This window comes from Mesorhizobium sp. B4-1-1, from assembly GCF_006439375.1.
Classification (GTDB): Bacteria; Pseudomonadota; Alphaproteobacteria; order Rhizobiales; family Rhizobiaceae; genus Mesorhizobium.
The window spans coordinates 55,646-111,100 of the sequence record NZ_VFTH01000001.1 but is presented as its reverse complement, the minus strand read 5'-3'; the positions used below and the strand labels follow the sequence as shown (position 1 = coordinate 111,100).

Sequence of the window (55,455 nt, the reverse complement as noted above, 5' to 3'; positions counted from 1 at the left end):
AACTATGACGAGCTGGTGAAGAGCTGGCAGAAGTAATTCTGTCCGACTACAGTTTGCCGGGGCGTCCTGCCCCGGCAAACGCTTCGGAGCGTCCGGTGATCTCCTCGCTTTTTCGACGTACTCGACTCTGGGCTCCGGCCGCGACCGGTGAAAATGGTGAGCCGCTTTTCACAGCGAATTTGGCTCTCGAATGGGCCGCGCAGCACGCTTCAGATCACCAGGATGAAAGCGATGCAACGAGTGCATCTGCCTCGAGCCGATTGAAGCAGGTCCCGCAGAATCCAGAGCTGCGGCTCGCTTACGAGTTGGTCCCGGAGATCATCGCCGAATATGCTTTGAGAAGCCTCTCGGCTCCGAAAGATTTTGAATACGTGCTGAGTGACCTGCAGGGCCGGCGCCACAGTTTCAAAGTCGCCCGGCACCCGATCGCGCGGCTTGTCCACGACGCTCTCGCGCGCGGTCAACTTCCTTCGCTGACAGTGCAAACCGTCGCAACAGCCTCCAGCTATGCAGGCGCGGTTTCCAAGGCACTGGATGCGGGTGAGAAGTTGGAAGATCTGACTGTTTGCGTCGCCCCGATCGGACTTGGCCTCCGACAAGGCAAACTGGAAATTAGATAGGGTTGTCGAATTTTGACCAAGCACATTCTCGCAATCGATCAAGGCACAACATCGACCAGGGCAATCCTTTTCGACGGGAACATGAAAGTCGCCGGCGCCGGCCAGCAGGAATTCACGCAGCATTATCCGGCTTCCGGCTGGGTCGAACATGACCCGGAAGACATCTGGGCGAGCGTTCTCGCCACGGTGAAATCGGCATTGAAGGCCGCCGGCCGCACGGCATCGGATGTCGCCGCGATCGGCATCACCAACCAGCGCGAGACGGTCGTCATCTGGGACAAGGCGACCGGCAAGCCGATCCATAATGCGATCGTCTGGCAGGACAGGCGCACCGCGCCGCTCTGTCAGAAGCTGAAGAAGCAGGGATTGGAGAAGACATTCACGAAAAAGACCGGCCTGCTGCTCGATCCCTATTTCTCCGGCACCAAGATCGCCTGGATGCTGGACAAGGTGAAGGGCGCCAGGAAGCGCGCCGAGAGAGGCGAACTGCTCGCCGGCACCATCGACAGTTTCCTGATCTGGCGGCTGACCGGCGGCCAGATGCACGCTACCGATGCGACCAACGCCTCGCGCACTTTGGTCTACAATATCGAGAAGAATGTCTGGGACGACGAGTTGCTTTCCATCCTCAACATACCGGCAGCGATCCTGCCGCGGGTGAAGGATTGCGCCGACGATTTCGGCGTCACCGAGAAGAGCCTCTTCGGAGCCGAGATGCGGATCCTCGGCGTCGCCGGCGACCAGCATGCGGCGACCATCGGCCAGGCCTGCTTCGAGCCCGGCATGATGAAATCCACCTACGGCACCGGCTGCTTCGCTCTGCTCAACACGGGCGCCGACCTGGTGCGTTCGAGGAATCGCCTACTCACCACTATCGCTTATCGGCTCAACGGCAAAACCACCTACGCGCTGGAAGGCTCGATCTTCATCGCGGGCGCCGCCGTGCAATGGCTGCGCGACGGCATCAAGGTGATCGGCAAGGCCGAGCAAAGCGGCGCCTTGGCGGCGGCCGCGGACCCGGCGCAACAAGTCTATCTGGTGCCGGCCTTCGTCGGCCTCGGCGCGCCGCATTGGGACGCGGACGCGCGCGGCGCTATCTTCGGCCTGACGCGCAACTCCGGCCCGGCCGAGTTCGCGCGCGCCGCACTTGAATCGGTCGCCTTCCAGACCCGCGACCTGCTCGACGCCATGCGCAAGGACTGGAAAGGCGCCTCGGCCAAGACCGTGCTTCGCGTCGACGGCGGCATGGTGGCGTCCGACTGGACCATGCAGCGGCTCGCCGATATTCTCGACGCGCCGGTCGACCGTCCGACGATCCTGGAGACGACGGCGCTTGGCGCCGCCTGGCTCGCCGGTTCGAAGGCCGGCGTATGGCCGAAGGCAAGGGAATTCGCCAAGAGCTGGGCGCTTGAACGGCGCTTCATGCCGCAGATGGATGCGGCCGTGCGCGGGGCGAAGCTGGCCGGATGGCGCGATGCGGTGCGCAGGACGTTGAGTGGGCAATAAGGAGCTGTCAGTCAACGTGCAGGGTGAGGGGAATGGACCCAGACTGGTATGCTGCCTGGCGTGAAGAGGCGTTCGAACAACTTCGAGCGAAAAATAGGCGCCTGCAGGATGACTTCCGCCTTGGCAGTTGGTCTCGCTATAATTACGACCTGAAGGCTGGAAAGCTCCTTTTCTCAGAAGAAGGCGTCGTCAAGGTCGTCTCGGACATCCAAATTGCTGGGTCAACGAGCGTTAAAGCTGGCAATTGGCTCTGGGCTTGGGCCAATTCGAATTGGCCTTCGGAATTCATAACTGACGCCCAGTCAGCCCGATCTTTCGGTAAGAAGCACGGCATCGGCGAGTTAACTCGGGACTATGTGACGGACGAAGATCTTGATGCGCTCGGCTGGAAACTGACCTCAGCAGTGACTCGGATTTGCAACGCTTGCGGAGCCTATCGCTCTCCTCCAGATGACGGCGTAGGTCTTTATCTGATTCTCAAAAGCATTAGCTGGGCAAGCTGACCTGTGGGTGCGCTGTTGAAATCCGGCTGACTAACAACGAGAGAGCCCGTGCCTCGAGAGGCACGGGCTCAGTCAACGACCCTGGGTACTGACTGGAGGCCGTCAGTAGGGCGACATGCACTGCTGACGCGGGCCGTTGTAGGGTTGGAAGGTGTTGTCCGAGGCGCGATACGAACGATAACGGTCGTAGCACCACTGCACGTGTGAGTTGCCGCGATAGACGCGGTTGTTCTCGCTGTTGACGATGGCGCCGGTGATCAGCGCGCCAGTGGCGAAAGCAGCCAACGGGAACCAGTAGTCGCCATGACGACGATAGCCGTGGCGATATTCACGATAGCCGCGATGGCCGTTCCAGTACATGCCGTCATTGCGCGAGAAACGCTGGCCGCCGCGCCAATGGCCGCCATGCCTCCATCGGAAGTCGCGTTCTGCTACCTTCTGGACGTCGGACGAGGACGGCGAAGCCTGCGGCACGAACACCTGGGCGGCATTGGCGGGTACTGCCGCGGCGGCGGCGAACGAAACCGACAAGGCGGCGGCAAGCAAGCCCGACACGATCTTTTTCATTGTTCTTCTCCTTGAGAGGATGGTTTGACGTCCTGTGCCGGAGAAACGGAAAATGACCGCGATTGTTCCCCTTTGAATCTCAAACCATTGTTATTTCAGGAGCTTCTGAGATACCGAGGCAGATCGAAGCGAGCCATCGGACTCGGCACCCCGGATGCTTGATCGCCAGTCGCCAAAATTCGCCAGACCCGTTGATAACTCCGGCTGGCGGCCATCTTTTTCCGGTTGACCGGCCGCGGCACTCTCCCTATGTTCCGCGCAATTTCGAGGGCGGCGTTTCGAGCCCGCGGGAGCGCGTAGCTCAGCCGGTAGAGCAACTGACTTTTAATCAGTAGGTCATGGGTTCGAATCCCATCGCGCTCACCAAATTTTCAACAACCGAGTAGATGCCGGAGCAAACCTACCGACGCTTCCGTATCCGGGGCGATCGACGCAGGGCATGTCGTCTGCGCCCCTGCAATCGGAACAAAAACTTATGCGCGGCTGTTTCCCTGTTGAAGGGACTGCAATGCGGGATGCAGAGAGTGGACGTATTAAATCTGGAACTGGATAGAGCCAGGCTGCGTGTCAAGCGCGCAGAGACATCGCTCAATCATGCAAAAGAAATGCTGGATGAAGAATGTGGCGTCGGGATCAATCTCGCGCTGTGCGACCGCATAAGGTCGGAGAAGAAGCGAGTGGCGGAGGCCAGAAAACGGCTGATGAAGATCGCTTCGACCGCCTCAGCCTGATGGGGTGACTTCCCCAAGACAAGGGGTGATTGCCTTGTCCCTGGATAAGGTCGTGGTTAAACTCGGCGCCTCCGAGGGAGGCTCCAGGATGACACTCGACCTTTCGGTAGACGCTGAGGCCCCCAAGGCGACGACGCCGCCTGGCAAATATCTTTTCGGTCCGGTCGCCGACTTCCTCATGCTGGGCGGCAGCGCGTTTCTGATCCTGCCGGTGCTGTTCTTCGTGCCTCGCGCGTATGAAGGTCCGCTGGCCGCGACGATGGTCGTCGTGGCCTATCTGGTGAACTATCCGCACTTCGCCCACTCCTACCAGATTTTCTACCGCAATTTCGGCCGCAAGGCGCGCGGCGACGGCTACGACAGGAGCCTGCAGCTTCGCTATATTTTCGCCGGCGTCATCGTTCCGGCGATCATGGCGCTGTTCTTTGCCTATGGCGCGGCGACGTCGAACACGCGGCTGCTGGGCTTCGCGGCCAACGCGATGTTCTTCTTCGTCGGCTGGCACTACGTCAAGCAAGGCTACGGCATGCTGATGGTCGACGCCGTCCTGAAACGCAAATTCTTCGATGACCGGGACAAGAAGGTGCTGCTTGTCAACAGCTACGCGGTGTGGATCCTGGCCTGGCTGCAGACGAATACGGCTGTGACGCAGGGACAGTATTACGGCCTTCAATATTACACCTTCGCGGCGCCGTCCTGGATCACCGACATTGCCGTGCTGGCGGCCGTCGGATCGACGGCGGCCACGCTTTTGATGCTGGTCAACCGCTGGCGAAGGAATGGCGGCGGACTGCCTTACAACGGCATCGTGGCCTATGTCGCGTCACTCTATCTCTGGATCCTGATCGCCAGGGTTAACCCGCTCTGGCTGCTCGTGGTGCCGGCGCTTCACTCGCTGCAATATCTGGCCGTGGTGTGGCGCTATCAGACCAATGTCGAGCGTGACGTCTCGGACGCCGCGCGGGATCCGGAGCCGAAGATACTATCCGTGCTTGGGCCCCGCTACAGGTTGCGGGTGCTGGGGTTCATCATCGGCGGTGGCGCTCTCGGCTATCTCGGCTTCTGGCTGATCCCCTTCGTGCTGACCGCCCTGATCCCGTACGACAGCCAGGTCCTCGGTTCCTCGCTGTTCTTCTTCATCGTGCTGATCTTCATCAATGTGCACCACTACTTCCTCGACAATGTGATGTGGCGCCGCGGCAATCCGGAAGTGTCTAAATACCTGTTCCGGTAGCGTGATCGCGCGGTATCCCGATAGGCGAAGCCGAATGCCTGGAAGCCATATTGGATGCGGGCCTGCAGCAGTCTATCGGCGCTTTCCTGGTGGAGACCCATGACAGAATAGCGACCGACATTGCGCGCCGGCTCGATCGCATCAGGCAGCGCATTGCCGAAGACGACATCCGCGACATCAATCTGGAGTGGATTTGACTTTCATCTGCGCCGCGGCAATCCGGAAGCGTCGAAGTAACTGTTCCGGTAGAAGCACGGTCAGGTTAGATCTCAGCGGTTCCCTGTGGCGCCAAGCGCTGGTCGCGGTCCATGACTATCGATCCGGCTGTGACATCAGGAGGCGAACGATCGGCTGGACATTGTCCTTGTACGTGATGCAGCGATCATAGATCCCCTTTGACACCCGATCTTGTCCGATCCGCTCCCATTCGGGCGTCTGGGCCGTCCAGTCGGGCTGCTGTGCTATGAGGCGCTCACGATGGAGACAGTCGGGGTCGCGAGCAAGAATCAGGCGCGCTTCATCGGCCAATGGAATGTAGTCCTCGATCGCGGCTTTCTTTCTTGCCTGAGCTGTTCGGTCCAGCTTGATTTCCAGCTGAACCGTGCCGGGCACGTTGGGTACGGCGGCCGAGCAAAGCTGCGGATGCCCCTTGCGTGTCTTTTGCAGCAGCATGTTCACGGCGCTGCCGAACACGAAGGCCAAGTCGTGCACCGGGTTATAGCCGTCAACGGCGTCTGATACGACCTGGACTTCCTCAGCGCTGTCAATGTCCGCGCTGATCCTGGCAAATATATCGAGAAAGAATGTTTGGTCGCCGGCCAAAAGAGCGCTGTACCAAGCTGCATCGGTTATTTCGCCGAAGACCGAGCCCGGCGTTCCCCCGGACGCCTCGACGATCTGGCGGGAATATTCGGTCCTGGCGCTCTGGCGGCCGCCGGACCCGTCGGTCAGAAGATAAACCCTCGGCTTGGCGATTTCGAGCCAGTGATGAATCCTGAGCTCGTGTCCCGGATGCGCGAGGATCAGCACATTTTGGAGTCTGCTACCCATGGAGTTGCTCCAATTTTTTGGTTGCCACATGCAATCGATATCGGCGTTCTGCACCAGTGACACGCCACCGGGGAACTTGTTGGGCCGAATTGTTCTCACTAAGACATTGACCGCATTTGCCGTCATCGACGATGGCGATCAGCCGGCAAGGAGCCTATCTTGCGTGTTCTCATCACCAACCTGTCAGTGGCACAAAATAGCGGAACGGAATCTGTCGTTGAATTGCTTGCCGACGGGTTACGCGCCGCCGGCCACCAAACGATGCTGCTCACTACAAATCTCGGCGATATGGCCGACAGAATGCGGCGGCGAGGCCATCACGTCGTCGATCGGGTTGCCGAGATCGTCGACAAGCCCGACATCATCCACGGTCAGCATCTGACGCCTTGCCTGACGGCCCTGGCAAGATTTCCCGACGTGCCCGCGGTCTTTTCCTGCCACAGCTCGTTCTTCGAAATCGAGGCGCCGATACCTCATCCCCAGATTTGCCATTGGATCGCAGTAGACGAGGCCTGCAGGGCGAAGTGCCTGTCCAGAGGAATTCCAGAAGACAAACTTGACCTCATCTACAACGCTGTTGATCTTGAGCGGTTCAGGCCTCGCCCGCCGCTTCCGGCTAGTCCCAAGCGCGGTCTGCTGTTGACAAAAAACTTTGATCATCAGCAAGCGGTGCGGGTGGCCTGCGCCAGAACAGGTGTCCAACTCGACGAACTAGGCCCCGCCACAAACCGGTATTCCAATCAGATCGAAAAGGACCTTCTCGCCTATGACGTCGTGTTCGCCACCGCGCGCATGGCCATCGAGGCCGCGGCGGTGGGCTGCTCGGTCGTGGTTTGCGATGCACGAGGTTTTGCCGGGATGCTCGATACCGGCAACATGGAAAGGTGGCGGCGGGCCAACCTTGGGGTGAGTCTACTCGACAGGCCGACCACGGCAGAAAATTTGATGGCTGCGATCTGCAGCTACAATGCAGATGATGCTGCGACCGTCTCGGCCTACTTCCGCGACATGGCGGGCTCGCCCCACTTCATTGACGAGCATCTGCGCGTCTATGATCAAGTTTTGCATGCGGGGCTTCGCGCGACGTCCGAAGAGGTGGCTCTGGGAACTGCGTCCTGGATCGAAGAAATTGCCGTGTCCATCCCGCATCGCAAATGGTTGCGAATCGTCAAGGAGATGCATGGCTGGCCGGACGCAATCGACCAACTGACGATGATGGAGCTGTTGCGTGCAAACACGAAGACGTTGGAAGGCAATTCCGCCTTGTTGACGGCACTGAGCCAATCGACTGCAGACCTGATCCAGGGCGGACCGGGCAATCATGCAATCCTGCGCCAAATAGACGATCGAGTTTCCCGGCTCTCGCGCTTCGTTGACGAAGTGAGCGGTCTCTACAACGGCATGGTGCCACTGTTCATTCGCAAGATGCTCCTCAGGATTCGTATGCGGGGCTGATCACCAAGCGTTCTGTGACAATTATCGCAGCCAGTTCAGTTCCCTCCCGGAACCAGCGAGACATTCCCGCCAGCATGGCGTTCCAACCTTCCGGCGAGGTCGAGCTCCAGAAGCACCATGGCGATCTGCGCGGCGCTCAGTCCGGTATGGCGGATGATGTCATCCACGGCGGTCGGCGTGGGTCCGAGCGCTTCCAGCACATCGGCGCGGTCGTTTTCGCCGGGCGGCGGCATGGCGGATATGTCGGGCGCCTCGGCAATCGGCGCGGTTCTTGGAGCCCGGGTGCCGGCAAGCGGCGCCAGCGCGCCGAGCACATCGGCGGCCTCGGTGACGAGCGTGACGCCGTCCTTGAGCAGCGCGTTGCAGCCGGCGGCGCGCGGATCGAGCGGCGAGCCCGGCACGGCGAAGACCAGCCGGCCCATTTCATTGGCGAGGCGGGCGCTGATCAGCGAGCCGGAGCGCTGTGCGGCCTCGACCACCACAAGTCCAAGCGCCATGCCGGCAACCAGGCGGTTGCGGCGCGGGAAATCCTGGGCGCGCGGCTGCCAGGCGAAGGGCATTTCCGAAACGATGGCGCCGCCACGATCGGCGATCTCGTCGCACAGGCCGGCATTCTCGGACGGGTAGGGGACATCGAGCCCGCCGGCCAGCACGCCGATGGTGCCGGTCGAAACGCTGCCCTTGTGCGCGGCCGTGTCGATGCCGCGCGCCAGGCCGGAAACGATGACGTAGCCTTCGCGGCCGAGATCGGCTGCCAGCATGCGCGCCATCTTGATGCCGGCCAGCGAGGCATTTCGGGCGCCGACGATCGCCACCGCCGGCAGGCGGAAGACCGCGCCTTCGCCTTTCACCGCCAGCAGCGGCGGCGGATTGTCGAGGGTCTTCAGCAAGGGCGGATAATCGGCCTCGCCGATGCCGACGAAGCGGGCGCCGACGCGCCGGGCGGCGTCCAGCTCGACTTCGGCCTCGGCGACGGAAGGGATGCGGACGATACGATTGGCGCCGCCGGATATCATCAGCTCGGGCAGCATTTCAAGCGCGGCTTCAGCCGAGCCGAAGCGGTTGATCAACTCGCGAAACGAGGCCGGGCCGACATTAGGTGTGCGGATCAGGCGAAGCCAGGCAAGCCGCTGCCGGTCGCTGAGGCGCGGGCCGGCGGCCGGCGCGCTCATCCCTTCGCCCCGATTTTGCCTTCGGTGCCGGCCAGCAGCCGCGAGATGTTGGCATGATGCTTGACGATGACGATCAGGCTCATCACGGCGAACAGGCCGGCGATCTGCGGCGTGCTTATGAAATAGAGCGCGATCGGCACAATGACCGCCGCCGCCAGCGCCGCCAGCGAGGAATAGCGAAACAGGAAGGCCATAGCGAGCCAGACGACGGCGAAGACGAGCATGCCTTGCCAGGCAAGGCCGAGCAGCACGCCCAGATAAGTGGCGACGCCCTTGCCGCCCTTGAAGCCGAGCCAGGCCGGGAAAAGATGGCCGAGGAAGGCGCCGAAGCCGGCCAACAGTCCGAAGTCCGGCGAAAAATGCCCGGCGACCAGCACCGCGGCCGTGCCTTTCAGCGCATCGAGCAGCAGCGTGGCCGCAGCGAGCCCTTTATTGCCCGTCCTCAGCACATTGGTCGCGCCGATATTGCCGGAGCCGATCTTGCGAACGTCGCCGAGCCCGGCCGCGCGGGTGATCAGAAGCCCGAACGGGATCGAGCCAAGCAGATAGCCGAAGACGAGCGCGACCGCGTAACCCATTGTTCCCCCTTATTTCCTGTCGCTCCGGTTGCTCGCTCCAGGATTGAGATACTGTGCGTTATGCAACCGTGGTTTGCAAGAGCTAGGCCTGCTCAGGCATCAGTTGGTCACAATGGTATAATGGTAGAGTCGGGAGGGTTCGCCAAGCAACTCTGTGCAGGGGGCAGGCCAGGCAAGGCTCAAAGCGATAGGTGGTCTATGCGGAAAACACCGGGCGTCCCGCAACCATCGTTTGCAAGACCTTGCCCTGCAGGCGCGCGCCTTCGAAACAGGTGTTCTTCGAGCGCGAGCGCAGACCGCTTTCGCTGACGATCCACGGCTCGTCGACGTCGACAAGTACGAGATCGGCCGGCGCGCCCGGCTTCAGCGTGCCGCCCGGCAGGCCGAACAGTCTTGCCGGCGCCGTGGACAGCGTCTCGATCAGCCTCAGCAACGGCACGTCGGCATTGTGGTAGAGCCGAAGTGCTACGCCAAGCAGCGTCTCTAGCCCGATGGCGCCGGCGGCGGCATCGGCAAAGGGCAGGCGCTTGGTGTCGACGTCCTGAGGGTCGTGCGAAGAGACGATGATGTCGATCGTGCCGTCCTTGATCGCCTCGATCATCGCCAGCCGGTCGTCCTCGGCGCGCAAGGGCGGGGTTAGCCGGAAGAAGGTGCGGTATTCGCCGACGTCGTTCTCGTTGAGCGACAGGTTGTGGATGGCGACGCCGGCCGTGACATTGGCGCCGTCGGTCTTGGCCCTGTTCACCGCGCCGGCCGCCATCGCCGACGAGATCTTGGCGGCGTGGTAGGCGCCACCGGTCAGCCGGGCCAGTGCCAGGTCGCGTTCAAGAGGAATGAGCTCGGCCTCGCGCGGGACGCCAGAGAGGCCAAGCCAGCTTGCGTAGAGCCCCTCGTTCATCACACCGGACGAGGCGAGGTCGGCATCCTGGGTTTCATGCGCGATCACACCGCCGAAATCGCGGGCGTAGGTGAGCGCGCGGCGCATCACCAGCGCATTGGCGATCGTGTGGCGGCCGTCGGTGTAGGCAACGGCGCCGGCTGCGCGCAGCAGGCCGAATTCGGTCATTTCGCGGCCTTCGAGGCCCTTGGTGATCGCGGCCGCCGGAAAGATGTTGACGCTTGCGGTGTCGCGTGCCGTGCGCAGCACGAATTCGACCAGAGCCACATTGTCGATCACCGGATCAGTGTCCGGCATCATGACGATGGAGGTGACGCCGCCCGCTGCCGCCGCCACGCTTGCCGAGGCGATGGTTTCGCGATGTTCGCCGCCTGGTTCACCGATGAAGACGCGCGCGTCGACAAGGCCCGGAATGATCGTCTTGCCGGCGCAGTCGACGACGGCGGCGCCTTCCGGCACGCCCTGGTTCAATGCCGCCTTTCCGGCAGCGACGCTTCTGCGGCCGTCGACGATGACGCTGCCGATCTCGTCGACGCAGCGCGACGGGTCGACAATATGCGCCTTGCTGAAGACGGTCACGCTCATGCGCCGCGCCCCTCATGGTTGCGGCGCGGGTCGAGCAGGGCTTCCATGACCGCCATGCGTACGGCGACCCCCATCTCCACCTGTTCCTGGATGACGCTTTGCGGCCCATCGGCGATTTCGGAGGCGATTTCCACGCCACGGTTCATCGGACCGGGATGCATGACCAGCGCATCGTTCTTGGCGGCTTTCAGCTTTTCGGCATCAAGGCCGAAATAGTGGAAATATTCGCGGATCGACGGCACGAATGCGCCTTCCATACGCTCGCGCTGCAGGCGCAGCATCATGATGACGTCGGCATCCTTCAGGCCCTCGGCCATCGAGCGCGCGACGATCACGCCCATCCTGTCGATGCCGGACGGCAGCAATGTCGAGGGCGCGACGACGCGCACCTGCGCGCCAAGCGCGTTCAAAAGCATGATGTTGGAGCGGGCGACTCGCGAATGCAGGATGTCGCCGCAGATCGCCACGATCAGCTTCGACAGCGGCCCCTTGGCGCGGCGGATGGTCAGCGCATCGAGCAGCGCCTGCGTCGGGTGCTCGTGCGCGCCGTCGCCGGCATTGACCACCGAGCAGCCGACCTTCTGCGCCAGGAGCGCCGCTGCCCCGGCCGACTGGTGGCGGATGATGAGGATGTCCGGCCGCATGGCGTTGAGGGTCATCGCCGTATCGATCAGCGTCTCGCCCTTCTTCACCGAAGAGCTTGCCACCGACATGTTCATGACGTCGGCGCCAAGCCTTTTCCCGGCCAGTTCGAAGGACGATTGCGTGCGGGTCGACGCCTCATAGAACAGGTTGATCTGGGTTCGGCCGCGCAGCGTCGAGGTCTTCTTTTCCGATTGCCGCGAGATCGCCACGGCCTGGTCCGCCCGATCGAGCAGCAGCTCGATATCGGCGGGGGAAAGATCGCGGATGCCTAGAAGATGGCGGTGGGGAAAGAGCGGCAGGGACGAAGCGTCGGTCATCTCAAGGCGCTGCTATAGGGTGCGGTCCGGCCTGCCGCAAGCGCCAGCTTTGGATTGCGAGCGTTCTCCCCGGTATTTTCGTCGCGCGCCTTGCATGGCTTGGGCTATAAGGCCCAGTGGCTTCGGATTCGCGACCGCGGCCTTGAAAATGATAGGACCTCCCTGCCAAACGAAGGATTGGGCTTGACCGACGAGGTGATCAACCAGCCGCCGCCGTTGACGGGCGGCAACGCATGGCGGGGCGATCCGTTGCTCATCCAGCTTGCCGAGCGTTTTTCCGACCCCGTGCGCAAGGATCTCGACGGGCTTGGCCGGTTCGTCATGACGCAGGAGGCGCAGGAACTCGCACGCCTCGCCAACACCGACACGCCGAAATTGCGGACGCATGACCGCCAGGGCCGCCGCCTTGACCTGGTCGAATACCATCCGGCCTATCACGCCTTGATGCGCCGCTCGGTCGCCGGCGGGCTGCATTCTTCCGTGTGGGAAAACGGCGATGCCGAGATCGGCCGCCGCCATCAGGTGAGGGCGGCGCGCTTTTATCTGACCGCCGAGCTCGAGACCGGGCATCTTTGTCCCATCACCATGACCAGCGCCTCGCTGGCGGCTTTGATGGCAAGCCCGAAGCTTTTCCGCGAATGGGCGCCGCGCGTGACGACGCGCAAATATGACCAGACACAGAAGCCTCCGGTGCAAAAGACCGGACTGACGCTCGGCATGGGCATGACCGAGAAGCAGGGCGGCACCGACGTGCGCGCCAACACCACCAGGGCGGAGCGCACGGGAAGCGGGTTCTACCGGTTGACCGGCCACAAATGGTTCATGTCGGCGCCGATGTCGGATGCCTTCCTGGTGCTCGGTCAGGCGCCGGAGGGACTGTCCTGCTTCCTCGTCCCGCGCATCCTGGGCGACGGCTCCGGCAACGGCTTCCGCTTCCAGCGTTTGAAGGACAAGCTCGGCAACCGCTCGAACGCCTCGTCGGAGGTGGAGTTCGTCAACGCGATCGGCGAGATGGTCGGCGACCCAGGCGCCGGCGTGAAGACGATCATGGACATGGTGACGCTGACCAGGCTCGACTGCGCGGTCGCTTCGTCGGCGTTGATGCGGGCGGGCCTCGCCGAGGCCGTCCATCACACGCGTCATCGCCAGGTGTTCGGCTCCAGCCTGATCGACCAGCCGCTGATGCAGCGGGTTCTGGCCGACATGGCGCTCGATGTCGCCGCGGCCACGGCGCTGTCGTTCCGGCTGGCGCGCTCTTTCGACGAGGCGGCAAGCGATCGCGGCGAGGCGGCCTTTGCCCGCGCCATGACGCCTGTCGTCAAATACTGGGTCTGCAAGATCGCGCCGCAGCTGCTTTACGAGGCGATGGAATGCCTTGGGGGCAACGGCTATGTCGAGGAAGCGCCGCTTGCCCGCTACTACCGGGAGGCGCCGGTCAACGCGATCTGGGAGGGCTCGGGCAATGTCATGGCGCTCGACGTGCTGCGCGTGCTTGGCCGCGCGCCCGGCCTGTTCGAGGAGGTGCTAACCGGCATCGACCGCGATCTCGGCACCGGCGGGCGCGGCACCATCGGCGTGCTGAAAGCCGCCATGCAGGTCGCCGCGACCGATCAGGGTTCGGCGCGCCTGCTCACCGAACAGCTGGCGCTTTCGGCCGCCGCGGCGGAGCTTCGCAGGCTGGGGGCAGGGCGGATCGCCGACGCCTTCGTCGAAACCCGGCTCGGCGGTCAGTGGCGCACCACCTACGGCATGCTCGATTCGCGCCACGACGCGCGCATGATCATCGACACGCTCTATCCGCCGGTGACCTGATCCGGCTTTTCGGCATCGTGCCCCCAAGGCGGATTGCCGATCTGTGGATAGCTGTTAACCTTAACAAATGGTTTCCGTTGCGGCGAACCGTTGCAAGGCCCAATCTCCGCTTGCTGGAGTAGGGAACGATTAACCATGACCCCCCGAGCTCCGCCAGCGGGAAGCGTATGCGGCACGTGTTGAGCTCAGTTCTGGCCTTGCATTGGGCGGTGGTTTTCGCCCTGCTTGCCTATATCTGCATGGACGGCAGCCGCGGCATAGCGGCGGCTCTTGGCGTGCTCGGCCTCCCAGTCCAGGGCAACCGGTTTCCGCAGTTCGAAAATGCCGTCGTGGTCGCGCCGCTCTCGGTCGCGCTTTTGACCGTCGCGGTGCTGTTCTGCTGGACCTTCCTCGAAACGCTACTGAACGCGGCGGCAAGGCCGGACGCGGGCGAGAGCGTGGCGCGGATCGCCTTCATCTCGGCGTCCTTCCTGCTCTCGGTGATTCTCATCGGCGGCGTGGCGCAAGGCATTGACGGCCTGTTCATGATCGTCGCCATCCAGATGACGGCGCTGCTTGCTTCCTATGTCGCCGTGCTGGCCGAACGGCGCTCCACCTTCGCCGCAATGAATTTGCCGGAGGGCGATGTTCGCGCCGCCTCGCGGATGGCGATGGGCGCCGCGCACAGCTCGCTCCTTTCCCGCATATCCGGCCGCCCGGAGCGCAAGCCAGGAGGCAGCCGCTGATGCGCACGCTGTTCGCACTCTGGGCCGCGCCGATGGCGATCTTCTGGGGATGGTTCTTCCTGTCGCTCAACGACATGAATTTCGGCTATGTGATGCTGAGCCGCCAGCTGCATGATTTCGTCTTCGAGCTCTATGGCCAGATGCTGGGCATCGATCCGGCCATTATCCCGGGCATGGTGGCGCGGACCTGCATTTTCGACTTTTTCCTGCTCATGGGGCTTTGGGCCTTCCGCCGCCGGCGCAACATCGCCGAATGGATCAGGCAGCGTCGGCTGGGCGATATCAGCTCCGATCGGCTCGGCCGAGCGACTGAAGCCGGTCCAACGCTCCCTGCAGAATAAAGGCGGCGGCCGCCGAATCGATCTTGCCGGCGCGCTTCTTGCGCGAGAAATCCATCTCGATAAGTGTGCGTTCGGCAGCGACCGTCGACAGCCGCTCGTCCCACAGCACGAAGGGCAGGTCCGACAGCGGCGCCATGTTGCGGACGAAGGCGCGCGATTTCTGGGCCCGCGGTCCTTCCGAGCCGTCCATGTTGACCGGCAGGCCGAGCACGACGGCGCCGACATTGTCCTTCTCGAACTGAGCGAGCAACTGGGTGGCATCGAGCGAAAACTTCCTGCGCAGGATGACCGGGCGCGGATGGGCGAAGGACAGCCCGCGATCGGAAACCGCCACGCCGATCGTCTTGTCGCCGAGATCGAGACCGGCGAGCGTCCTGCCGGCGGCAAGCCGCTCCGGCAGTCCCTCGATTGAAATAATGCCCAACGGCTTTTCCTGACATCCGCGCGTCACACATTCTTTTGACGGTGAGAAGCGCCGCGCTACTTTCAATTTGCCGGGAGCGTTCTATCTTCCGGCAACGGAAAAATCGAGGAAGTATTCATGAAACTGACCTGGTACGGACATTCGGCATTCCGCGTCGAGACCAAGGACGCCACCATTCTCATCGACCCCTATCTGGTCGGCAACCCGTCCTGGACGGGCGGCTGGGAAGGGCCGGCCGAGGGCGTGACCCATGTGCTACTGACCCACGGCCACAACGACCATGTCAGCGGCGCGGTCGAAGTGCTGAAGAAAAGCGGCGCCATGCTGGTCGCCAATTTCGAGATCTGCATGTATCTCGTCGGCCAGGGCGTCAGCGGCGACAAGATCAATCCGGGCAATCTCGGCGGCACGGTCGATTGCGGGCCGTTCACCACCACTTTCGTCCAGGCCCTGCATTCGTCCTCCTTCGGCGGTGAGGGCGGCACGAACACCTATCTCGGCAATCCGGGCGGGCTCGTCCTGCACTTTCCCGAGGACAAGACGCTCTACCACATGGGCGACACCGACATCTTCTCCGACATGGGGCTGATCAACGAACTGCACGAGCCGAAGATCGGCATCGTGCCGATCGGTGACCGCTTCACCATGGGCGGTGCGGTGGCGGCGCTTGCCTGCCGCCGATTCTTCGGCTTCGACACAGTCGTTCCCTGCCATTTCGGCACTTTCTCGATGATCGACCAGACCGCCGACAAGTTCGTCACCGGCATGGAAGGGTCGGGCGTCAAGGTGGCGTTGCCGGAAATAGGCAAGGCGATCATGATCTAGGTTTCTCCGTCAGGAATCTCGAATAAAATCACGGTCTTGAGGCAGACTCTTTGCGTTTCGATGCTGGTCGCGGCAACGCCGGCGCCGGCGGCCGACGATTCATCGAGGGCGTCTGCCTGCAATCCGAGGAACTCTGCGACAAGGCCAAGAACGAAACGCTGCAGACCGTGATCGACGCCATCGTGTTGACGGCTGAGGGATTGCAAGGGATCGAGTACTATTGCGAGTTCCTCCAAGTCAGCACAGAGCGCATCGAGTTGGGCCGTGACCGCGATCTGCCAGGAACCCGACCATGTGTTTCCGGACGTGCTTTCGGTCACCCGGGTAAGCGCAAAACAGATCGACCTTGTCTCGGTCCGGCCGGTCGACGATGAGGGCGAGCGGTCCGGCAACGGCGGCAGCTACTATCGTTGCGAAGGCGTGGCGCTGCCTCGGTAGCCGAGCGGGCGGCCGCGTGCCGACCGCTCCGGCATCATCCATGTTGCGCGCTGAGCGCGGCGCCGCTATAGCCCGCACTGGTTTTCCCGAGGCGAAAAGAACATGTCCGTTGATCTCCAGACCGTGAAGCGCGTCGCGCACCTTGCCCGTATCGCGGTAAGCGAGGAGGACGCCGAGCGCATGACCGGCGAGTTGAACGCCATCCTCGGCTTCGTCGAGCAATTGAACGAGGTCGATGTCTCGGGCGTCGAGCCGATGACCTCGGTCACGCCGATGGAGATGAAGAAGCGCCAGGATGCCGTGACCGACGGCAACAAGGCGGCCGACATCGTCGCCAACGCGCCGGCGACGGAAGAGAACTTCTTCCTCGTTCCGAAGGTGGTGGAGTAGGCTGTGGCTGTCGAGATCGCCATCGAGACGCCTTTGCAGGACGACGTGCGTGCGCTGGTCGCCGAACTCAACGCCGCGCTGCTCGAGCTGACGCCGCCCGAGCATTGCTATCATCTCACCGTCGAGCAGATGGCGGACGAGGATACGACCGTATTCATCGCCCGCGACCACGGCCTTGCCGTCGGCTGCGGCGCGCTCAAGCGCCATGACGATGCCACCGGCGAGGTCAAGCGCATGTATACGCGGCCTTCGCATCGCGGCAGAAAGATCGGCGCCGAGATCGTCGGACGGGTCGAGGCGCTTGCCCGGCGGGAAGGGCTGACGCGCCTGGTTCTCGAAACCGGCGACCGGCATCCTGCCGCCTGGACCGTCTATGAGCGCGCCGGATTCTCGCGTTGCGGACCGGTTCTGGATTATCCCGACTCCGAGTGGTCGGTGTTTTACGAAAAGAGCCTTGCCTGATGAGCGATCTCACACATCTCACCATTTCCGAGGCCCGCGCCAAGCTGCGCGGCAAGGAGATCACCGCGGCCGAGATCACCGAGGCCTATCTCGCGGCGATCGAGCGCGCCAATCCCGTGCTCAACGCCTATGTGGCTGTGACCGCCGACAAGGCGCGCGACATGGCCAAGGCTTCGGATGCCAGGCTCGCCACGGGCGAGGGTGGCGCGCTGGAAGGCATTCCGCTCGGCATCAAGGACCTGTTTGCCACCCAAGGCATCCACACCCAGGCCTGCAGCCATGTGCTGGACGGCTTCAAGCCGCGCTACGAATCGACCGTGACCAGCAATCTGTGGGCCGACGGCGCCGTCATGCTCGGCAAGCTCAACATGGACGAGTTCGCCATGGGCTCGTCGAACGAGACCTCTTATTACGGCCCGGTGATCAATCCGTGGCGACGCTCGCGCCTCGACACGGTCGTGATGCCGACGACGCATCAGGGTGACGGTGGCTTTGTTTCCGCCGGCGGCACGAAGACGGCGCGGACCTTGGACAATGCCCAGTTGGTGCCGGGCGGCTCATCCGGCGGCTCGGCATCGTCGGTAGCTGCGTTCCTCTGCGCGGGCGCCACCGCCACCGACACCGGCGGCTCGATCCGCCAGCCAGCCGCCTTCACGGGCACGGTCGGCATCAAGCCGACTTACGGGCGCTGCTCACGCTGGGGCGTCGTCGCCTTCGCTTCCTCGCTCGACCAGGCCGGACCGATCGCGCGCGACGTGCGCGATGCCGCCATCCTGTTGAAGTCGATGGCTTCCGTCGATCCGAAGGACACGACCTCGGTCGACCGTCCGGTGCCGGACTATGAAGCGGCGGTCGGCAAGCCGGTCAGGGGCATGAAGATTGGCATTCCGAAGGAGTACCGCGTCGACGGCATGCCGGAAGACATCGAGGCGCTCTGGCAGAAGGGCATCGCCTGGCTGAAGGATGCCGGCGCCGAGATCGTCGATATCTCCCTGCCGCACACCAAATATGCATTGCCGGCTTACTATATCGTGGCGCCCGCCGAGGCTTCGTCGAACCTCGCCCGCTATGACGGCGTGCGCTACGGCTTGCGCGTGCCCGGCAAGGACATCATCGACATGTATGAGAAGACGCGCGCCGCCGGTTTCGGCCGCGAGGTCAAGCGCCGCATCATGATCGGCACCTATGTGCTGTCGGCCGGCTATTACGACGCCTACTATCTGCAGGCGCAGAAGGTGCGCACGCTGATCAAGCGCGACTTCGAGAACGTCTTCGCCGCCGGCGTCGACGTCATCCTGACGCCGGCGACCCCGTCGGCTGCCTTCGGTGTGGCCGACGAGGACATGGCTTCCGATCCGGTCAAGATGTACCTCAACGACATCTTCACCGTGACGGTGAACATGGCGGGCCTTCCCGGCATTTCCGTGCCGGCCGGCCTCGACGGCAAGGGCCTGCCGCTCGGCCTGCAGCTGATCGGTCGCCCGTTCGACGAGGAAACGCTGTTCCAGACAGCGCATGTGATCGAAAAGGCCGCAGGCAGATTCCAGCCGGAGAAATGGTGGTAGGATGTCGGCCCCGTCTCGCATATCCATTGTCGAGACGGCAGGCGAACTGATCATCGGCAACCCGCCGCGGCGTTCGACCATAAGAACAGGCTTTGTTCTGCTTTCTGTCGGGATTGTCGCCGTCACCGCGTATTGGGGGCTCTTCGACCGGTCGCCGGCGACGATCGCGATGGGCCTGGTTGGTCTTCTCTCATTCCTGGCTGTCGTCGGGTTGTTCGCCTATTTCCTCGGCAAAGAATTGCTGTGGCTGGCCTCCGCCGGGGAGGAATTGCGCGTCACAAGAACCGCCGTGCTCCGCGAATCCAGGGGCAGCCCGCTTTCCAACCGCGCTTCCCTGACCTTCAGCGGACCGCTTTCGGTCGAAATCCTGGATCACGCCTATCCGACGGACGAGGCCGGACTGAAGGAAGTTGTCCGTTTGACCGGCGCAACAGGTTCAATCTCCTTTGGCCGGGAACTGAGCCGGCCCGAAGCTGAAGCGGTGGCGGAAGCCGTTAGGCGATTTACCGCCACCAACCATTCCTCTGCGCGGTAGGTGCCAAGCGTGTTCTACTATCTTTCCAAGATTCTCTGGTTCTTCATCCAGCCGATCAATCTGGCCGTCTTCCTGCTGCTCGCCGGCCTGCTTGCGGCGCTGTTCGGGCGCCGGCGGCTGGCTGCAACCGGCAGCGTGCTGGCTTTTCTGATCCTGATGCTTTCGGCCTGGACGTCGATTGGCGCGATGATGTTGACCCCGCTCGAAGAACGCTTCCCCAAGCCGCCACTACCGGAAAAGGTCGACGGCATCGTCGTGCTTGGCGGCGGCTTCGAGGGCGCCATCAACCTGGCGCGCGGTGGCTATGAGTTGAACAGCAGCGGCGACCGCATGGTCGAGACCGCGATCCTGGCGAGGCACTTTCCCCAAGCGAAGATCGTGGTGTCCGGCGGCAACGGTTCGCTTTTCCTCGACGGCGAGGGCGACGCCGACACGGCACCGCGGCTGCTCGGCGCTTTAGGCGTTTCGGCCGATCGCATGATCCTCGAGGACAAATCCCGCAACACTTACGAGAATGCCGTCTTCTCGCGGAATCTCGTCGAGCCGAAACCGGGCGAGACCTGGCTGCTGGTCACCTCGGCTTTCCACATGCCGCGCGCCAAGGCGCTGTTCGACAAGGCGGGTTTTGCGACCATTCCGTGGCCGGTCGATTATCGCACCTCGGGCAGGGAAGGCGTCGGCTTCTACCGCGACAATCCGGTCGACTCGGTGCAAGCGACCACCATTGCGGTGCGCGAGTGGATCGGGCTTTTCGCCTACAGGCTGTCCGGCAGGATCGATCAGTTCTTCCCCGGGCCGGGCGGCTGACCGAGCACCGCCTGCCGGGCCGCGAAGAAGAACTGACGGCGCACCGGCACGGCAAACAGCACCAGCATCGACACCACGAACACCACCGGATCGACGAACCAGCCGAGATAGCCGACCGAGAAGAAGACGGCGCGCAGGCCCGAGTTGAAGTGATGTCGCTGGCGGAGCAAACAAGGTCGGCAGCCGCCGCGCCGCGGCATTCAAAACAGCGGAAACATCCCGGGAATTCCTATATGTAGGTTTCAAGCGACCCTCAGGAGACAACGACCCCGTGTTCCTTTCGGTTTTCGACCTGTTCAAGATCGGCATCGGCCCGTCGAGCTCGCACACGATGGGGCCGATGACGGCCGCGCGCCGGTTCCTCGACGAGATACTGGCCGATGACTGGCCGCGCCCCGCCGGCGTCAAGGTCGATCGCATCGGCGCCAGCCTGCACGGCTCGCTTGCCTATACCGGCATCGGCCATGGCTCGGACCGCGCCGTGATCCTGGGCCTGGCGGGCCAGACGCCGCAGACGGTCGATCCAGACGAGGCCGACGGCATAGTCGCCCGCATCGGCGCGGAGAGGCGCATTTCGCCGCCCGGGCATCCGGCATACCGCTTCGATCCCGCCAAGGACCTCGCGCTCGACCGCAAGACGCCGCTGACCGGCCACGCCAACGGCATGGCTTTCTATGCCTATGACGCATCCGACCGGCTGCTGCTCAAGCGCATCTATTATTCGATCGGCGGCGGTTTCGTCGTTTCGGAGGAAGAGCTGCAGCGCATGAAGGCAAAGGGCTCGGTGACGACCGAGGGCAAGAACGTGCCGTACCCCTTCAAGAATGCCGTCGAAATGCTGGCGATGGCAGCCAAGAGCGGGCTTTCGATCGCCGAGATGAAGCGCGCCAACGAGGAAAAGCATATGTCGCGCGAGGAACTCGACGAAGGCCTCGACGCGATCTGGGGCGCGATGAAGGGCTGCATCGATCGCGGCTTGTCGCAGGACGGCATCATGCCGGGCGGTTTGAAGGTGCGCCGCCGCGCGCGGCAGCTGCACGACAAGCTGCAGGAACAGTGGCAGCAGAACAGGCCCAATCCCTTGCTCGCCAACGACTGGCTGTCGATCTACGCGATGGCGGTCAACGAGGAGAACGCCGCCGGCGGGCGCGTGGTGACCGCGCCGACCAATGGCGCCGCCGGCACCTTGCCGGCAGTGCTGCGCTACTGGCTGCATTTCCATCCCGAAGCCGACCAGCCGAGCATCCGCGACTTTCTGCTGACGGCCGCCGCCGTCGGCGGCATCATCAAATCCAATGCCTCGATCTCGGGCGCCGAGGTCGGATGCCAGGGCGAGGTGGGTTCGGCTTCGGCGATGGCCGCCGCCGGCCTGTGCGCCGTCATGGGCGGCACGCCCGAGCAGGTTGAGAACGCCGCCGAGATCGCGCTCGAGCATCATCTCGGCATGACTTGCGATCCCGTCGGCGGCCTGGTGCAGGTGCCCTGCATCGAACGCAACGCGCTGGGCGCGGTGAAGGCGGTGACGGCCGCTTCCTTGGCCATCAAGGGCGACGGCACGCATTTCGTGCCGCTCGACGCCGCGATCGAAACCATGCGCCAGACCGGCCTCGACATGAACGAGAAGTACAAGGAAACCAGCCTCGGCGGCCTGGCGGTCAACGTCGTCGAGTGCTGAGGGTCTCATCGAGGCTCCCAGGCTGGCCCTGTGGAGAAGTCGCTCAAGGCGTTGACGCGTCGACCCTTGCGGCTAAATCTTGGGGCATGTCACTCAATCTCATCAAACTGTGCGTCGGCTGCGACAGCGTCGAGGACCTCGAGGAGTGGATTGCCTTCCGCCTCGATGAGCGGCGACGCGCCGGCGAGCCGGCCGAGCATTGGCACACCACCCGCATGGTGCCGACGCGCGGCGGCGAGATCACCGACGGCGGCTCGCTCTATTGGGTGATCAAGGGCAGCGTGCAGTGCCGGCAACTGATCACGGAGATCCGGCCCTTCACCGACGATGAAGGTATCGGCCGCTGTCATCTGATGCTCGATCCCGAGGTCGTGCGCACCGACTGGCAGCCGCGCCGTGCCTTCCAGGGCTGGCGCTACCTGAAGCCCGCCGACGCGCCGGCCGATCTCGGCAAGGGCGGGCCGGCGCTGGCCGAGATGCCGCCGAAGCTGAGGCTCGAACTCGCCGAGCTCGGTCTGCTCTAGCGCGGCTTTGTTTACCGCCCGCGGCGCTGGCCCTTCGGCTCGCCCGGTGTGGGACTTGCAAGCGCCGGACCTTGGTCCCATCCTATTTCTATGCTCGGTCGTCCCTATGGCGGTGCTAATCGATGGGCGTGATCCTTGCTTTGGCAGCGATGCTCGTGGTGCTTTTCGGCGCCGCGATGCTATTTGTGCGCGCGGACGCGGCAAGGATGGCCGACGGTCTCAGATCGCTTGGGCCGGCCTTCCTGGGGCTGGTCGGCGCGCCCATGCTGATCTTCGGCCGCAGCCTTATCGGCGGATTGCTTTTGCTCGCGGCGCTGGCCTGGGTCGGATGGATACGCACGAGGCGGCCTCCGGCGCGGGCGGCTGCCTCCAAGCATTCGACGGTGCGCACCGCCGCGCTCGAAATGGACCTCGACCATGACAGCGGCAGGCTCGAGGGGCTTGTCCTGGCCGGACGTTATGAAGGCAAGATGCTGGGGGCCATGGGACTGACGGACCTGCGCCAACTTCATGGCGAACTCAGTCCCGATCCGGAGAGCCGCCAGCTCCTAGAGACGTATCTTGACGGCCGTTTTTCCGTCTGGCGCAAGGACGCGCAGCCTCACGGTGGCGAAGGGCTGGGTGTTGCGCCAGGTGCGGGCGCCATGACTAAGGAGGAGGCCTACAAGGTCCTTGGTCTTGAAGCGGGGGCTGCCGCGGCGGATATCCGCAAGGCGCACCGCCGCCTGATGCAGCGCCTGAACGCCGATGTCGGCGGCACGTCTGTCCTGGCGGCGCGGATCAATGAAGCCAAGGACGTCTTGCTCTCCAATCACGATTAGTCTCCTTCGACGCCGGTACCTTCCGGGAGATTCAACAGCCGCCTATTGCTCGACGGCGTAGCACGAGATTTTCTTGCGCTTCAGGGCATCGCAGGCCTTCCAGGCGGCGCCCTTCGAGCCGAAGCCGCCGAAGCGGGCGCGGTAGTAGGTGGTGCCGTCCTTGTCGAATGCGACGGTGAAGCCCGATGCGTCGGCCAGGATCCCCGGCGCCTGCTTGGCGGTCTGATCGAGCAGCGCCTGGGCCCCCGTTTTCGTCGGCGAGGAGGCAACCTGGACCACCCAGCCGGACGGCACCGACGACGTCTTTACCGGATCGATCGCGGGCGCTGCCGGCGCGGGCTCGGCATAGGCGGTGACGACCTGGGGCGAGGTCTCTTGGGATTTAGGGGCAGGCGCCATGGCGGCGACGGCAACCGTCTTCACCTTCTTGACCTTGATGACCGGCTCCGTCTCCTCGGCCAACTGCTGGGCGTCGTCCTGGACATCATCGCCGGCTGAGGCAACGACAGTGTCATCCGTTACCGGCTTGGCGTCCGGAGTGGGCGCGTCATGCTTGGGCAAAAAGACCTTGGCCAAGGTCTGGATCGGATTGTCGCCGCCCTTGGCGATGAGATCGCCACCGCCGCGCGTCGAGGCGCGCGGCAGATAGGTGTTGATCAGCGCGGCCATCTGGTTGTCGCGGCTGCGGCCGGAAGCGCCGCCCATTACCACCGCGACGAGGCGGCGATCGCCGTCGGCGACGGAGGAGACGAGGTTGTAGCCCGAGGCGCGGGTGTAGCCGGTCTTGATGCCGTCGACACCCTTGATGCGGCCGAGCAGGCGATTGTGGCCGTTGATGCGCTGGCGGCCATACAGGAACGAGCGCTGCGAGAAATAGCCGTAATATTGCGGGTAGTGCTCGCGCAGCGCGATGCCAAGCATGGCCATGTCGTGCGCCGTGGTGAACTGGCCGGGATCGGGCAAGCCGTTGGCGTTGCGGAAGACGGTGCCGTTCATGCCGAGCTGGCGTGCCTTGGCCGTCATCATGCGGGCGAAATTGTCTTCGCTGCCGCCGAGCATTTCGCCGAGCGCGGTTGCCGAGTCATTCGCCGATTTCGTTACGATCGAGAGAATAGCGGTCTCGACCGGAACCGAGCCGCCGGGCCGAACGCCGAGCTTGGTCGGCGCCTCGGCGGAGGCATGCGCGGAAAACGGAACCGGCGTGTTCTTGCTGATCCTGCCTTTCGCCAACGCCTCGAAGGTCAAATAGAGCGTCATCATCTTGGTGAGCGAAGCCGGATAGCGCCGGCCATTGGCATCGGCCGAATAAAGCACCTTGCCGGTCTTGGCGTCGACGACGATGGCCGCGGACCTTGCCGCAAGGGCCGAAGCGACATCGGCGGCGACAATCGTCACCGCGAGCGCGGCAACCATGATTGCCTTGAAGGAGAGAGAAGATTTGGAGACGAAGCCCGACAACGCCTGACGCACCGTTACTTACCCTGAATTTTCGTTGCCCCGGAGGCGGCAAAGGGAGTGCCTGCCTCGCTTCCGGCCAAGCTATCGCGCCCAGCGTTACCAATCCGTTTATGGTAACCGCAGCGTTCACCATTTTTCGGCAAATCGAGCTTCTCTTTAATCGAATTTTACCGGCCGCCGGCGCTGGAGCTCTGCTTACTCAAGGGATTCTTGACCTTTTGTGCATTGCACAATATATTGAGGTGCATTGCACAAGGGCGCCCGGGGCCAAAAGGGCGTTTCAACCAAAGGGAAGCATGAAATGACCCAGACCTATGAGGACTTCTCGAAATACGGCAAGGAATTTGCCGACACCGGGCTGAAGAGCTTTGCCTCGCTCACCAAGGGCGCTCAGGCGATCGCCACCGAAGCCGGCGAATACACCAAGAAGAGCTTCGAAGCCGGCAGCGCCGCCTTCGAAAAGCTGTTCGCGGCCAAGTCGATCGAGAAGGCCGTCGAGATCCAGACCGACTACGCCAAGCAGAGCTATGAGAGCTTCGTGGCCGAGGCCAGCAAGATCGGCAATCTCTATGCCGAACTCGCCAAGGAAGCTTACAAGCCCTTCGAATCGGTGGTCGCCAAGGCGAAGTAATTTCGCCCGATCACACCCGACAAGGCCAGCCGGCCAGTCGGAAAGGCCCGGTCGCGGAAACGCGGCCGGGTTTTTTCATGCGCGAGCGCAACTCGATGCACATTAACCGCATTCACGATTGAGAAATTCGCTGAGGTTTGCCCACCTAGCCATATTGTCAGCTAAACAGAAGGGCTTAAAATCGTTCATCGAGAACCTACATGTTGAACTCGCATGAGGATTCGAAAAGGCTGGACTACGTGACGATCGGTTTGACTGCCACGGCAGGCGTGGTGCGAATGCAAGGTGACGGAGACCGCAACGATCCCGGTCGCGGCACCGCTGTCATCACGCGCACCAAAACCAAGACCAAGAAGCCCAGTCTCTACCGGGTCCTCATTCTGAACGACGACTACACGCCGATGGAGTTCGTCGTTCACGTCCTGGAGCGGTTTTTCCAAAAGGACCGCGAGGCCGCCACACGCATCATGCTTCATGTTCACAATCATGGAGTGGGCGAGTGCGGTGTCTACACATTCGAGGTGGCCGAGACCAAAGTGTCCCAGGTCATGGATTTCGCCCGACAGAATCAGCATCCGCTGCAATGCGTGATGGAGAAGAAGTGAGGTAACATGCCGGCTTTCTCCCAAGGCCTGGAAAAGGCGCTACATCAGGCGCTGACATTCGCCAACGAGCGGCATCATGAATATGCGACGCTCGAACATTTGCTGCTCGCCCTGATCGACGACACCGAGGCGGCCGCCGTCATGCGTGCCTGCAACGTCGATCTCGACGAGCTCAAGCATACGGTTCTCACCTATATCGACACCGAGCTCGACAACCTCGTCACCGGTTACGACGAGGATTCGAAGCCGACGGCAGGTTTCCAGCGCGTCATCCAGCGCGCCGTGATCCATGTGCAGTCGTCCGGCCGCGAGGAAGTGTCCGGCGCCAACGTGCTCGTCGCCATCTTCGCCGAGCGCGAGAGCCACGCCGCCTATTTCCTGCAGGAACAGCAGATGACCCGCTACGACGCGGTCAATTACATCTCGCATGGCATCGCCAAGCGCCCGGGCGCTTCGGAGTCGCGCACGCCGCGCGGCGCCGAGGACGAGCAGGGCGGCCAGAATGGCGCCGAGCCGCAGGAAGAGGGCGGCAAGAAGAAGCAGCAGGACGCGCTGACGGCCTACTGCGTCAATCTCAACAACAAGGCGCGGGCCGGCAAGATCGACCCGCTGATCGGCCGCGACAGCGAGATCAACCGCACCATCCAGGTGCTGTGCCGCCGTTCCAAGAACAACCCGCTCTATGTCGGCGACCCCGGCGTCGGCAAGACGGCGATCGCCGAAGGCCTGGCCAAGCGCATCGTCGAAGGCGACGTGCCTGAAGTGCTGCAGGATGCCACCATCTTCGCGCTCGACATGGGCACGCTCTTGGCCGGCACCCGCTATCGCGGCGACTTCGAGGAGCGGCTGAAGCAGGTCGTCAAGGAGCTCGAGGATTATCCGGGCGCTGTGCTGTTCATCGACGAGATCCACACGGTGATCGGGGCGGGCGCCACTTCGGGCGGCGCCATGGATGCATCGAACCTTCTGAAGCCGGCGCTGTCGTCCGGCGCCATCCGCTGCATCGGCTCGACCACCTACAAGGAATTCCGCCAGTTCTTCGAGAAGGACCGCGCGCTGGTGCGGCGTTTCCAGAAGATCGACGTCAACGAGCCGACCATCGAGGACGCCATCGAGATCATGAAGGGCCTGAAGCCCTATTTCGAGGAGTTCCACAAGGTCCGCTACACGAGCGAAGCCATCAAGGCCTCGGTCGAGTTGTCGGCGCGCTACATCAACGACCGCAAGCTGCCGGACAAGGCGATCGACGTGATCGACGAGACCGGCGCCTCGCAGATGCTGGTGCCGGAAGCCAAGCGCAAGAAGACGATCGGCATCAGGGAGATCGAGGCGACGATCGCCACCATGGCGCGCATCCCGCCGAAGACGGTCTCGGCCGATGACGAGAAGGTGCTGCAGGGGCTCGATATCGAGCTGAAGCGCGTCGTCTACGGCCAGGATACGGCCATCACCGCGCTGACCTCGGCGATCAAGCTGGCGCGCGCCGGCCTGCGCGAACCGGAGAAGCCTATCGGCTCCTACCTGTTCTCGGGTCCGACCGGCGTCGGCAAGACGGAAGTCGCCAAGCAGCTTGCCGCCTCGCTCGGCGTCGAGCTGATCCGCTTCGACATGTCGGAATATATGGAACGCCACACCGTCTCGCGGCTGATCGGCGCGCCTCCCGGCTATGTCGGCTTCGACCAGGGCGGCTTGCTGACCGACGGCGTCGACCAGCATCCGCACTGCGTGCTTTTGCTTGACGAGGTCGAGAAGGCGCATCCGGACCTGTTCAACATCCTGCTGCAGGTGATGGACCACGGCAAGCTGACCGACCACAACGGCAAGCAGATCGACTTCCGCAATGTGATCCTGATCATGACGACGAATGCGGGCGCGTCGGATGCGCAACGCGCGGCGATCGGTTTCGGTTCGACCAAGCGCGAAGGCGACGACGTCGAGGCGATCAACCGGCTGTTCACGCCGGAGTTCCGCAACCGTCTGGACGCGATCATCCCGTTCGGCTCGTTGCCGGTGCCGGTCATCCATCAGGTGGTGCAGAAGTTCGTCATGCAGCTCGAGGCGCAGCTGTCCGAGCGTGGCGTCACCTTCGACCTGTCGCCGGACGCGATCGCCTGGCTGGCCGATAAGGGTTACGATGAGCGCATGGGCGCACGTCCGCTCGGCCGCGTCATCCAGGAGCACATCAAGAAGCCCCTGGCCGACGAGGTGCTGTTCGGCAAGCTCAAGAAGGGCGGCACGGTGCGCGTCACCGTCGAGAAGAAGGAAACCGGCGAGTCCGGCCTGAAGCTCGAATCGCTCGCCGACGAGTCGCCGGTGCAGCCAAAGAAGGAAGAGCCGGAAGACGCGCCGAAGCCGAAGAAGGCGGTCGCCAAGAAGCCTGCGCCCAAGAAGGCGGTGGCGCAGAAGCCGGAGCCGAAAGGCAAGGACGGCAACAAGCGCAGCCTTGTGCCGCAACTGCCGCGCAAGGGCTGACAAGCCCTCGCTTGAAATACAAAAGGCCCCGGAAACGGGGCCTTTTTCGTTGAAAGGAGCACCGCTTGGAAGCCGGGCGGATCATCATCCTCAACGGCGCGCCGCGCTCGGGAAAATCGAGCGTCGCCGCGGCGATCCAGGAGACATTCGAGGGTGTGTGGATCAATCTCGGCGTCGACGCCTGCGCCCAAGCCACGCCGCCGCGGCTGCGCCCGAGAGGCTCATCGCGGGACCAGCGCCAATGGCTTCCACATACTGGAGAATTTGCCGACCGCCTGAGCATCGGTCCGTTCAGCTTCCCAGCGCTGCCCGGATCTTGCCGGCGTTCTCGGCCAACACCTCCGGCTTCTCCATCTGGCCCGAATGCGGCTTCAACGGTATGCCCTCGAAGCGCGGGACGACATGGACATGGAGATGATAGACGGTCTGCCCGGAAGCCGGTTCGTTGAACTGCATCAGGGTGACGCCGTCGGCGTTGAAGGCCTTTTTCACCGCGACCGCAACTTTCTGCGCCACGCCGAACAATGGGCCGAGCGTTGCCGGATCGGCGTCGAGCATGTTGCGCGACGGCGCCTTGGGCACCACCAGCGTGTGGCCCATGCCTTGCGGCATCACATCCATGAAGGCGACGACCGCGTCGTCCTCGTAGACGCGGTGCGAGGGAATCTCGCCGCGCAGGATTTTCGCGAAGATGTTGCCGGGATCATAGGCTTCGGCCATGGGGTGACACTCCCAATTGCATTCGCCGTCCGGTGTAGCGAAGCCGCCGACGGGCGGCAAGGCGCTCAGGCGAGATGCCGATGATGGCCGTCAGCATGAGCGTCATCCAGAGCGCGACGATCGCGCCTGGAAAAAACAGGTGCAGGAAAGCAAAGAGAAGGAAGAAGGTGGAAAAGCCGAGAGGCCAGGTTCCCGGTTTGCCTTCGAGCCGGACGGTCAACAGCAGCGCGGCCGCGAGCCCCGCCACACCGAGCCATTGCCCGACGCCCCAAGATGCCCAAAACAGCATGCCAACCCCAAGGTGCTCGCGCACCAATGCCCCTGGCGATGACTTAGCGGATTCCACCAATCCGGTAAACAGCAGGCGTTGAGCCGGCTTCGTTGCTTGGCCAATATCATAGGCAGCTCTCGACGGCAGGCTCTGCTATTGCTTGAGAACCGACATTTGTCGTCTGATGCGGCAATCTAGAGCGTTTCGCCATTTCACGAAAACGGCGAAACGTCCTATCTCTTTGTTTTTACGCAATTCCGGGCGGAAGGTTACGGCGAAGGCGCCGAACTTAACCGCTCACACTTTTCCTGGAATTGCTTTAGGACGGAGCAATCATGAAGTGGGTCGTCGCCGGTTGGCTGCTGTTCATCGTATCGGCGCTGTTTTTCATCGCCGCGGCATGGCGCGCCGGCGATTTGCTGGCGCTTGCCGGCGCGATGCTGTTCCTGGTCGCCTGCTTTTCGTTCCTGGTTCCGATCGCCGCGCGAAAGCCGCACTGACCGCGAGACCTTATTCTCCAAGGTCCTTGCGGAAGGGCGTGTGCTCTTCGAGATATTCCCCCATGCGCTCGACCTCGCGCCGCTCCCGCCTGAGATAGTCGGCGACGGCATTGCGCAGACCGGGATGCGAAATGTAGTGCGCCGAATGCATGGTCACAGGCCGGTAGCCGCGCGCCAGCTTGTGCTCGCCCTGCGCGCCGGCCTCCACCACCTTGAGCTTGCGCTCGATGGCGAAGTCGATTGCCTGATGATAGCAGACCTCGAAATGCAGGAAGGGGTGGTCCTCGATGCAGCCCCAGTTGCGCCCATAAAGCGCGTCGGAACCGATGAAGTTGATGGCGCCGGCAATGTAGCGGCCGTTGCGCTTGGCCATCACCAGAAGAATGTCATCGGCCATGCGCTCGCCGATCAGGGAGAAGAACTGCCGGTTGAGATAGGGCCGGCCCCATTTCCTGCCCCCGGTATCCGTGTAGAAGGCGAAGAAATCGTCCCAGGCGCTTTCGGTGATGTCCTTCCCGGTCAACCAGTCGATCGAGATGCCGTCGGCAAGCGCCTCGCGACGCTCCTTCTTCATCGCCTTGCGCTTGCGCGAGGCAAGCGTGGCGAGGAAGTCGTCATAGTTCGAAAAACCTTCGTTGAAGAAATGGAACTGCTGGTCGGTGCGATGCAGGAAGCCTGCCGCTTCCAGCGTCGCGACATCAGGCTCGTTGGCGAAGGTGACATGCGCGGAAGAGACGCCGAGCTTGTCGGTCACGAGTTTCAGGCCTTCCGCCAGTCCGGCTCTCACGGCACCTACATTCTCGCCTTTGCCGACCAGAAGGCGAGGGCCGGTGACCGGCGTGAACGGCACCGAGCATTGCAGTTTGGGATAGTAGCGGCCACCGGCGCGCTCGAAGGCGTCCGACCAGCCATGGTCGAAGACATATTCGCCCTGGCTGTGCGACTTGAGATAACAAGGGACGGCGCCGAGAAGCCTGCCTTGCGCGGTTTCGAGTCGCAGATGGTGGCCTTGCCAGCCGGTGCGCCGTACGGCGCAGCCGGAATCTTCCAGTGCGCTCAGAAAAGCGAAAGAAACCAGCGGGTTGTAGCCGTTTTCTTTGTCGCCGCGCGTGGTTCCGGCAAAGCTGTCCCACTCCTTGCAGGTGAAGGCACCGATGCCCGCCGCGACGCGGATCGCATAATCCGCGTTCGCTGCCCGTCCATCGTCGTTGTCGCCTTGATCCATGCGGCTTATTTAAGCGTCCTCAAGGCTGCTACAAGTCACGTTTCAGGCACCGCCTCATGCGACCTTGACCAGATCGGGTTCGAAGCCCTCGAAGGTCATCTGGTCGGCATATCTGAAAGTGAGGTCGACAGCCGGCTGGTCATGCACGGTCCAGGTGATGACGGGCATTTTCAGCTTTTCGCGCACGAAGCTGACAAAGGAGTTGGGCAGGTCGCCAGCGGCGTAAGAGGTGAAGGCGAGGCCGTGCGCGAGCATGGCGAAATGCGCCTCGATCAACTGGTTGTCCCTGCCATAGGCGGTCAGCCCGCCGGGGATGCCCGGCGCGTCCTTGGCGAAGTCGCGGATCAGCCAGTGATCGAACGACATGATCGCCACCTTGCCCTTGTAGCGCTCGAGCAGCCGACCGACGGTCGCCACCAGCCCGGCATCGTGGCCGGGAACGCCTTTCAGCTCTACCACCAGCGGCACGCGGCCGTCGATCAGGTCGAGCGCTTCCTTGAGTGTCGGCACGTGGTCCTTGGTGCCGCCGATCTTGAGCGTCGCCAGTTCGGCCGCGGTGCGCTGCCAGACGAAGCCGTCCTGGCCGGTCAGGCGTTTCAGATCGCCGTCATGGATGATGACCGGAACGCCGTCCGAAGAGATATGCGCGTCGCATTCGATGGCATAGCCGCGCTCGGCCGCCGCGGCGAAGGCCGACAGCGTGTTTTCCCAGCGCGTCTTGTTCATGTCGTGGAAGCCGCGATGTGCGACAGGCTGCGCGATCAGCCAGGAAAGATCGGTCATCTCGAACCTCACGCGACTTCGAAGATCGCTTCGATCTCGACCGCGGCGTTGAGCGGCAGCGAGGCGGTGCCGACGGCGGAACGGGCGTGCTTGCCGCGCTCCCCGAGTGCCGCGACCAGGAAGTCGGAGGCACCGTTGGCGACAAGATGCTGTTCGACGAAATCCGGCGCGGAGGCGACGAAGACGGTGATCTTGACCAGGCGGCTAATTTTTTCGAGGTCGCCGAGTGCTGCCTTGGCCTGCGCCAGGATGTTGATGGCGCAGAATTTCGCGCCTTCCTTGCCGGCGGCCGTGTCGATGTCGCGGCCGAGCAGTCCGCTTGCCTGCAACTTGCCGTCCTTCAGCGGCAGCTGGCCGGCGGTGAACAGCGTGTTGCCGGTGCGGCAATAGGGCACGTAGTTGGCGGCGGGCGCGGCGGCGGCCGGAAGGGTGACGCCAAGATCGCTTAGCCGCTTTTCGATTGTCTCGCTCATTGGTTTTCCCTATTGCTGGAAGACGCCGCGTTGGCGGGGCCGAAATTGCTATTTTTGCCTCGCTTCCGCCACGACTTTTTTTAAGCTGGACCATCTTTCCCTGCGGCCTGCCCCCCGGCCGCGACGATCGGAGCAACGCATGCGCGCAACGCGCCTTTTCCTCGCCGCCGCCTGTTTCTCGGCGGCGCTTCCGATGGCGCCGGCTTTTGCGGTGCCTGCGCTGCAGGCGCATCGCGCCGTCTACGATCTCACGCTCAGCAAGGCCTCCGACCGTTCAGGCATTACCGGCATCACCGGCCGCATGGTCTACGAGTTCAACGGCTCGGCCTGCGAAGGTTATACGGTCAAGTTCCGCTTCGTCACGCAGATCGTCACCAGCGACAACACCAGGTTGACCGACCAGCAAACGACGACTTTCGAGGACGCCGAAGGCAAGACCTTTTCCTTCGTGACGAAATCCTTTGTCGACCAGAACCTCGACAAGGAAGTCAAGGGCACGGCGACCAGGGAAGCGAAGGGCCTGAAGGTCGATATCGACAAGCCGGAGAAGAGCAGCCTCGATCTCGCGGCGACGCAGTTTCCGACCCAGCATCTGGTCGAGCTGATCGGCAAGGCCGAGAAGGGCGAGAATTTCTACCAGACCAATCTGTTCGACGGCTCAGAGGATGCCAACAAGGTGATGACCACCACCGTCATCGTCGGCAAGAAGACGGACGCAGAAAAGACGGATCCGGAAGCGCCGGCGCTGGCCAAGCTCGCCTCCGACAAATACTGGCCGGTCGACATCGCCTATTTCGACGATACCGACAAAAGCGGCGAGGAGGTGCCGGAGTACCGGATCAGCTTCAAGCTGCACGAGAACGGCATTACTCGCGACCTCGTCATGGACTATGGCGACTTCTCGATGACCGGCAAGCTGGTGAACCTGTCGTTGTTCGACCAGACCAAGCCTTGCCCGGCGTCGAAATAGCAGCGCTTCGACGGTGGCCGACCCGGCTTGCAGGCCTGACCTGCGAACGCCATGTGTGAGGCTCACCGAATGCGGCGAGCATGATGGCGGTCTATGTCGATGCGGCGATCTGGAAATGGGCCGGCCACCGCTGGTGCCATCTCCTTGCCGACGACACGGACGAGCTGCATCGCTTCGCCACCGAACTCGGCCTCAAGCTTTCCTCCTATCAAGGGCCGCCCAAGACGTCGGCGCCGCATTACGACATCACCGGCTTCGAGCGCGATCGCGCGGTTCGGCTTGGCGCCATCGAATGCAGCCGCGAGGAAATCGTCGCGATCTTTCGCCGCGTCAGGGTGCCGAACGGCAAGCTAAAACGCTGAGATTTGGGCGGATCGCCGCAGGTAAGGGCGTTTTCCCGGCTTGCGTTTATGAGACTTCCCCTCTATATGCGCGCTCATTCCACACACGGACTTTGGTGTCTGCCCGGGAGAAATCCGGCTGAAACCTCCGGTGGCATCAGGACATAGGTCCGAAATGCCTGTGTCCGTGGAGGCCAACCGGAAAGGAACTAAAGAATGGCTCTGCCAGATTTCAGCATGCGCCAGCTTTTGGAAGCTGGCGTTCACTTCGGCCACCAGACCCACCGCTGGAACCCGAAGATGGCGCCTTACATCTATGGTGCCCGCAACAACATTCACATTATCGACCTGTCGCAGACGGTGCCACTGCTGCATCAGGCTCTGAAGCAGGTGTCCGACACTGTCGCCAAGGGCGGCCGCGTGCTGTTCGTCGGCACCAAGCGCCAGGCGTCCGACATCGTTGCCGACGCCGCGCAGCGTTCGGCCCAGTACTATGTCAACTCGCGTTGGCTGGGCGGCATGCTCACCAACTGGAAGACGATCTCGAATTCGATCCAGCGCCTGCGCAAGCTCGACGAGACGCTCGCCGGCGAGGCCCAGGGCCTCACCAAGAAGGAGCGCCTGAACCTCGATCGCGAGCGCGAGAAGCTCAACAAGGCTCTCGGCGGCATCAAGGACATGGGCTCGACGCCGGACCTGATGTTCGTCATCGACACCAACAAGGAAGCGATCGCGATCCTCGAGGCCAAGCGCCTGGGCATTCCGGTCGTGGCCATCATCGATTCGAACTGCGACCCGGACAAGATCGACTTCCCGATCCCCGGCAATGATGACGCGGCCCGCGCCATCCAGTTCTATTGCGACCTGATCGCCAAGGCCGCCATCGACGGCATCGCCCGCCAGCAGGGCGCGCTCGGCGTCGACATCGGCGCTTCGGCCGAGGCTCCGGTCGAGCCCGCGCTCGACACTCCGGCTGCCCAAGCTCCGGAAGCTTGATAAGGAAGGCCGGGTCCCGGCCTTCATCTTTCCAATAAATTGGCGCGCTAAAGCGCTTTTGCCGAGCGCATCATCGAGTCCCGATGGTGCGTCGGCGCATTTGAAACAAAGAGGCGACAATGACGATTTCGGCTGCACAGGTCAAAGAACTCCGCGACTTGACCGGCGCGGGCATGATGGACTGCAAGGCGGCGTTGAACGAGACCAACGGCGACATGGAAGCGGCCGTCGACTGGCTGCGCAAGAAGGGTATCTCGAAGGCCGACAAGAAGGCCGGGCGCACCGCCGCCGAGGGCCTGATCGGCGTCGATGCCGGCGTGCGTGAGGCCGCGGTTGTCGAAGTCAATTCCGAGACCGATTTCGTCGCCCGCAACGAGCAGTTCCAGGAACTGGTCCGCAATGTCGCGAAGGTCGCGCTCGCCTATGGTGCGACCGAGGCGGTTGCCGGCGCCAAGTATCCGGGCTCCGACAAGACTGTCACCGAGACCGTCAAGGACGCGGTCGGCACCATCGGCGAGAATATCAATTTCCGCCGCTCGGCGAAGCTCACCGTGCCGCATGGCGCGGTGGCGACCTATGTGCACAACGCGGTTGCCGATGGGCTGGGCAAGCTCGGCGTGCTGGTCGCGATCGAGACCACCGGCAACGAGCATGCGGCCAACGCCTTTGCCCGCCAGGTGGCGATGCATGTCGCCGCCAGCAACCCGGTCGCGCTGAGCGCCGAGGAAGTCGACCCGGCGCTGGTCGAGCGCGAGAAGGCGATCTTCTCCGATCAGGCGCGCCAGTCGGGCAAGCCGGAAGCGATCATCGAGAAGATGGTCGAGGGCCGCTTGCGCAAGTTCTATGAAGAGGTCGTGCTTTTGAAGCAGGCCTTCGTGCTCAATCCCGACATCACCGTCGAGAAGGCATTGAAGGATGCCGAAAACGAGATCGGCGCTCCGGCGAAGATCACCGCCTATCTGCGTTACGCGTTGGGCGAAGGCATCGAGAAGGAAACGACCGACTTCGCGGCGGAAGTCGCGGCGGCGGTCAAGAAATAGCTCCGATCCGAGGGGAGCGCTCGGCGTTTCCCTTAAGGTGAAGAGCTCACGAGCTCAGGCAACTCGGCCGGGTGTCCGCATGGATGCTCGGCCGATTTCTTGTGCGGTGTCGATAAAGGCCCTGAGCTTCGGCGCCATCGATGCGCGACGCGGGAAGTAAAGGAAAAGACCGGGCTCCTCGATTGCCGTCTGCGGCAGGATCTGGACGAGGCGGCCGGCTGCCAGGTCGCCGCGCACCAGCGGCTCGAAGACGTAGGCGAGCCCGAGGCCGGCCAGCGCCAGATCGATGGCGCCAAGCGAATCCGTGACGACGGCCGTGCCGCGCGTTTCGACGACGACATCCTTGCCGCTGTCGTTCAAATCCCAGCGGTAAAGCGCGCCCGATCGGACCAGCCGGTAGCCGACGCAGTTGTGATTGGCGAGATCGGCCATGTCGCGTGGACGGCCGTGCTTGCCGACATAGGCGGGAGAGGCGACGATCACGGCCTTGAACGGCGGCGTCATCCTGACGGTGACCATGTCCTGCGCGATCATCTCGCCCAATCGGATGCCGGCGTCGAAACCTTCGCCGACGATATCGACAAGTCCCTGGTCGGCAACGATCTCGACCGTCACGTCGGGATAGCGTTCGGCCATGGCCGCGACCACCGGCGTCACCGCCAGAGGGATCGCTATGTTGGAAGCGTTGATCCTGAGCAGGCCGGCCGGCCTTCCCTTCACGCCGCGGATCCGGTCCATCCGCTCGGCGATGTCCTGCAAGGCGGGGGCCGCCGTCTCCACCAGCGCCTTGCCTGCCTCGGTCAGCGAAACGCTGCGCGTCGTACGCGCAAACAGCGGTTGGCCGATGCGCTCTTCCACCAGCCGCACCGCGTGGCTCACCGCCGAAGCGCTCATGCCGAGCTCGGCCGCGGCAAGCGCAAAGCCGCCGCGTCGCGCGACAGCGACGATGACCGGAAGATGGCTAAGCAGGTCGCGATCCATTCATGAATGACATCGCACAGTCTTTGCGAACAATGCAATCTTATCGATGCTCCCCAGCCGGCTCATATTTGGCGTCAACACATCGGCGGCGGGCTGATTGGCCAAGGAGAGACGAAATGAACGCGTTGAGACATGTAACTTTTGCTGCAGGAATAGTGCTGGCGCCGGTGGATGCTGGCGGTGCCGAACCGGCCGGCTGGCAGGCCCTGGCCGACGAGCGTGCCGTCATCCGCATCGCCGACGCCATCGACCGCGCGGTGGATGCGCAGGACTGGAAGCTGGCGCGCAGCTATTTCGCCGAGCGTGTCACCGCCGATTTCAGCACTCTGTCTGGACAGCCCGCGGCCAACATCGCCTCGGACGACCTGATCGGCGCCTGGGCGGGCAACCTCAAGGGCAGCAAGACCAGCCTGCATCTGCGCACCAACCATCAGGTGTCCTTCGACGCCGGTGCGGCGACGGTTCGCTCCAACGGCTATGCCTGGAACCGGATGGAAGGCAACGGCGACCCGCTCTGGGAAGTCTGGGGCACCTACGAGCACCACCTGACGCGTTCCGGCACCGGCTGGAAAGTCGACGGCTTCGCGTTCCGGATGACGCATGAGCGCGGCAATCCCTGGGTCAAGGCGACCCCCGGCTCATAACGCGCCGTCAATCGGACCCGGATTGGAGAGACGTCCATGACAATGGCCTATTACACGCTCGGCAACAGTGGCCTGAGAGCGAGCCGGCTGGCGCTGGGCACGATGACCTTCGGCACCGAATTGGGCTGGGGCGCTGACAAGGATACCGCCCGCGCCATGTTCGACGCCTATGTCGAGGCGGGCGGCAATTTCTTCGATACGGCCGACCTCTATACAGGCGGCACCGCCGAGACCTGGCTCGGCGAGTTCGTCGCCGAGCGCGGTCTGCGCGACAAGGCGGTGATCGCCACCAAATTCACCATGAATCCGGACCCCGGCAATCCGAATGCAGGCGGCAATGGCCGCAAGAACATCTTGCGCGCCGTGGACGCCTCGCTGAAACGGCTCGGGACCGGGTATATCGACCTTTATCTCCTGCATGTGTGGGACAGGCTGACGCCGGCCGAGGAAGTCCTGCGCCCGCTGGACGACCTGGTGCGTGCGGGCAAGGTGCGCCACATCGGCCTGTCGAACGTGCCGGGCTGGTATGCCGGCCGGGCGCAGGTGATCGCCGAACTGCGCGGCTATGAGCCGATCTGCGCCCTGCAGCTCGAATATTCGCTCGCCCAACGCGACATCGAGCACGAATTCGTGCCCTTCGCCATGCGTCACGGCGCCGGTATCATGGTGTGGAGCCCAATGGCGAGCGGGCTGCTCAGCGGCAAATACCGTCCGACACAAGCGGGCAATGCCGGACGGCTTGACGGTTTTCGCAACACCACCCATCCGAGTTTCCAGAAATTCAGCGAACGCAACTGGGCGATCGTGGCCGAACTCGAAAAGGTGGCCGCCGAGCTCGGCCGCAGCATGGCTCAAATTGCGCTGAACTGGGTGGCGACGCAGCCCGGCGTCGCCACGGTCATCCTCGGAGCGACGAAGGTCGCTCAGCTGCGGGACAATCTAGCGGCGCTGGATTTTTCTATTCCCGTCGAGCTTCGCCAGCGGCTCGATAAGGTGAGCCGCGTTCGGGCGCCGTACCCGTACTTCTATTTCGGTCCCGAGATACAGGTCAGGGTGGCCGGCGGGGTGGTGATCGGCGACAAGCCTTCCGGCTTTGCACCACCGGTGACGATCGAGGGCGAGGCCGTCAGCATCAGCAGCAGCTGACCGAAAAGCCCGGGATTTTGCACGAGGGCGCGGCGTGACATCGCCGCGCCCTTCGTGTATCGGGTCAACCCGTCATGACCGCATCGCCGGATGAAGCGGGGGCGGTTTTGCCTCCAAAATTGCCGCGCCGAAATATTCGAGGAATGAGATGACGGTGAAGCCCCTCTATCGACGTGTCGTGCTGAAAGCTTCCGGCGAAGCGTTGATGGGCGAGCAGCATTTCGGCATCGATGTCTCCGTGGTCGATCGTATCGCCGCCGACATTGCCGAAGCGCGCGCGCTGGGCGTGGAAGTGGGTGTCGTCATCGGCGGCGGCAACATCTTCCGCGGTGTCGCCGTGGCCTCGAAGGGTGGCGACCGCGTCACCGGAGATCACATGGGCATGCTCGCCACTGTCATCAACTCGCTGGCGCTGCGCACCTCGCTCAACAAGATCGGCGTCGACGCCGTCGTGCTTTCGGCGATCGCCATGCCGGAACTCTGCGAGAGCTTTTCGCAGCGCCAGGCAACCGCCTATATGAACCAGGGCAAGGTCGTCATCTTCGCCGGCGGCACCGGCAATCCGTTCTTCACCACCGATTCGGCCGCGGCCCTTCGCGCCGCCGAGATCGGCGCCGATGCGCTGTTCAAGGGCACGCAGGTCGACGGGGTCTATTCGGCCGATCCCAAGAAGGACCCGAACGCGGTCCGTTTCGACCGCATCAGCCACGCGGAAGTCATCAAACGCGGGCTTGCGATCATGGATACCGCCGCGATTGCACTTGCGCGCGAAAACAACATTCCGATAATCGTCTATTCGATCCACGAAAAAGGTGGTTTCGGCGATATTCTGAGGGGCGGCGGCCATTGCACGGTCGTCGCGGACAAATAACCGAGGCCGGGATCCGTCAGACGGAACCGCGGACGGGACGACGGCACAAGCAGTGAACCCGGCGAACGGGTCGAGGAGATGATCATGAGTGGCGAGTTCGAAGACCTGAAGCGACGCATGGACGGGGCGATCGCCGCCTTCAAGCACGACCTGGCCTCGCTGCGCACCGGCCGCGCGTCCAGCAACCTGCTGGATGCCGTCCAGGTCCAGGCCTACGGCACGACGATGCCGATCAACCAGGTGGCCAATGTGACGGTGCCGGAGCCGCGCATGATTTCGGTCTCGGTCTGGGACAAATCGATGGTCAGCGCCGTCGACCGCGCCATCCGCGAAGCCAATCTCGGCTTCAACCCGATCGTCGACGGCACCAATCTCAGGATTCCGCTGCCGGAACTCAACGAGCAGCGCCGCAAGGAACTGGTCAAGATTTCGCATGGCTACGCCGAGAACGCCCGCGTCGCGGCGCGCCATGTGCGGCGCGACGGCATGGATTTCCTCAAGAAGGCGGAGAAGGACGGCACCATCAGCGAGGACGATCAGCGCAAGCGCTCCGACCAGGTGCAGAAGCTGACCGACGAGACGATCAGCACCATCGATCACCTGCTTTCCGATAAGGAAGCTGAAATCATGCAGGTTTAGGGTCAGGTTTTCCGGCCCGAAAGCGAGACCATGGCAACGCCCGCGCATGTCGCGATCATCATGGATGGAAACGGACGCTGGGCCAAGGCGCGCGGCCTGCCGCGCCTTGCCGGGCACCGCGCCGGCGTCGAGGCGCTGCGCAAGACGGTCCGCGCCGCGCCCGGGCTCGGCATATCCTACCTGACCGTCTACGCCTTTTCCTCGGAGAACTGGTCGCGGCCGAAATCCGAGGTCAGCGACCTCATGGGGCTTTTGAAGCTGTTCATCCGCCGCGATCTCGCGGAACTGCATCAGAACGGCGTGCGGGTGAGGGTGATCGGCGACAAAGAGGGGCTGCAGCCCGATATCAGGGGGCTGCTGCAGGAGGCCGAATCGCTGACCGCCGGCAACGAGTCGCTGACGCTGGTGATCGCCTTCAACTATGGCGGCCGCGACGAGATCGTGCGCACGGCGCGCAAGCTGGCGGATGCCGTCGCGCGCGGCGACATGGCGAGCGACGCGATCACGGCGGAAAGTTTTGCCGCGTCGCTCGACACAAAGGGCATTCCCGATCCTGAGCTGGTGATCCGAACCAGCGGCGAGCTCAGGCTGTCGAACTTCCTTCTCTGGCAGGCTGCCTATAGCGAGCTCATCTTCCTGCCTTGCTATTGGCCGGACTTCAGCCGCGAGCATCTGGCCGACGCCTTGCGCGACTTTGCCGGGCGCGAACGACGCTTCGGCGGGCTTGCCGCCCGCGACGTCGCGCTTTAGGCGCCGCCACGCATGAGCAATCTCAAGCAGCGCGTCATCTCGGCAATCGTGATGGCGGCGCTGACGCTTGCGCTCACCTGGCTCGGCGGATTGCCGTTTCGGCTGTTCTGCGCGGGAATAGCGGCGCTGATCTTCTATGAATGGACGCGCATGGCGCGCCCCGCGAGCGGGGCGGCTCTCGGCTTCCTACCGGAAGCACTGATTCTGGTTTTCATCGGCGCGCTGATCGCCGGCGTGCCGGCTTTGTGGCTGCTCTTGCTTGTCGCGATCCTTGTGGCGGTCGCGGCCATTGCCGCCCGCGTCGGAGGGCCTGCGCCGTGGGAAGCCCCTGGACTGGCCTATGCGGCTCTTTCCGGCTTTTCGCTCGCCTATGTCCGTGACGACAGTCATTCCGGGGTGATTGCGATTCTCTTCCTGTTTGCCGTGGTCTGGGCGACCGACATTGCGGCCTATTTCGTCGGCCGCGCGGTCGGCGGCCCGAAGCTCGCGCCGTCGATCTCGCCCGGCAAGACGCAGAGCGGCGCGCTGGGTGGCGCGGCCGGCGGCGTTGTCGCCGGATTGCTGCTGGCGGTTGCGGCCGGGGCCGGCAATCTCGTCCAGCTTGGGCTCGTCGCCCTGGTGCTTTCGATCGTTTCGCAGATCGGCGATCTTTTCGAATCATGGGTCAAGCGCCGGCACGGCGCCAAGGATTCCAGCAATCTCATTCCCGGCCATGGCGGCGTCATGGACAGGGTGGACGGGCTTGTCGCGGCCGCGTTCGCGCTGTACGTCATGGGCTGGATCGCGGCGGGCGCCGAGCATCCGGCACTGGGGCTGTTTCCGAACTGAACGACGCAGCAGTAAGGCGAAAAATGGCGCGCGCCACGGATTCGCCCGGATTGATGCCACAGTCGCGGTGGAGTGTCGCGTGCGGGCGAATTTGAGGGCATGACTTGAACGACATCTTTCACGCGGTGTTCAGCACACAAGGCTTCGTCCTTGGCACGCTGGTGCCGTTCCTGTTCGTGCTGACCGTGGTCGTGTTCGTCCACGAGATGGGCCACTATTTGATCGGCCGCTGGTGCGGCATCGGCGTGAAGGCTTTTTCCATCGGCTTCGGCCCTGAGATCTTCGGTTTCTACGACCGCCGCGGCACGCGCTGGAAGCTCTGCGCCATTCCGCTTGGCGGCTACGTCAAATTCGTCGGCGACATGAACGCGACATCGAGCCAGCCGAGCACGGAAGAGCTCGAATCGCTGACCGAAGCCGAGCGCGAGGTCGCCTTCCACACGCAACCCATCTGGAAGCGCGCCGCTACCGTCGTTGCGGGGCCGCTGTTCAATTTCCTGCTGACGATCGTCGTGTTCGCGGTGCTGTTTTCGCTCTATGGCCGTCCGGTCCTGGAGCCGACAGTCGCCGAAGTCACCAAGGGCAGCCCAGCGGAAAAGGCTGGAATCCAGCCAGGCGACCGATTCGTCAAAGTCGACGGCAGCAAGGTGGAGACCTTCGCCGACGTGCAACGGCTGGTTTCGGGCCGGGCGGGCGACGCCATCGCCTTCACCATGCTGCGCGACGGCAAGGAAATCGACGTTACGGCCACGCCGGAGCCCATGGAGCAGCAGGATGCGCTGGGCAACAAGATCAAGGTCGCGGTGATCGGCGTCGTCAACAACGCCGAGCTCGGCCAGCCGCGCCTGATCTCCTATACGCCGGCTGGCGCCGTGGTGGCGGCAGTGCAGGAAACCGGGCATGTGATCGAGCGCACCGGCCAGTTCCTGCAACGCTTTGCGCTTGGACGCGAGGACAAATGCCAGCTGGGCGGTCCGATCAAGATCGCGAAAATGTCGGGTCAGGCAGCCAAGCTCGGCTTCGAGTGGCTGGTGCAGCTTGTTGCATTTCTGTCAGTCGGGATAGGATTCCTCAATCTCCTGCCGATTCCCCCTCTCGACGGCGGCCATCTCTTGTTCTACGGCGTGGAGGCCATCATACGGCGGCCCGTTTCGGAGCGAACGATGGAGATGGCCTACCGGACCGGGCTTTTCCTGGTGCTCGGCTTCATGGGCTTCGTGTTTTGGAACGATCTGTTTGGGTGCTGAAATCATGAAGAAATTTGGCTTCAGCTCCGGTCATATTGAGATGCCGTTTACCATGCGTGGGGATATGCGTGACGCGAAAGCCACGCGGTACGGTTAAGTAAATACAAATTAACCGGGAGCCTTGCGTGTAGGGAAAATCCGGTTAATACGGTAAGGGAAATACCGCACGTCCGGTTTTCTCGCCGTGGGGACTACGAGAAAAAGGTACAAAAGCCCGATGAAGGCAGCATCCAAGTTTCTGAGCGCCGCTTCCGCGGCGGCTTTGTCCGCCGCTCTGGTCGTGCCAGGCGCGCTCGCAGTGCAGTTCGCCGCCACGTCGGTGGCCGAGGCCGCGGTCATTTCGCGTGTCGAGGTCAGCGGCAACCAGCGCGTCGATGCGGAAACCATCCGCAATTACATCTCGATCAAGCCGGGCAAGCCTTTCTCCAGCTCCGATATCGACGACGCCGTCAAGGCGCTGTTCGGCACGGGCCTGTTCTCGGACGTTCAGATCAACCAGGTCGGTTCGAGCCTGGTCGTCAAGGTTTCGGAATACAAGGTCGTCAACCAGGTCCTGTTCCAGGGCAACAAGAAGCTGAAGGACAACGCGCTTCAGGCCGCCATCCAGCTGAAGCCGCGCGCGACCTTCTCGCAGCAGGCGCTCGACGCCGATGTCGAGTCGGTCAAAGCCGCCTACAAGCGTATCGGCCGTGACGACGCCGCGGTGACCACGCAGATCATGGATCTCGGCGACAACCGCGTGAACGTGGTCTTCAACATCAACGAAGGCGGCCGCACCCAGATCGCGGCGATCAATTTCGTTGGCAATCACGCCTATTCCAGCCGCCGCCTGTCGGACGTCATCAACACCAAGCGCTCGTCGTGGCTCTCCTTCGTGCTGCGCGACGACGTCTATGACGAGGACAAGCTGCGCGCCGACCAGGAGCTGCTGCGCCGCTTCTACTACAATCACGGCTATGCCGACTTCCAGGTCGTTTCGGCCGTCGGCGAGCTCGACGATACCACCAACAAATACACGGTCACCATCACCGTGCAGGAAGGCGATCGCTATACGTTCGGCGACGTCAGCGTTGAAAGCACCATCCCCGAGGTCGACTCGAAGTCGCTGGAATCCGCGGTCGAGACCCACAAGGGCGACGTCTACAACGCCAAGGACGTCGAGGATTCGATCGTCGCCTTGACCGAGAAGGTTGCGGGCTCGGGCTATGCCTTCGCCCAGGTGACGCCGCGCGGCGACCGTAATTTCGAGAACCACACCATTTCGGTCGTCTACACCATTGACCAGGGCACCAAGGCCTATGTCGAGCGCATCGAGATCCGCGGCAACGACCGTACGCGCGACTATGTCATCCGTCGCGAATTCGATGTCAGCGAAGGTGACGCCTTCAACCAGGTTCTCATCCAGCGCGCGAAGAAGCGCTTGGAAAACCTTGATTACTTCCAGTCCGTGGACATTTCGACGGTTCCGGGCTCTGCCCCTGACCAGGTCGTGCTCGTGGTCACCGTGGTCGAGAAGTCGACCGGCGAGTTCTCGGTCGGCGCCGGCTATTCGACCGGCGGCGACACGCCCGGCCCGTCCATCGAAGGTTCGATCACCGAGCGCAACTTCCTCGGTCGCGGCCAGTACATCAAGCTGTCGGCCGGCGGTGGCAAGAATTCGCGCGACTTCGCCCTTTCCTTCACCGAGCCCTATTTCCTCGGCCGGCGCATCGCGGCGGGTTTCGATATCTATAAGTCGACCCGCGAATACGATCACTACGATACGGATACTACCGGCGCGACCGTTCGGTTCGGCCTGCCGATCACCGACAATATTTCGACGCAGCTGGCCTACAATATCTCGCAAGAGAAGTACTCACTTGCAGACAATTGCACGACCAACGGGATCTATGATCCACTCAAGTGCACCATCTCCCAGGCCATTCAGCAAGGCGTTGCGGAAAGCCCTTGGCTCAAGTCGTCGGTCAGCCTCGGTCTGGTCTACAATACCATCGACGATATGAAGAACCCGCATGAAGGGCTTTATGTCACCGGCACGACCGAGTTTGCCGGTTTGGGCGGCGACGCCAAATGGGTCAAGTTTACGGGACGCGCAAGCGTCTACCAGACTTTGTCGGAGCAGCTTGATATCGTCGGCCTGGTTTCGGGGGGGGCAGGCTACATCGCGGGCTACGGCAGTGGCGATCTTCGTATCTTCGATCTCTTCCAGAGCAATGATCGCATGATCCGCGGTTTCGAGTATGGCGGCATCGGCCCTGTTGCCAACGACACCAGCGGCGACCATCTTGGCGGCACGACGTATTTCAATGCCTCCGCAGAAGCCCAGTTCCCGCTGCCGGTCATTCCGGAGAGCTTCGGTCTGCGTGGCGCCGTCTTTGCGGATGCGGCCACGCTTTATGGCAACAACCTTGTCGGCGTTAACACAGACTCGGCTGGCATGAAGTTGCGCGCCTCGGTCGGTGTCGGCCTGATGTGGGCCTCTCCGTTCGGCCCGATCCGCATCGACTATGCGATCCCGGTCAAGAAAGAGTCGACCGACAACGTGCAGGAATTCAACTTCGGTATCGCCACCCGCTTCTAATTTCGTGGTTGCGATGGTTCCGGGCCGGCTGACGGCCCGGAGTGGACCGATCCGACCCAGCTGGATATAGCTTCTGGAATGACCGATCCGGTGTTCTTCGCGCCTTCACGCCGGTATACGGCCGGCGAGGTCGCGAATCTGACCGGCGCCAGCCTGCTCGATTCCGATCAGGCTGAAATTGCCATCGAGGCGCTGGCTCCCGCCAACGAGGGTGGCAGCGGCGCGCTCGTCTTTGTCGACGGCAAGCGCAATTTCGCCTTGATGCAGTCGCTCAGGGCGGCTGCGGTGCTGTGCCCTGCCGATTTTGCCAGCAAGGCGCCGCCGGGTATCGCGGTGCTCATGCATCCGCGTCCGCAGCAGGCTTTCGCAATGGTCGGGCGCCTGTTGTTTCCGCAGGCCGCGACTCCGGGGCCAATGACCGGAGAAACCGGCATATCGCCCCATGCGTTCATTGATCCGTCCGCGCATATCGAGGGCGGGGCGATCGTAGAGGCCGGTGCCGTGATCGGCCCCGGCGTATCCATCGGCAGCGGCACGGTAATTGCGCCCCACGCGGTTGTCGGCCGTTCCTGCCAGATCGGCCGCGACGGTTTCATCGGCCCCGGCGCCAGCATTCAATATGCGCTTGTCGGCAATCGCGTCATCATCCATGGCGGCGCGCGGATCGGCCAGGATGGTTTCGGTTTCGTCGGCGGCGCCAAAGGACCCGAACGCGTGCCGCAGATCGGCCGCGTCATCATCCAGGACGATGTCGAGATCGGCTCCAATTCGACCGTCGACCGCGGCGCGATGTCCGACACCATCATCGGCCAAGGCACCAAGATCGACAATCTGGTGCAGATCGCCCACAATGTTCGCATCGGCCGCAATTGCATTATAGCAGGGCTTTCGGGTATTTCCGGTTCCGTCGTCGTCGGCGACAACGTCACCATGGGTGGCGGTGTCGGCCTCGCCGATCATCTGACCATCGGGCCAGGGGCCAAGCTTGCCGCGAGAAGTGGATTCATGAACAACGTGCCGGCAGGCGAGATCTGGGGAGGTTACCCGGCGCAGCCCATGGCGGAAGCCATGCGCGAGATAGCGATGCTGCGCAAGATGGCCAGGACGCGCAAGCAAGGCGACGGAAATGGCTGATATGGTAGCAACGACACTCGACGCGGTCGATATCATGGGGCTTATGAAGCTCCTGCCGCATCGCTATCCATTCCTGCTGATCGATCGCATCATCGACATAGACGGCGACGAGTCCGCTGTCGGCATCAAGAACGTGACCATCAACGAGCCGCATTTCCAGGGCCATTTTCCCCAGCAGCCGGTCATGCCCGGTGTGCTCATCATCGAGGCCATGGCCCAGACCGCGGGCGCGATCTGCATTCGCAGCCTCAACACCGAGAAGCCGTCGCTGGTTTATTTCATGACCATCGACAACGCGAAATTCCGCAAGCCGGTCGTTCCGGGCGATCAGCTCAGGATCCACGTCAAAAAGATCAAGAAACGCGGCAACCTGCTGAAATTCGCCTGCGAGGCGATGGTTGACGGCGCGAAAGCCGCCGAAGCCGAGGTTTCGGCCATGATGGTTACCGGCTGACGGTTCGAAATGCTCATGAAAGTCGAGACATCCATCCATCCTTCCTCAGTCGTCGAAGAAGGAGCCCGGCTCGGCGAAGGCGTCCGCATCGGACCCTTCTGCCATATCAGCGCCGATTCGATCATCGGCGACCACGTCGAACTGGCCAGCCATGTGTCGGTGATGGGCGCCACGACCATCGGGGCCGGGACAAAGGTCTATCCAATGGCGACGCTCGGCGGGCCGCCGCAAAACACCAAGCACAAGGGCGGTCGCACCACCCTGGTCATCGGAGCGAACTGCACCATTCGTGAAGGCGTCACAATGCATGTCGGCACCGACATCAGCCGTGGCGAGACAACTGTCGGCGACAACGGCAACTTCCTCGCCTACGCCCACATCGCCCATGATTGCGTCGTCGGCAAGAACGCCACCTTCGCCAATGGCGCGACGCTCGGCGGACATTGCGAGATCGGCGACAACGTCTATATCGGCGGCCTAAGTGCGGTTCACCAATTCGTGCGCGTCGGCGACAACGCCTTTCTCGGCGGCTGCTCGGCTTTTGTCGGCGATGTCATTCCCTACGCCATTGCCGTCGGCAACCGCGCCAGCCTGCGCGGCTTGAACATCATTGGTCTCAAGCGCTCCGGTCTGCCGCGTTCCGAGATCTACCTGCTGCGCAAGGCTTATAGGACGATTTTCGATCGTTCCCGCACCGTCGGTGAGAATGTGGAACTCGCCAAGGCCGAGTTCGCCGGGTCGCCAACGGCCATGAAGATCATCGATTTCATCACCAGTCGCGACAAGCGACACTTTGCCGTCCCATCGCTCAGAGGTGGCGGCGACGATGACAGCGGCGATGACGAGGACTGAGCCCGCCGCATCAGGGTTCCAACTCGCGCCGGGCTCGAAGGTCGGCATTATTGCCGGCGGCGGCAGCCTGCCCGTCGAAGTCGCCGATGGCCTGGTCAAGCACGGTTTTGTGCCCTTCATCATCATCGCCGCCGGTGAGGTCGACCGCGAGGCGGACTTCGCGGCCTACGATCAGGAAAAACTCGCGCTGGAAGATATCGGGCTGCTGCTTCCGTTGCTGAAGCGCCGGGGCATCACGCACCTTGTCCTGGCCGGCGAGATCAAGCGCAGGCCCCGGCTGAGCAGGATAAAGCCGACATTTGGTCTGCTGGCGATAATTCCCTCCGTGGTCAGAGCGTTGCGACGCGGCGACGACGGCCTGCTGAAGGTGTTGACCCGAGGCCTGGAAAAGCGAGGCGTCAAGGTCGTCGGCGCGCACGAAGTCGTTCCGGAACTGACGGCTGGCGAAGGTCCATTGACGGCGATCGGGCCAAACCAGTCCGACTGGCGTGACATCGAAGCCGCCCGTAAGGCGGCCAAGGCCATCGGCGCACTCGATATCGGCCAGGCTGCGATTGCGATCGGAGGCCGAGCTGTCGCGCTGGAAGGCATTGAGGGCACCGCCGGCCTGCTCGACAGAACGCGGGAATTGCGCGGCCACGGCAGGCTGGCCGGCAAGGCGCGCGGCGTGCTGGTCAAATGCGCCAAGCCGGGCCAGGAATTGCGCGCCGACTTGCCCACGATCGGCCCGCAGACCATCGAGGCTGCGCATGCGGCAGGCCTTGCCGGCATAGCCGTAGAAGCCGGCCGTTCGCTCATTCTCGAGGGCCCGGAAACGCTGGCACGCGCCAATGCGCTCGGCCTGTTCATTGTCGGCCTGCCCGCGACGCAGATGGCCAATGGGGAGCCGGCTAATGGTCTCTGACAAGCCGCTCAAGATCGCCGTCGTTGCCGGCGAGGAATCCGGCGATCTGCTCGGCGCCGACATCGTGCGGGCGCTCGAACGCACGACCGGCCGCAAGGTGCAACTCGTGGGCATCGGCGGCAGGCACTTGCAGCAGCTGGGACTGAACCCGCTCTTCGACGGTGGCGAAATCGCGCTGATGGGTTTTAGCGCGGTGCTGCGCGACCTGCCGCGGCTGATGCGCCGTATCAGCCAGACGGCGGCGATGATCGCGGCCGAGCGGCCCGATTGCCTGGTCACCATCGACAGTCCGGACTTTTCGCTGCGCGTCGCGAAGAAGGTCCGCGCAACGGCGCCGGCCATCCCGATCGTCCACTATGTCTGCCCGAGCGTATGGGCCTGGCGGCCGGGCAGGGCGGTGGCGATGAAGCCCTATGTCGATCACATCCTGTGCATCCTGCCGTTCGAGGTGAAGGCGCTTGCCCGTCTTGGCGGGCCGCCGGGCACTTATGTCGGCCACCGGCTGACGCAGGATCCGGGCATCCTCGGCGCCGCCAAGGCGCAGAGCCAGCCGCGCGACCTCGCCGAGGGCCGCGTCAAGACGGTGCTGGTGCTGCCCGGCTCGCGCCGCGGCGAAGTTCGCCGGCTGATAGAGCCCTTCGGCAAGGCGATGTCGGCGCTGCGCCAACGCGGCCACCGCCTGCGCTTGCTGTTGCCGACGGTGCCGCATGTCGCCGAACTGGTGAAGGCCTCGGTCGCGAGCTGGGACGACAAGCCGGAAATCATCACCGAGCCGGAGCGCAAATGGCAAGCCTTCGGCAAGGCCGATGCGGCGTTGATCGCGTCTGGAACGGTTTCGCTGGAACTGGCGCTCGCAGGCGTTCCGATGGTTTCCTGCTACAAGCTCGACCCGATCGCGCGCCAGATTCTGCAGCATATGGTGACGACGTGGTCGGCACTGCTGCCCAATTTGATATCCGACCGCGCGCTGGTGCCGGAATTCTACGATCAGTATGTCCGGCCGGAAAACCTGGCCCGGCAGCTGGAAGCCCTGTTTGCCGACACCGGCATGCGCGCCTGGCAAATGGCGGGCTTTGCCGAGATCGCCCGGCGCATGACGACCGAGCGGCCCTCGGGCGAGATCGCCGCCGAAGTGGTGATGGGGTGTATCAGGAAGGCAGTAGGCAGTAGGCAGTAGGCAGTAGGCAGTAGCCTACTGCCTACTCACTATTCCCTATCTCTTAGCAATCGGCACGTAATCGCGTTCCGTGGCGCCGGTGTAGAGCTGGCGCGGGCGGCCGATCTTCTGGTGCGGATCCTCGATCATTTCCTTCCACTGCGCGATCCAGCCGACGGTGCGGGCAACGGCGAACAGCACGGTGAACATGGTGGTGGGGAAGCCCAACGCCTTTAGCGTGATGCCGGAGTAGAAGTCGACATTCGGGTAGAGCTTCTTTTCGATGAAGTAGGCGTCGGTCAGCGCGATCTTCTCCAGCTCCATGGCGATGTCGAGCAACGGATCGTCCTTGATGCCGAGTTCGCCCAGCACCTCATGCGCCGTCTTCTGCATGATCTTGGCGCGCGGATCGTAGTTCTTGTAGACGCGGTGGCCAAAGCCCATCAGCCGGAACGGATCGTTCTTGTCCTTGGCGCGGGCGATGAATTCCGGGATGTGGTCGACATGGCCGATCTCGCCCAGCATGTTGAGCGCTGCCTCGTTGGCCCCGCCATGCGCCGGACCCCACAGGCAGGCAATGCCGGCGGCGATGCAGGCGAACGGGTTGGCGCCCGAGGAGCCGGCAAGGCGGACGGTCGAGGTCGAGGCGTTCTGCTCATGGTCGGCGTGCAGGATGAAGATGCGCTCCATGGCGCGCGCCAGCACCGGATTGATCTTGTATTCCTCGCACGGCACGGCAAAGCACATGTGCAGGAAGTTGGCGGCGAAGTTCAGCTCGTTCTTCGGGTAAATGAATGGCTGGCCGATGTGGTATTTGTAGGCCATCGCCGCGATCGTCGGCATCTTGGCGATCAGGCGCATCGAAGCGACCATGCGCTGGTAGGGATCCGAGATGTCGGTGGAGTCGTGATAGAAGGCCGATAGAGCGCCGACCACGCCGCACATGACGGCCATCGGATGCGCGTCGCGGCGGAAGCCGGTGAAGAAGCGCGACATCTGCTCGTGCACCATCGTGTGGCGCGTCACGCGATAGTCGAAATCCTCCTTCTGCGCCTTGGTCGGGAGTTCACCGTAGAGCAGGAGGTAGCAGACCTCGAGGAAGTCGCCATGTTCGGCAAGCTGGTCGATCGGATAGCCGCGATGCAGCAGGATGCCGGCATCGCCGTCGATGAAGGTGATTGCCGACTCGCAGCTTGCCGTGGAGGTGAAGCCGGGGTCGTAGGTGAAGACGCCGGTCGTGCTGTAGAGCGCGCCGATATCGATTACGTCAGGTCCGGTCGACCCGCTTCGCACCTTGAATTCATGGGTCTTGCCGGCAAGTTCGAGCCTGGCGGTCGACTCATGCGCCTTGCCGCTCGGTTCCAGTTTTGTCGCAGCTTCGCTCATTGCAAACTCCTTTATGTTCCTCATGCCGGCAAGGCAATTCCTGCAAACGACACGTCGAAATCACCGGAATGCGCGAACTTGCCATCGCATTTTAGGAGGTGCGTGCCAGATTGGGCCAAGGCCTAATGTTGCACTGCGAAACACACCTTTCAATGCCAATCTTCTTGGGCCAGTTCGCTCCTAATCGATTTGATCTCCAATCCTCGCCAGGCTTTCCTGGCGACCCAACACGGCAAGCACGTCGAACACGCCGGGCGAGGTGCTGCGGCCGGTCAGCGCGGCCCGAAGCGGCTGTGCCACGGCGCCGAGCTTGTGCCCGCCGGCCTGCGCAAAGTCGCGGATCGAAGCCTCGGCCGAGGCGGCGCTCCAGTCGCCCTCGACGGCAGACAATGCGCCATGCGCGCCGCGCAGAATCGCGCGCGCATCCGCGTTGAGCAAGCCGGCCGCCTTCTCATCCAGCGGTAACGGCCGCTCGGCGAACAGAAACGCCGCTCCGTCGACCAGTTCGACCAGGGTCTTGGCCCGCTCCTTGAGACCGGGCATGGCGGCAAGCAGTTGCGCCTTGCGCCTGTCGTCGAGCTTTGCCGCGAGCGTCGGGCCGCCTTCGAGATAGGGCAAGGTGGCGACGAAGATGTTGAATAGCGCCTGGTCATCCATCTTGCGCATATGGACGCCGTTCAGCGCCTCGAGCTTGGCGAAGTCGAAGCGCGCCGCGCCCTTGTTGACGTCGCCGATGTCGAACCACGCGACCATGTCCTTGACCGACATCACCTCGTCGTCGCCATGGCTCCAGCCGAGCCTGGCCAGATAGTTGAGCAGAGCCTCGGGCAGATAACCCATGGCGCGATAGGCCTCGACGCCGAGCGCGCCGTGCCGCTTCGACAGCTTGGCGCCGTCGGCGCCGTGGATCAGCGGGATGTGCGACATCGACGGCACATCCCAGCCCATGGCGTCGTAGATCACCGTCTGGCGCGCGGCATTGGTCAGGTGATCGTCGCCGCGGATGATGTGGGTGACGCCCATGTCGTGATCGTCGACGACGACGGCATGCATGTAGGTCGGGACGCCGTCGGAACGCAAGATGATGAAATCGTCGAGATCCTTGTTCGGGAAGCGCACCTCGCCCTGCACGCGGTCGTTGACGATCGTCACGCCTTCGGTCGGCGCCTTGATGCGGATCGCACCCTTGACGCCTGCCGGCGCCTCGGAGGGGCCGCGGTCGCGCCACTGGCCGTTGTAGCGCGGCGGCAGACCCTTGGCCCGGGCCGCCTCGCGCATCGCCTCGAGCTCGGCCGGCGTCTCGTAGGCGTAATAGGCCTTGCCCATGCGCACCAGCTCCTCGGCCACCTCGCGATGACGCGGCGCGCGCTCGAACTGCGAGACGGCCTCGCCGTCCCAGGAGAGGCCAAGCCAAGTCAGCCCGTCGAGAATGGCGGCGGTGGCAGCTTCGGTGGAGCGCTCGCGATCGGTATCCTCGATGCGCAGCAGCATCGTGCCGCCGGTGTGCCTGGCATAGAGCCAGTTGAACAGCGCCGTACGCGCCCCGCCAATATGCAGGTAGCCTGTGGGCGAGGGGGCAAAACGGGTGACGACCTTGTCGGACATGGAACTCTCGAGGAAGCACTGAAAAAATGCATGTTTCGCGCGGACTTCCACGCGACCGGCGTTCATGTAGCATAGGCGGTCTGGGGCGCAAGGGGCAGACCCGATGGCTGGACGTGGCCGGGGCGCGGAGGAGGGCGGGGGAACGACAGCTGGCGTCAGCGAACGCCTGATGTTTGCCCATGCCACGCCCGAAGAGACCGCGCCGGTTTCGTTCCCGGAGCCGCGGGCATCTACCGAGCTTATGCCGCTCGCTGACGGCGCAATACGGCCGGTCTCGCCAACGGCGAGCGTCGGCCGAATCCGCAGACAGCTTGGCCGCGCCTCGCTTCCCGCACTGCGCCGAAGCATCGGCACCGCTGCCGCCACCGAGCTCGACCGCGGCATCGGCTTCCTGCTGGTGCCGGTGTTTCTGGCCGCCGGCGTCATCTATTACTTCTCGCTGAGCGCTGAGCCGGATCTCTACAGGCCGCTTGCGGCAGTGGCCCTGATGGCGGTCTGCGCGGCGGTCTCACATTCCCGGCACAGAACGCACCTTGTCTTCATGGCGGCGTTTTTCTGCGCCTTGGGCTTTCTCGCGGCCAAGGTCGAGACCTGGCGGATGGCAATCCCGATGCTGGGTTCGGAAATCCAGACACGGCTGACGGGCCGCCTCGTCACCGCCGAGGCGATGGCCAATGGCCGGGTCCGGCTGACCATCGACTTGATTTCCACGGAGCATCCGAAGCTGCACTACGCGCCGGATCGCGTCAGGCTTTCGGCGCGCAGGATCCCGCCCGACATGACAGCCGGGTCGATGCTGACCGGCTATGCCAAGCTGTTGCCGCCGACCGGCCCGGTTCGGCCGGACAGCTACGACTTTTCATTCGACAGCTATTTTGCCGGGATTGGCGGCAGCGGCTTTTTCCTGGGTGATCCAAAGCTGATTGCGCCAGCGGAAGCGCCCTTTGGCGCGCGCGTCGCATCGGCAGTGGAAAACGCGCGCGAAGGGATCGCCGATCACATCAGGAGCGCCATCGGCGGATCCGAAGGCGAGATCGCAGCCGCACTGATCGTCGGCGTCCGCGCCGGCATTCCGGAAGCCATCAACGAGTCGATGCGACGGACCGGCATCTACCACATCATCTCGATCTCCGGGCTGCATATGGCGCTGGTCGCCGGCACGATCATGGTCCTTTTGCGCGGCGCCTTCGCGCTGTTTCCGGATTTCTCGTCGCGCCGGCCAGTGAAGAAATATGCCGCTGCAATCGCGCTGTTCTCGATCGCCGCCTACCTCGTGATCTCCGGCATCGTGGTGGCGGCCGAGCGGAGTTTCATCATGCTGGCCGTGATGCTCGCCGCCGTGCTCTTCGACCGCGCGGCGCTCACCATGCGCAACCTGGCGATCTCGGCCATCGCCGTCATCCTTGTCTCGCCGCATGAAGTGGTCGGCCCGAGCTTCCAGATGTCCTTCGCCGCCACCGCCGCGCTGGTCGGCGCCTATGCCGGTTTTGCCGACTATCGCGCCGGCAAAACGACCGCGCCGCCGGCAAAGCGTTCGTTTCTCGGCTTCGTGTCGCGAAAAGTGGCGGTTGGAGTGGGCGGCGCCGCTATAACGTCGCTCATCGCGGGCAGCGCGACATTGTTGTTTGCGATCTGGCACTTCCAGCGCGTGTCGCCGCTCAGCCTGCTGGCCAATCTGGCGGTCATGCCGATCGTTTCGTTGATCGTCATGCCGTTTGCTGTGTTGAGCGCGCTGGCCATGCCCTTCGGCTTCGACGGCCCATTCCTTTATGTGATGGGCCAGGGCCTGACGGCGATGATCGCCATCTCGGCGTGGATCTCCGAGCGCTCACCGGTCGATGCCGTCGGGCTGATCTCGATCCAGTCGGTGCTGCTGGCCACGGTCGCGCTGGTCATCGCGACGATGGCCACCACCTGGCTGAGGCTTGCCGCCATACCCTTCGCGCTCGCCGCGCTGCTGGCCATTCCCCATGCCCGCGCCCCGGATGTGCTTGTCTCGGAGGACGCGCATCTGGTGGCGATGCCGATCGGCGGCGGCGAGCTTGCCATCAACCGCACGCGCTCCAACGAGTTCACCACCGACAACTGGAAACGGGCGCTGAAAGCCGAGGAAATCGTACCGCCGGAGACGTTCGCCAAAGACGCCATGGACATCGCCGATCCCGTCCACCTGCCGCCCGGCTCGCCGTTCTATTGCACCGGCGACCTCTGCATCGGCCGGCATCCTTCCGGCGCCATCGTCGCGCTCGCCGAGAATCGCGCCAGCGCCCGGCCTGCTTGCGGTTTCGCCGACCTCATCGTCATCGACGACGCCACGGCCTACAACCCATGCCGCGATCCGCGCGTGCTTGTCGTCACCAAGCGGCAGCTGGCACGCGACGGCAGCGCCGCCATCTTCTTCGATCCGCAATCGGCAACCGCGCGGCCAACTGTTCGCTACGCGGTCGAAGAACCGTACCGGCCCTGGCACGAGCAGCGGAAATACGCGCGTGAGGCGAGGGGGCTGCCGCCCTATCAACGACCGGAAAAGCCGGCGGTCGCGCCGCAGCCTACAGAATAGATGGCACGCAGTTCCGGCGAAGACCGC

The 55,455-nt window shown here is 63.3% G+C and carries 57 protein-coding genes, 1 tRNA gene and 4 pseudogenes (1 of these 62 running past the window's edge); 45 read left to right on the top strand and 17 right to left on the bottom strand.

Features of this window, described 5'->3' with window-relative positions; all coding sequences use genetic code 11:
* The 4 genes in view from FJW10_RS00580 to FJW10_RS00565 are tightly spaced (at most 59 nt apart) and all read left to right on the top strand, a layout consistent with a single transcriptional unit that may run on beyond the window.
* Positions 1–36 carry the 3' portion of an ABC transporter substrate-binding protein gene (locus tag FJW10_RS00580; protein WP_140897626.1) on the top strand. It extends 1,692 nt beyond the left edge of the window, so only the last 36 of its 1,728 coding nucleotides appear in the window; its start codon lies off the left edge, out of view; it ends in the stop codon at positions 34–36.
* A 59-nt stretch (positions 37–95) separates the two neighbouring features.
* A complete protein-coding gene (locus FJW10_RS00575) occupies positions 96–620 on the top strand; it encodes a hypothetical protein (RefSeq protein ID WP_140897625.1) in 525 nt (174 codons plus the stop codon).
* A 12-nt stretch (positions 621–632) separates the two neighbouring features.
* Entirely contained in the window at positions 633–2,126 is a 1,494-nt protein-coding gene (gene glpK, locus FJW10_RS00570) for a glycerol kinase GlpK (RefSeq protein ID WP_140897623.1), read from the top strand.
* Positions 2,127–2,158: 32 nt separating this feature from the next.
* Entirely contained in the window at positions 2,159–2,629 is a 471-nt protein-coding gene (locus FJW10_RS00565; RefSeq protein WP_140830114.1) for a DUF6882 domain-containing protein, read from the top strand.
* Positions 2,630–2,731: 102 nt separating this feature from the next.
* On the opposite strand, the gene FJW10_RS00560 is transcribed toward FJW10_RS00565, so the two are convergent.
* On the bottom strand, positions 2,732–3,196 hold the full coding sequence (locus FJW10_RS00560) for a BA14K family protein (protein WP_140897621.1): 465 nt from the start codon (positions 3,194–3,196) through the stop codon (positions 2,732–2,734).
* 290 nt (positions 3,197–3,486) lie between these two features.
* Between FJW10_RS00560 and FJW10_RS00555 the strand changes: the two genes are divergently transcribed.
* The 4 genes from FJW10_RS00555 to FJW10_RS30320 all read left to right on the top strand — a co-directional run bounded on the left by FJW10_RS00555 (position 3,487) and on the right by FJW10_RS30320 (position 5,358).
* Positions 3,487–3,562: transfer RNA gene (locus FJW10_RS00555), tRNA-Lys, on the top strand.
* Positions 3,563–3,720: 158 nt separating this feature from the next.
* Positions 3,721–3,927 carry a hypothetical protein gene (locus tag FJW10_RS00550; protein WP_246674071.1) on the top strand — a complete coding sequence of 69 codons (207 nt, stop codon included), beginning with the start codon at positions 3,721–3,723 and terminating at the stop codon, positions 3,925–3,927.
* Positions 3,928–4,015: 88 nt separating this feature from the next.
* Positions 4,016–5,161, top strand: a complete 1,146-nt coding sequence (locus FJW10_RS00545) for a hypothetical protein (protein WP_140830110.1) — start codon at positions 4,016–4,018, stop codon at positions 5,159–5,161.
* Positions 5,162–5,211: 50 nt separating this feature from the next.
* Positions 5,212–5,358, top strand: coding sequence for a hypothetical protein (locus FJW10_RS30320; RefSeq protein WP_181177360.1), 147 nt, complete (start codon positions 5,212–5,214; stop codon positions 5,356–5,358).
* Between the two features lie 115 nt (positions 5,359–5,473).
* On the opposite strand, the gene FJW10_RS00540 is transcribed toward FJW10_RS30320, so the two are convergent.
* Positions 5,474–6,211 (bottom strand): hypothetical protein, encoded by a 738-nt coding sequence (locus FJW10_RS00540; protein ID WP_246674070.1) that lies wholly within the window; start codon positions 6,209–6,211, stop codon positions 5,474–5,476.
* 159 nt (positions 6,212–6,370) lie between these two features.
* On the opposite strand from FJW10_RS00540, the gene FJW10_RS00535 reads away from it, so the two are divergent.
* Positions 6,371–7,666 (top strand): glycosyltransferase, encoded by a 1,296-nt coding sequence (locus FJW10_RS00535; protein WP_140897619.1) that lies wholly within the window; start codon positions 6,371–6,373, stop codon positions 7,664–7,666.
* Between the two features lie 35 nt (positions 7,667–7,701).
* On the opposite strand, the gene dprA is transcribed toward FJW10_RS00535, so the two are convergent.
* From dprA to FJW10_RS00515, 4 genes are all read right to left on the bottom strand, one after another.
* On the bottom strand, positions 7,702–8,838 hold the full coding sequence (dprA, locus tag FJW10_RS00530; RefSeq protein ID WP_140897617.1) for a DNA-processing protein DprA: 1,137 nt from the start codon (positions 8,836–8,838) through the stop codon (positions 7,702–7,704).
* Positions 8,835–9,416, bottom strand: coding sequence for a glycerol-3-phosphate 1-O-acyltransferase PlsY (plsY, locus tag FJW10_RS00525; protein WP_140897616.1), 582 nt, complete (start codon positions 9,414–9,416; stop codon positions 8,835–8,837). Before plsY ends, dprA begins: the two co-directional genes overlap by 4 nt.
* A 196-nt stretch (positions 9,417–9,612) precedes the next feature.
* Entirely contained in the window at positions 9,613–10,899 is a 1,287-nt protein-coding gene (locus FJW10_RS00520) for a dihydroorotase (protein ID WP_140897614.1), read from the bottom strand.
* Positions 10,896–11,861 (bottom strand): aspartate carbamoyltransferase catalytic subunit, encoded by a 966-nt coding sequence (locus FJW10_RS00515; RefSeq protein ID WP_140897612.1) that lies wholly within the window; start codon positions 11,859–11,861, stop codon positions 10,896–10,898. Before FJW10_RS00515 ends, FJW10_RS00520 begins: the two co-directional genes overlap by 4 nt.
* 183 nt (positions 11,862–12,044) lie before the next feature.
* Here FJW10_RS00515 and FJW10_RS00510 point away from each other — a divergent pair, with 183 nt between their 5' ends.
* The 3 genes from FJW10_RS00510 (at position 12,045) to FJW10_RS00500 (ending at position 14,739) form a co-directional block, all read left to right on the top strand.
* A complete protein-coding gene (locus tag FJW10_RS00510) occupies positions 12,045–13,673 on the top strand; it encodes a DNA alkylation response protein (protein WP_140653054.1) in 1,629 nt (542 codons plus the stop codon).
* Positions 13,674–13,840: 167 nt separating this feature from the next.
* A complete protein-coding gene (locus FJW10_RS00505; RefSeq protein ID WP_140897610.1) occupies positions 13,841–14,398 on the top strand; it encodes a hypothetical protein in 558 nt (185 codons plus the stop codon).
* Positions 14,398–14,739, top strand: a complete 342-nt coding sequence (locus FJW10_RS00500) for a DUF6105 family protein (RefSeq protein WP_140897608.1) — start codon at positions 14,398–14,400, stop codon at positions 14,737–14,739. Before FJW10_RS00505 ends, FJW10_RS00500 begins: the two co-directional genes overlap by 1 nt.
* Here FJW10_RS00500 and ruvX read toward each other — a convergent pair.
* Complete coding sequence (ruvX, locus tag FJW10_RS00495) at positions 14,681–15,163, bottom strand: Holliday junction resolvase RuvX (protein ID WP_140897606.1); 483 nt, start codon at positions 15,161–15,163, stop codon at positions 14,681–14,683. The two genes, FJW10_RS00500 and ruvX, sit on opposite strands and share 59 nt — an antisense overlap.
* A 117-nt stretch (positions 15,164–15,280) precedes the next feature.
* On the opposite strand from ruvX, the gene FJW10_RS00490 reads away from it, so the two are divergent.
* The 7 genes and pseudogenes from FJW10_RS00490 (at position 15,281) to FJW10_RS00460 (ending at position 20,185) form a co-directional block, all read left to right on the top strand.
* Positions 15,281–15,988, top strand: coding sequence for a metal-dependent hydrolase (locus FJW10_RS00490; RefSeq protein WP_140830096.1), 708 nt, complete (start codon positions 15,281–15,283; stop codon positions 15,986–15,988).
* Positions 15,989–16,048: 60 nt separating this feature from the next.
* Positions 16,049–16,426: pseudogene (locus tag FJW10_RS00485) on the top strand (hypothetical protein).
* Positions 16,427–16,528: 102 nt separating this feature from the next.
* Positions 16,529–16,816 carry an Asp-tRNA(Asn)/Glu-tRNA(Gln) amidotransferase subunit GatC gene (gene gatC / locus FJW10_RS00480; protein WP_140545764.1) on the top strand — a complete coding sequence of 96 codons (288 nt, stop codon included), beginning with the start codon at positions 16,529–16,531 and terminating at the stop codon, positions 16,814–16,816.
* Positions 16,817–16,819: 3 nt separating this feature from the next.
* Positions 16,820–17,278, top strand: coding sequence for a GNAT family N-acetyltransferase (locus FJW10_RS00475; protein WP_140897604.1), 459 nt, complete (start codon positions 16,820–16,822; stop codon positions 17,276–17,278).
* On the top strand, positions 17,278–18,843 hold the full coding sequence (locus tag FJW10_RS00470; RefSeq protein WP_140897602.1) for an amidase family protein: 1,566 nt from the start codon (positions 17,278–17,280) through the stop codon (positions 18,841–18,843). The genes FJW10_RS00475 and FJW10_RS00470 overlap by 1 nt, the downstream gene beginning before the upstream one ends.
* Before the next feature lies 1 nt (position 18,844).
* On the top strand, positions 18,845–19,378 hold the full coding sequence (locus tag FJW10_RS00465; RefSeq protein WP_140897600.1) for a hypothetical protein: 534 nt from the start codon (positions 18,845–18,847) through the stop codon (positions 19,376–19,378).
* Positions 19,379–19,387: 9 nt separating this feature from the next.
* Positions 19,388–20,185: a YdcF family protein gene (locus tag FJW10_RS00460; protein WP_140897599.1), complete on the top strand. Its 798-nt coding sequence runs from the start codon at positions 19,388–19,390 to the stop codon at positions 20,183–20,185.
* Here the strand turns inward: FJW10_RS00460 and FJW10_RS00455 are convergent.
* A pseudogene (locus FJW10_RS00455) lies at positions 20,158–20,337 on the bottom strand (DUF599 family protein); the annotation flags it as partial. The gene FJW10_RS00460 and the pseudogene FJW10_RS00455 sit on opposite strands and share 28 nt — an antisense overlap.
* Before the next feature lie 119 nt (positions 20,338–20,456).
* Between FJW10_RS00455 and FJW10_RS00450 the strand changes: the two are divergent.
* The 3 genes from FJW10_RS00450 to FJW10_RS00440 all read left to right on the top strand — a co-directional run bounded on the left by FJW10_RS00450 (position 20,457) and on the right by FJW10_RS00440 (position 23,205).
* A complete protein-coding gene (locus tag FJW10_RS00450) occupies positions 20,457–21,860 on the top strand; it encodes an L-serine ammonia-lyase (RefSeq protein ID WP_140897597.1) in 1,404 nt (467 codons plus the stop codon).
* A gap of 86 nt (positions 21,861–21,946) precedes the next feature.
* The gene (locus FJW10_RS00445) at positions 21,947–22,384 is read left to right on the top strand and encodes a DUF1489 family protein (RefSeq protein WP_140830084.1); all 438 of its coding nucleotides are present in this window, start codon (positions 21,947–21,949) and stop codon (positions 22,382–22,384) included.
* A gap of 122 nt (positions 22,385–22,506) precedes the next feature.
* A complete protein-coding gene (locus tag FJW10_RS00440; RefSeq protein WP_140830082.1) occupies positions 22,507–23,205 on the top strand; it encodes a molecular chaperone DnaJ in 699 nt (232 codons plus the stop codon).
* Positions 23,206–23,247: 42 nt separating this feature from the next.
* Here the strand turns inward: FJW10_RS00440 and FJW10_RS00435 are convergent, their stop codons facing one another.
* Positions 23,248–24,675, bottom strand: a complete 1,428-nt coding sequence (locus tag FJW10_RS00435; RefSeq protein WP_140897595.1) for a D-alanyl-D-alanine carboxypeptidase — start codon at positions 24,673–24,675, stop codon at positions 23,248–23,250.
* A gap of 289 nt (positions 24,676–24,964) precedes the next feature.
* Here FJW10_RS00435 and FJW10_RS00430 point away from each other — a divergent pair, with 289 nt between their 5' ends.
* The 4 genes and pseudogenes from FJW10_RS00430 to FJW10_RS00415 all read left to right on the top strand — a co-directional run.
* Positions 24,965–25,294, top strand: coding sequence for a phasin family protein (locus FJW10_RS00430; protein ID WP_140830079.1), 330 nt, complete (start codon positions 24,965–24,967; stop codon positions 25,292–25,294).
* Between the two features lie 278 nt (positions 25,295–25,572).
* A complete protein-coding gene (gene clpS, locus FJW10_RS00425; RefSeq protein ID WP_041000825.1) occupies positions 25,573–25,899 on the top strand; it encodes an ATP-dependent Clp protease adapter ClpS in 327 nt (108 codons plus the stop codon).
* A 6-nt stretch (positions 25,900–25,905) separates the two neighbouring features.
* Positions 25,906–28,371, top strand: a complete 2,466-nt coding sequence (gene clpA, locus FJW10_RS00420) for an ATP-dependent Clp protease ATP-binding subunit ClpA (protein WP_140653080.1) — start codon at positions 25,906–25,908, stop codon at positions 28,369–28,371.
* A 65-nt stretch (positions 28,372–28,436) separates the two neighbouring features.
* Positions 28,437–28,574: pseudogene (locus FJW10_RS00415) on the top strand (chloramphenicol phosphotransferase); the annotation flags it as partial.
* A gap of 88 nt (positions 28,575–28,662) precedes the next feature.
* Here the strand turns inward: FJW10_RS00415 and FJW10_RS00405 are convergent.
* Both FJW10_RS00405 and FJW10_RS00400 read right to left on the bottom strand, forming a co-directional pair.
* Complete coding sequence (locus tag FJW10_RS00405) at positions 28,663–29,091, bottom strand: HIT family protein (RefSeq protein ID WP_140653083.1); 429 nt, start codon at positions 29,089–29,091, stop codon at positions 28,663–28,665.
* A complete protein-coding gene (locus FJW10_RS00400; RefSeq protein WP_140897593.1) occupies positions 29,075–29,404 on the bottom strand; it encodes a hypothetical protein in 330 nt (109 codons plus the stop codon). Before FJW10_RS00400 ends, FJW10_RS00405 begins: the two co-directional genes overlap by 17 nt.
* A gap of 293 nt (positions 29,405–29,697) precedes the next feature.
* On the opposite strand from FJW10_RS00400, the gene FJW10_RS00395 reads away from it, so the two are divergent.
* The gene (locus tag FJW10_RS00395; protein WP_140897591.1) at positions 29,698–29,862 is read left to right on the top strand and encodes a cytochrome oxidase subunit III; all 165 of its coding nucleotides are present in this window, start codon (positions 29,698–29,700) and stop codon (positions 29,860–29,862) included.
* A gap of 10 nt (positions 29,863–29,872) precedes the next feature.
* On the opposite strand, the gene FJW10_RS00390 is transcribed toward FJW10_RS00395, so the two are convergent.
* From FJW10_RS00390 to FJW10_RS00380, 3 genes are read right to left on the bottom strand one after another with little or no spacing between them, the layout of a single operon-like run.
* A complete protein-coding gene (locus FJW10_RS00390) occupies positions 29,873–31,087 on the bottom strand; it encodes a GNAT family N-acetyltransferase (protein WP_140897589.1) in 1,215 nt (404 codons plus the stop codon).
* A 54-nt stretch (positions 31,088–31,141) separates the two neighbouring features.
* On the bottom strand, positions 31,142–31,870 hold the full coding sequence (locus tag FJW10_RS00385; protein ID WP_140897587.1) for a glycerophosphodiester phosphodiesterase: 729 nt from the start codon (positions 31,868–31,870) through the stop codon (positions 31,142–31,144).
* An 8-nt stretch (positions 31,871–31,878) separates the two neighbouring features.
* Complete coding sequence (locus FJW10_RS00380) at positions 31,879–32,343, bottom strand: RidA family protein (RefSeq protein WP_140830071.1); 465 nt, start codon at positions 32,341–32,343, stop codon at positions 31,879–31,881.
* A gap of 139 nt (positions 32,344–32,482) precedes the next feature.
* Between FJW10_RS00380 and FJW10_RS00375 the strand changes: the two genes are divergently transcribed.
* The 4 genes from FJW10_RS00375 (at position 32,483) to tsf (ending at position 35,690) form a co-directional block, all read left to right on the top strand.
* The gene (locus FJW10_RS00375; protein WP_140830069.1) at positions 32,483–33,313 is read left to right on the top strand and encodes a cell envelope integrity EipB family protein; all 831 of its coding nucleotides are present in this window, start codon (positions 32,483–32,485) and stop codon (positions 33,311–33,313) included.
* Between the two features lie 83 nt (positions 33,314–33,396).
* Positions 33,397–33,675: a DUF4031 domain-containing protein gene (locus tag FJW10_RS00370; RefSeq protein WP_140830856.1), complete on the top strand. Its 279-nt coding sequence runs from the start codon at positions 33,397–33,399 to the stop codon at positions 33,673–33,675.
* Positions 33,676–33,870: 195 nt separating this feature from the next.
* Positions 33,871–34,650, top strand: a complete 780-nt coding sequence (gene rpsB / locus FJW10_RS00365) for a 30S ribosomal protein S2 (protein WP_140642707.1) — start codon at positions 33,871–33,873, stop codon at positions 34,648–34,650.
* Between the two features lie 119 nt (positions 34,651–34,769).
* Complete coding sequence (gene tsf / locus FJW10_RS00360; protein WP_140897585.1) at positions 34,770–35,690, top strand: translation elongation factor Ts; 921 nt, start codon at positions 34,770–34,772, stop codon at positions 35,688–35,690.
* Between the two features lie 54 nt (positions 35,691–35,744).
* Here the strand turns inward: tsf and FJW10_RS00355 are convergent, their stop codons facing one another.
* On the bottom strand, positions 35,745–36,671 hold the full coding sequence (locus tag FJW10_RS00355) for a LysR family transcriptional regulator (RefSeq protein ID WP_140897583.1): 927 nt from the start codon (positions 36,669–36,671) through the stop codon (positions 35,745–35,747).
* Positions 36,672–36,787: 116 nt separating this feature from the next.
* Here FJW10_RS00355 and FJW10_RS00350 point away from each other — a divergent pair, with 116 nt between their 5' ends.
* The 13 genes and pseudogenes from FJW10_RS00350 (at position 36,788) to lpxB (ending at position 49,898) form a co-directional block, all read left to right on the top strand.
* Positions 36,788–37,315: a nuclear transport factor 2 family protein gene (locus FJW10_RS00350; protein WP_140897582.1), complete on the top strand. Its 528-nt coding sequence runs from the start codon at positions 36,788–36,790 to the stop codon at positions 37,313–37,315.
* Between the two features lie 36 nt (positions 37,316–37,351).
* Positions 37,352–38,461, top strand: coding sequence for an aldo/keto reductase (locus FJW10_RS00345; protein ID WP_140897580.1), 1,110 nt, complete (start codon positions 37,352–37,354; stop codon positions 38,459–38,461).
* 148 nt (positions 38,462–38,609) lie between these two features.
* A complete protein-coding gene (gene pyrH / locus FJW10_RS00340; protein WP_095765617.1) occupies positions 38,610–39,332 on the top strand; it encodes a UMP kinase in 723 nt (240 codons plus the stop codon).
* Positions 39,333–39,416: 84 nt separating this feature from the next.
* Complete coding sequence (gene frr / locus FJW10_RS00335; RefSeq protein ID WP_140642694.1) at positions 39,417–39,971, top strand: ribosome recycling factor; 555 nt, start codon at positions 39,417–39,419, stop codon at positions 39,969–39,971.
* An 18-nt stretch (positions 39,972–39,989) separates the two neighbouring features.
* Positions 39,990–40,721, top strand: a pseudogene (locus FJW10_RS00330) (isoprenyl transferase); the annotation flags it as partial.
* 12 nt (positions 40,722–40,733) lie between these two features.
* A complete protein-coding gene (locus FJW10_RS00325; protein ID WP_140830056.1) occupies positions 40,734–41,549 on the top strand; it encodes a phosphatidate cytidylyltransferase in 816 nt (271 codons plus the stop codon).
* Positions 41,550–41,653: 104 nt separating this feature from the next.
* Positions 41,654–42,796 (top strand): RIP metalloprotease RseP, encoded by a 1,143-nt coding sequence (gene rseP, locus FJW10_RS00320; protein ID WP_140897578.1) that lies wholly within the window; start codon positions 41,654–41,656, stop codon positions 42,794–42,796.
* A 217-nt stretch (positions 42,797–43,013) separates the two neighbouring features.
* Entirely contained in the window at positions 43,014–45,377 is a 2,364-nt protein-coding gene (gene bamA / locus FJW10_RS00315; RefSeq protein WP_140708807.1) for an outer membrane protein assembly factor BamA, read from the top strand.
* A 78-nt stretch (positions 45,378–45,455) separates the two neighbouring features.
* Complete coding sequence (gene lpxD, locus FJW10_RS00310) at positions 45,456–46,511, top strand: UDP-3-O-(3-hydroxymyristoyl)glucosamine N-acyltransferase (RefSeq protein ID WP_140897576.1); 1,056 nt, start codon at positions 45,456–45,458, stop codon at positions 46,509–46,511.
* Complete coding sequence (gene fabZ / locus FJW10_RS00305; protein WP_140802405.1) at positions 46,504–46,965, top strand: 3-hydroxyacyl-ACP dehydratase FabZ; 462 nt, start codon at positions 46,504–46,506, stop codon at positions 46,963–46,965. Before lpxD ends, fabZ begins: the two co-directional genes overlap by 8 nt.
* 15 nt (positions 46,966–46,980) lie before the next feature.
* Positions 46,981–47,817, top strand: coding sequence for an acyl-ACP--UDP-N-acetylglucosamine O-acyltransferase (gene lpxA / locus FJW10_RS00300; protein WP_140830048.1), 837 nt, complete (start codon positions 46,981–46,983; stop codon positions 47,815–47,817).
* Entirely contained in the window at positions 47,804–48,721 is a 918-nt protein-coding gene (gene lpxI, locus FJW10_RS00295; protein WP_140830046.1) for a UDP-2,3-diacylglucosamine diphosphatase LpxI, read from the top strand. The genes lpxA and lpxI overlap by 14 nt, the downstream gene beginning before the upstream one ends.
* Entirely contained in the window at positions 48,711–49,898 is a 1,188-nt protein-coding gene (lpxB, locus tag FJW10_RS00290; RefSeq protein ID WP_140897574.1) for a lipid-A-disaccharide synthase, read from the top strand. The genes lpxI and lpxB overlap by 11 nt, the downstream gene beginning before the upstream one ends.
* A gap of 36 nt (positions 49,899–49,934) precedes the next feature.
* Here lpxB and gltA read toward each other — a convergent pair whose 3' ends face one another.
* Both gltA and gltX read right to left on the bottom strand, forming a co-directional pair.
* Complete coding sequence (gltA, locus tag FJW10_RS00285) at positions 49,935–51,263, bottom strand: citrate synthase (protein WP_140653109.1); 1,329 nt, start codon at positions 51,261–51,263, stop codon at positions 49,935–49,937.
* 180 nt (positions 51,264–51,443) lie between these two features.
* A complete protein-coding gene (gltX, locus tag FJW10_RS00280) occupies positions 51,444–52,868 on the bottom strand; it encodes a glutamate--tRNA ligase (RefSeq protein WP_140897572.1) in 1,425 nt (474 codons plus the stop codon).
* Between the two features lie 103 nt (positions 52,869–52,971).
* On the opposite strand from gltX, the gene FJW10_RS00275 reads away from it, so the two are divergent.
* Positions 52,972–55,428, top strand: a complete 2,457-nt coding sequence (locus tag FJW10_RS00275) for a ComEC/Rec2 family competence protein (RefSeq protein WP_140897570.1) — start codon at positions 52,972–52,974, stop codon at positions 55,426–55,428.
* Positions 55,429–55,455 lie beyond the last annotated feature (27 nt).

What these genes read in the sequence shown, in the direction of transcription:
- rpsB (WP_140642707.1), top strand. Translation starts at nt 33,871, where the DNA reads ATGGCTCTGCCAGATTTCAGCATGCGCCAGCTTTTGGAAGCTGGCGTT.
- pyrH (WP_095765617.1), top strand. Translation starts at nt 38,610, where the DNA reads ATGACGGTGAAGCCCCTCTATCGACGTGTCGTGCTGAAAGCTTCCGGC.
- gltA (WP_140653109.1), bottom strand. Translation starts at nt 51,263, where the DNA reads ATGAGCGAAGCTGCGACAAAACTGGAACCGAGCGGCAAGGCGCATGAG.
- lpxI (WP_140830046.1), top strand. Translation starts at nt 47,804, where the DNA reads ATGACGAGGACTGAGCCCGCCGCATCAGGGTTCCAACTCGCGCCGGGC.
- FJW10_RS00430 (WP_140830079.1), top strand. Translation starts at nt 24,965, where the DNA reads ATGACCCAGACCTATGAGGACTTCTCGAAATACGGCAAGGAATTTGCC.
- FJW10_RS00395 (WP_140897591.1), top strand. Translation starts at nt 29,698, where the DNA reads ATGAAGTGGGTCGTCGCCGGTTGGCTGCTGTTCATCGTATCGGCGCTG.
- FJW10_RS00380 (WP_140830071.1), bottom strand. Translation starts at nt 32,343, where the DNA reads ATGAGCGAGACAATCGAAAAGCGGCTAAGCGATCTTGGCGTCACCCTT.
- FJW10_RS00275 (WP_140897570.1), top strand. Translation starts at nt 52,972, where the DNA reads ATGGCTGGACGTGGCCGGGGCGCGGAGGAGGGCGGGGGAACGACAGCT.
- FJW10_RS00445 (WP_140830084.1), top strand. Translation starts at nt 21,947, where the DNA reads ATGTCACTCAATCTCATCAAACTGTGCGTCGGCTGCGACAGCGTCGAG.
- FJW10_RS00350 (WP_140897582.1), top strand. Translation starts at nt 36,788, where the DNA reads ATGAACGCGTTGAGACATGTAACTTTTGCTGCAGGAATAGTGCTGGCG.
- FJW10_RS00465 (WP_140897600.1), top strand. Translation starts at nt 18,845, where the DNA reads ATGTCGGCCCCGTCTCGCATATCCATTGTCGAGACGGCAGGCGAACTG.
- clpS (WP_041000825.1), top strand. Translation starts at nt 25,573, where the DNA reads ATGCAAGGTGACGGAGACCGCAACGATCCCGGTCGCGGCACCGCTGTC.
- FJW10_RS00540 (WP_246674070.1), bottom strand. Translation starts at nt 6,211, where the DNA reads ATGGGTAGCAGACTCCAAAATGTGCTGATCCTCGCGCATCCGGGACAC.
- FJW10_RS00355 (WP_140897583.1), bottom strand. Translation starts at nt 36,671, where the DNA reads ATGGATCGCGACCTGCTTAGCCATCTTCCGGTCATCGTCGCTGTCGCG.
- bamA (WP_140708807.1), top strand. Translation starts at nt 43,014, where the DNA reads ATGAAGGCAGCATCCAAGTTTCTGAGCGCCGCTTCCGCGGCGGCTTTG.
- FJW10_RS00515 (WP_140897612.1), bottom strand. Translation starts at nt 11,861, where the DNA reads ATGACCGACGCTTCGTCCCTGCCGCTCTTTCCCCACCGCCATCTTCTA.
- clpA (WP_140653080.1), top strand. Translation starts at nt 25,906, where the DNA reads ATGCCGGCTTTCTCCCAAGGCCTGGAAAAGGCGCTACATCAGGCGCTG.
- frr (WP_140642694.1), top strand. Translation starts at nt 39,417, where the DNA reads ATGAGTGGCGAGTTCGAAGACCTGAAGCGACGCATGGACGGGGCGATC.
- FJW10_RS00565 (WP_140830114.1), top strand. Translation starts at nt 2,159, where the DNA reads ATGGACCCAGACTGGTATGCTGCCTGGCGTGAAGAGGCGTTCGAACAA.
- FJW10_RS00470 (WP_140897602.1), top strand. Translation starts at nt 17,278, where the DNA reads ATGAGCGATCTCACACATCTCACCATTTCCGAGGCCCGCGCCAAGCTG.
- FJW10_RS00325 (WP_140830056.1), top strand. Translation starts at nt 40,734, where the DNA reads ATGAGCAATCTCAAGCAGCGCGTCATCTCGGCAATCGTGATGGCGGCG.
- FJW10_RS00370 (WP_140830856.1), top strand. Translation starts at nt 33,397, where the DNA reads ATGGCGGTCTATGTCGATGCGGCGATCTGGAAATGGGCCGGCCACCGC.
- FJW10_RS00545 (WP_140830110.1), top strand. Translation starts at nt 4,016, where the DNA reads ATGACACTCGACCTTTCGGTAGACGCTGAGGCCCCCAAGGCGACGACG.
- FJW10_RS00505 (WP_140897610.1), top strand. Translation starts at nt 13,841, where the DNA reads ATGCGGCACGTGTTGAGCTCAGTTCTGGCCTTGCATTGGGCGGTGGTT.
- tsf (WP_140897585.1), top strand. Translation starts at nt 34,770, where the DNA reads ATGACGATTTCGGCTGCACAGGTCAAAGAACTCCGCGACTTGACCGGC.
- gltX (WP_140897572.1), bottom strand. Translation starts at nt 52,868, where the DNA reads ATGTCCGACAAGGTCGTCACCCGTTTTGCCCCCTCGCCCACAGGCTAC.
- FJW10_RS00345 (WP_140897580.1), top strand. Translation starts at nt 37,352, where the DNA reads ATGACAATGGCCTATTACACGCTCGGCAACAGTGGCCTGAGAGCGAGC.
- FJW10_RS00520 (WP_140897614.1), bottom strand. Translation starts at nt 10,899, where the DNA reads ATGAGCGTGACCGTCTTCAGCAAGGCGCATATTGTCGACCCGTCGCGC.
- lpxB (WP_140897574.1), top strand. Translation starts at nt 48,711, where the DNA reads ATGGTCTCTGACAAGCCGCTCAAGATCGCCGTCGTTGCCGGCGAGGAA.
- lpxD (WP_140897576.1), top strand. Translation starts at nt 45,456, where the DNA reads ATGACCGATCCGGTGTTCTTCGCGCCTTCACGCCGGTATACGGCCGGC.
- gatC (WP_140545764.1), top strand. Translation starts at nt 16,529, where the DNA reads ATGTCCGTTGATCTCCAGACCGTGAAGCGCGTCGCGCACCTTGCCCGT.
- FJW10_RS00440 (WP_140830082.1), top strand. Translation starts at nt 22,507, where the DNA reads ATGGGCGTGATCCTTGCTTTGGCAGCGATGCTCGTGGTGCTTTTCGGC.
- FJW10_RS00385 (WP_140897587.1), bottom strand. Translation starts at nt 31,870, where the DNA reads ATGACCGATCTTTCCTGGCTGATCGCGCAGCCTGTCGCACATCGCGGC.
- FJW10_RS00560 (WP_140897621.1), bottom strand. Translation starts at nt 3,196, where the DNA reads ATGAAAAAGATCGTGTCGGGCTTGCTTGCCGCCGCCTTGTCGGTTTCG.
- lpxA (WP_140830048.1), top strand. Translation starts at nt 46,981, where the DNA reads ATGAAAGTCGAGACATCCATCCATCCTTCCTCAGTCGTCGAAGAAGGA.
- FJW10_RS00490 (WP_140830096.1), top strand. Translation starts at nt 15,281, where the DNA reads ATGAAACTGACCTGGTACGGACATTCGGCATTCCGCGTCGAGACCAAG.
- FJW10_RS00500 (WP_140897608.1), top strand. Translation starts at nt 14,398, where the DNA reads ATGCGCACGCTGTTCGCACTCTGGGCCGCGCCGATGGCGATCTTCTGG.
- FJW10_RS00405 (WP_140653083.1), bottom strand. Translation starts at nt 29,091, where the DNA reads ATGGCCGAAGCCTATGATCCCGGCAACATCTTCGCGAAAATCCTGCGC.
- FJW10_RS00375 (WP_140830069.1), top strand. Translation starts at nt 32,483, where the DNA reads ATGCGCGCAACGCGCCTTTTCCTCGCCGCCGCCTGTTTCTCGGCGGCG.
- dprA (WP_140897617.1), bottom strand. Translation starts at nt 8,838, where the DNA reads ATGAGCGCGCCGGCCGCCGGCCCGCGCCTCAGCGACCGGCAGCGGCTT.
- fabZ (WP_140802405.1), top strand. Translation starts at nt 46,504, where the DNA reads ATGGCTGATATGGTAGCAACGACACTCGACGCGGTCGATATCATGGGG.
- plsY (WP_140897616.1), bottom strand. Translation starts at nt 9,416, where the DNA reads ATGGGTTACGCGGTCGCGCTCGTCTTCGGCTATCTGCTTGGCTCGATC.
- FJW10_RS00390 (WP_140897589.1), bottom strand. Translation starts at nt 31,087, where the DNA reads ATGGATCAAGGCGACAACGACGATGGACGGGCAGCGAACGCGGATTAT.